This is a genomic window from Enterobacter cloacae complex sp. SYL001 (assembly GCF_049237025.1).
GTDB classification, from domain to species: domain Bacteria; phylum Pseudomonadota; class Gammaproteobacteria; order Enterobacterales; family Enterobacteriaceae; genus Enterobacter; species Enterobacter intestinihominis.
The window spans coordinates 1-55,388 of sequence record NZ_JBMKJI010000023.1; the positions used below are offsets into that span (position 1 = coordinate 1).

At 57.8% G+C, this 55,388-nt stretch carries 55 protein-coding genes (1 of these 55 running past the window's edge); 16 read left to right on the top strand and 39 right to left on the bottom strand.

All coding sequences use genetic code 11. From position 1 onward, the window contains the following. Window positions 1-201: 201 nt before the first annotated feature. On the bottom strand, window positions 202-1,131 hold the full coding sequence (locus tag ACOTZP_RS18145) for a sugar kinase (protein ID WP_022649722.1): 930 nt from the start codon (window positions 1,129-1,131) through the stop codon (window positions 202-204). A 231-nt stretch (window positions 1,132-1,362) separates the two neighbouring features. Between ACOTZP_RS18145 and pdeH the strand changes: the two genes are divergently transcribed. Both pdeH and ACOTZP_RS18155 read left to right on the top strand, forming a co-directional pair. Next, window positions 1,363-2,136 (top strand): cyclic-guanylate-specific phosphodiesterase, encoded by a 774-nt coding sequence (pdeH, locus tag ACOTZP_RS18150; protein ID WP_015571521.1) that lies wholly within the window; start codon window positions 1,363-1,365, stop codon window positions 2,134-2,136. Between the two features lie 65 nt (window positions 2,137-2,201). Then, window positions 2,202-4,244, top strand: a complete 2,043-nt coding sequence (locus ACOTZP_RS18155) for an AsmA family protein (protein WP_404348129.1) — start codon at window positions 2,202-2,204, stop codon at window positions 4,242-4,244. 523 nt (window positions 4,245-4,767) lie between these two features. Here the strand turns inward: ACOTZP_RS18155 and ACOTZP_RS18160 are convergent. The 3 genes from ACOTZP_RS18160 to ACOTZP_RS18170 all read right to left on the bottom strand — a co-directional run bounded on the left by ACOTZP_RS18160 (window position 4,768) and on the right by ACOTZP_RS18170 (window position 8,326). Beyond that, the gene (locus ACOTZP_RS18160; RefSeq protein WP_022649720.1) at window positions 4,768-6,090 is read right to left on the bottom strand and encodes an MFS transporter; all 1,323 of its coding nucleotides are present in this window, start codon (window positions 6,088-6,090) and stop codon (window positions 4,768-4,770) included. 260 nt (window positions 6,091-6,350) lie between these two features. After that, on the bottom strand, window positions 6,351-7,376 hold the full coding sequence (yhjD, locus tag ACOTZP_RS18165) for an inner membrane protein YhjD (protein WP_022649719.1): 1,026 nt from the start codon (window positions 7,374-7,376) through the stop codon (window positions 6,351-6,353). Between the two features lie 50 nt (window positions 7,377-7,426). Beyond that, window positions 7,427-8,326, bottom strand: coding sequence for a LysR family transcriptional regulator (locus ACOTZP_RS18170; protein ID WP_063139276.1), 900 nt, complete (start codon window positions 8,324-8,326; stop codon window positions 7,427-7,429). Window positions 8,327-8,445: 119 nt separating this feature from the next. Between ACOTZP_RS18170 and ACOTZP_RS18175 the strand changes: the two genes are divergently transcribed. Together ACOTZP_RS18175 and ACOTZP_RS18180 are read left to right on the top strand one after the other, a co-directional pair. Beyond that, window positions 8,446-9,204, top strand: coding sequence for an SDR family NAD(P)-dependent oxidoreductase (locus ACOTZP_RS18175; protein ID WP_271074491.1), 759 nt, complete (start codon window positions 8,446-8,448; stop codon window positions 9,202-9,204). Between the two features lie 173 nt (window positions 9,205-9,377). After that, complete coding sequence (locus ACOTZP_RS18180) at window positions 9,378-9,980, top strand: response regulator transcription factor (RefSeq protein ID WP_022649715.1); 603 nt, start codon at window positions 9,378-9,380, stop codon at window positions 9,978-9,980. Here the strand turns inward: ACOTZP_RS18180 and ACOTZP_RS18185 are convergent. After that, window positions 9,959-10,297: a lysozyme gene (locus ACOTZP_RS18185; protein ID WP_022649714.1), complete on the bottom strand. Its 339-nt coding sequence runs from the start codon at window positions 10,295-10,297 to the stop codon at window positions 9,959-9,961. The two genes, ACOTZP_RS18180 and ACOTZP_RS18185, sit on opposite strands and share 22 nt — an antisense overlap. A 71-nt stretch (window positions 10,298-10,368) precedes the next feature. After that, a complete protein-coding gene (locus ACOTZP_RS18190) occupies window positions 10,369-10,908 on the bottom strand; it encodes a GNAT family N-acetyltransferase (RefSeq protein ID WP_232934743.1) in 540 nt (179 codons plus the stop codon). A gap of 146 nt (window positions 10,909-11,054) precedes the next feature. On the opposite strand from ACOTZP_RS18190, the gene ACOTZP_RS18195 reads away from it, so the two are divergent. Then, window positions 11,055-12,641, top strand: coding sequence for an STY4199 family HEPN domain-containing protein (locus ACOTZP_RS18195; protein ID WP_032626868.1), 1,587 nt, complete (start codon window positions 11,055-11,057; stop codon window positions 12,639-12,641). Between the two features lie 110 nt (window positions 12,642-12,751). Here ACOTZP_RS18195 and ACOTZP_RS18200 read toward each other — a convergent pair whose 3' ends face one another. From ACOTZP_RS18200 to ACOTZP_RS18210, 3 genes are all read right to left on the bottom strand, one after another. After that, window positions 12,752-14,401, bottom strand: coding sequence for an alpha,alpha-trehalase (locus ACOTZP_RS18200; RefSeq protein WP_271074492.1), 1,650 nt, complete (start codon window positions 14,399-14,401; stop codon window positions 12,752-12,754). Between the two features lie 182 nt (window positions 14,402-14,583). Then, complete coding sequence (gene gorA / locus ACOTZP_RS18205; RefSeq protein ID WP_271074493.1) at window positions 14,584-15,936, bottom strand: glutathione-disulfide reductase; 1,353 nt, start codon at window positions 15,934-15,936, stop codon at window positions 14,584-14,586. Between the two features lie 71 nt (window positions 15,937-16,007). Then, complete coding sequence (locus ACOTZP_RS18210; RefSeq protein ID WP_045622206.1) at window positions 16,008-16,850, bottom strand: 23S rRNA (adenine(2030)-N(6))-methyltransferase RlmJ; 843 nt, start codon at window positions 16,848-16,850, stop codon at window positions 16,008-16,010. 208 nt (window positions 16,851-17,058) lie between these two features. Here ACOTZP_RS18210 and prlC point away from each other — a divergent pair, with 208 nt between their 5' ends. Next, entirely contained in the window at window positions 17,059-19,101 is a 2,043-nt protein-coding gene (gene prlC, locus ACOTZP_RS18215) for an oligopeptidase A (RefSeq protein WP_048966515.1), read from the top strand. 7 nt (window positions 19,102-19,108) lie between these two features. Next, window positions 19,109-19,861, top strand: a complete 753-nt coding sequence (rsmJ, locus tag ACOTZP_RS18220) for a 16S rRNA (guanine(1516)-N(2))-methyltransferase RsmJ (RefSeq protein ID WP_032621975.1) — start codon at window positions 19,109-19,111, stop codon at window positions 19,859-19,861. Window positions 19,862-19,954: 93 nt separating this feature from the next. Here rsmJ and uspA read toward each other — a convergent pair whose 3' ends face one another. Beyond that, window positions 19,955-20,392 (bottom strand): universal stress protein UspA, encoded by a 438-nt coding sequence (gene uspA, locus ACOTZP_RS18225; RefSeq protein WP_003861223.1) that lies wholly within the window; start codon window positions 20,390-20,392, stop codon window positions 19,955-19,957. A gap of 283 nt (window positions 20,393-20,675) precedes the next feature. Between uspA and uspB the strand changes: the two genes are divergently transcribed. After that, the gene (gene uspB / locus ACOTZP_RS18230; RefSeq protein WP_003861224.1) at window positions 20,676-21,011 is read left to right on the top strand and encodes a universal stress protein UspB; all 336 of its coding nucleotides are present in this window, start codon (window positions 20,676-20,678) and stop codon (window positions 21,009-21,011) included. A 54-nt stretch (window positions 21,012-21,065) separates the two neighbouring features. Here the strand turns inward: uspB and pitA are convergent, their stop codons facing one another. After that, a complete protein-coding gene (gene pitA / locus ACOTZP_RS18235) occupies window positions 21,066-22,565 on the bottom strand; it encodes an inorganic phosphate transporter PitA (RefSeq protein ID WP_022649706.1) in 1,500 nt (499 codons plus the stop codon). 228 nt (window positions 22,566-22,793) lie between these two features. Here pitA and ACOTZP_RS18240 point away from each other — a divergent pair, with 228 nt between their 5' ends. Then, window positions 22,794-23,990, top strand: coding sequence for an NAD(P)/FAD-dependent oxidoreductase (locus ACOTZP_RS18240; RefSeq protein ID WP_192970340.1), 1,197 nt, complete (start codon window positions 22,794-22,796; stop codon window positions 23,988-23,990). Window positions 23,991-24,020: 30 nt separating this feature from the next. Here ACOTZP_RS18240 and ACOTZP_RS18245 read toward each other — a convergent pair whose 3' ends face one another. Together ACOTZP_RS18245 and ACOTZP_RS18250 are read right to left on the bottom strand one after the other, a co-directional pair. Beyond that, window positions 24,021-24,965 carry a hydroxyacid dehydrogenase gene (locus ACOTZP_RS18245; protein ID WP_271074494.1) on the bottom strand — a complete coding sequence of 315 codons (945 nt, stop codon included), beginning with the start codon at window positions 24,963-24,965 and terminating at the stop codon, window positions 24,021-24,023. Then, a complete protein-coding gene (locus tag ACOTZP_RS18250) occupies window positions 24,965-25,657 on the bottom strand; it encodes an RraA family protein (protein ID WP_022649701.1) in 693 nt (230 codons plus the stop codon). Before ACOTZP_RS18250 ends, ACOTZP_RS18245 begins: the two co-directional genes overlap by 1 nt. Window positions 25,658-25,826: 169 nt before the next feature. Here ACOTZP_RS18250 and ACOTZP_RS18255 point away from each other — a divergent pair, with 169 nt between their 5' ends. Next, complete coding sequence (locus tag ACOTZP_RS18255) at window positions 25,827-26,564, top strand: IclR family transcriptional regulator (RefSeq protein WP_032674096.1); 738 nt, start codon at window positions 25,827-25,829, stop codon at window positions 26,562-26,564. 36 nt (window positions 26,565-26,600) lie between these two features. Here the strand turns inward: ACOTZP_RS18255 and ACOTZP_RS18260 are convergent, their stop codons facing one another. Beyond that, on the bottom strand, window positions 26,601-27,935 hold the full coding sequence (locus ACOTZP_RS18260) for an MFS transporter (protein ID WP_045308786.1): 1,335 nt from the start codon (window positions 27,933-27,935) through the stop codon (window positions 26,601-26,603). Window positions 27,936-28,263: 328 nt separating this feature from the next. On the opposite strand from ACOTZP_RS18260, the gene ACOTZP_RS18265 reads away from it, so the two are divergent. Beyond that, window positions 28,264-29,289 carry a TerC/Alx family metal homeostasis membrane protein gene (locus ACOTZP_RS18265; protein ID WP_023298822.1) on the top strand — a complete coding sequence of 342 codons (1,026 nt, stop codon included), beginning with the start codon at window positions 28,264-28,266 and terminating at the stop codon, window positions 29,287-29,289. An 83-nt stretch (window positions 29,290-29,372) separates the two neighbouring features. Here the strand turns inward: ACOTZP_RS18265 and ACOTZP_RS18270 are convergent, their stop codons facing one another. From ACOTZP_RS18270 to ACOTZP_RS18280, 3 genes are all read right to left on the bottom strand, one after another. Continuing rightward, entirely contained in the window at window positions 29,373-30,035 is a 663-nt protein-coding gene (locus ACOTZP_RS18270; protein ID WP_063201337.1) for an HAD family hydrolase, read from the bottom strand. A gap of 106 nt (window positions 30,036-30,141) precedes the next feature. Further along, complete coding sequence (locus tag ACOTZP_RS18275) at window positions 30,142-30,936, bottom strand: SDR family NAD(P)-dependent oxidoreductase (RefSeq protein ID WP_022649696.1); 795 nt, start codon at window positions 30,934-30,936, stop codon at window positions 30,142-30,144. A 32-nt stretch (window positions 30,937-30,968) separates the two neighbouring features. After that, a complete protein-coding gene (locus ACOTZP_RS18280; protein WP_023298821.1) occupies window positions 30,969-31,850 on the bottom strand; it encodes a LysR family transcriptional regulator in 882 nt (293 codons plus the stop codon). 99 nt (window positions 31,851-31,949) lie between these two features. Here ACOTZP_RS18280 and ACOTZP_RS18285 point away from each other — a divergent pair, with 99 nt between their 5' ends. After that, window positions 31,950-32,456: a phenolic acid decarboxylase gene (locus ACOTZP_RS18285; protein ID WP_022649694.1), complete on the top strand. Its 507-nt coding sequence runs from the start codon at window positions 31,950-31,952 to the stop codon at window positions 32,454-32,456. Between the two features lie 59 nt (window positions 32,457-32,515). Here the strand turns inward: ACOTZP_RS18285 and acpT are convergent, their stop codons facing one another. The 20 genes from acpT to ACOTZP_RS18385 form a co-directional block, all read right to left on the bottom strand. Continuing rightward, window positions 32,516-33,109 carry a 4'-phosphopantetheinyl transferase AcpT gene (gene acpT, locus ACOTZP_RS18290; protein WP_022649693.1) on the bottom strand — a complete coding sequence of 198 codons (594 nt, stop codon included), beginning with the start codon at window positions 33,107-33,109 and terminating at the stop codon, window positions 32,516-32,518. 2 nt (window positions 33,110-33,111) lie between these two features. Continuing rightward, entirely contained in the window at window positions 33,112-34,341 is a 1,230-nt protein-coding gene (locus ACOTZP_RS18295) for a beta-ketoacyl-ACP synthase (protein WP_063146806.1), read from the bottom strand. Further along, on the bottom strand, window positions 34,338-35,069 hold the full coding sequence (locus tag ACOTZP_RS18300; protein ID WP_032626847.1) for a 3-ketoacyl-ACP reductase FabG2: 732 nt from the start codon (window positions 35,067-35,069) through the stop codon (window positions 34,338-34,340). The genes ACOTZP_RS18295 and ACOTZP_RS18300 overlap by 4 nt, the downstream gene beginning before the upstream one ends. Continuing rightward, on the bottom strand, window positions 35,063-35,536 hold the full coding sequence (locus ACOTZP_RS18305; RefSeq protein WP_271074511.1) for a 3-hydroxy-fatty acyl-ACP dehydratase: 474 nt from the start codon (window positions 35,534-35,536) through the stop codon (window positions 35,063-35,065). The genes ACOTZP_RS18300 and ACOTZP_RS18305 overlap by 7 nt, the downstream gene beginning before the upstream one ends. Next, window positions 35,536-36,702: a beta-ketoacyl-[acyl-carrier-protein] synthase family protein gene (locus tag ACOTZP_RS18310; RefSeq protein ID WP_046620697.1), complete on the bottom strand. Its 1,167-nt coding sequence runs from the start codon at window positions 36,700-36,702 to the stop codon at window positions 35,536-35,538. Before ACOTZP_RS18310 ends, ACOTZP_RS18305 begins: the two co-directional genes overlap by 1 nt. 1 nt (window position 36,703) lies before the next feature. Beyond that, window positions 36,704-37,282 carry a DUF3261 domain-containing protein gene (locus tag ACOTZP_RS18315; RefSeq protein WP_022649688.1) on the bottom strand — a complete coding sequence of 193 codons (579 nt, stop codon included), beginning with the start codon at window positions 37,280-37,282 and terminating at the stop codon, window positions 36,704-36,706. Next, the gene (locus tag ACOTZP_RS18320; protein ID WP_271074495.1) at window positions 37,279-39,600 is read right to left on the bottom strand and encodes an MMPL family transporter; all 2,322 of its coding nucleotides are present in this window, start codon (window positions 39,598-39,600) and stop codon (window positions 37,279-37,281) included. The genes ACOTZP_RS18315 and ACOTZP_RS18320 overlap by 4 nt, the downstream gene beginning before the upstream one ends. Beyond that, the gene (locus tag ACOTZP_RS18325; RefSeq protein WP_063150766.1) at window positions 39,569-40,174 is read right to left on the bottom strand and encodes an outer membrane lipoprotein carrier protein LolA; all 606 of its coding nucleotides are present in this window, start codon (window positions 40,172-40,174) and stop codon (window positions 39,569-39,571) included. Before ACOTZP_RS18325 ends, ACOTZP_RS18320 begins: the two co-directional genes overlap by 32 nt. Continuing rightward, window positions 40,171-40,593 (bottom strand): acyl-CoA thioesterase, encoded by a 423-nt coding sequence (locus ACOTZP_RS18330; RefSeq protein ID WP_023298814.1) that lies wholly within the window; start codon window positions 40,591-40,593, stop codon window positions 40,171-40,173. Before ACOTZP_RS18330 ends, ACOTZP_RS18325 begins: the two co-directional genes overlap by 4 nt. A gap of 3 nt (window positions 40,594-40,596) precedes the next feature. Continuing rightward, window positions 40,597-42,288 (bottom strand): glycosyltransferase family 2 protein, encoded by a 1,692-nt coding sequence (locus tag ACOTZP_RS18335; protein ID WP_023307140.1) that lies wholly within the window; start codon window positions 42,286-42,288, stop codon window positions 40,597-40,599. Beyond that, window positions 42,279-42,629 (bottom strand): (3R)-hydroxymyristoyl-ACP dehydratase, encoded by a 351-nt coding sequence (locus ACOTZP_RS18340; protein ID WP_022649683.1) that lies wholly within the window; start codon window positions 42,627-42,629, stop codon window positions 42,279-42,281. The genes ACOTZP_RS18335 and ACOTZP_RS18340 overlap by 10 nt, the downstream gene beginning before the upstream one ends. Then, window positions 42,616-43,962 (bottom strand): AMP-binding protein, encoded by a 1,347-nt coding sequence (locus ACOTZP_RS18345; RefSeq protein ID WP_271074497.1) that lies wholly within the window; start codon window positions 43,960-43,962, stop codon window positions 42,616-42,618. Before ACOTZP_RS18345 ends, ACOTZP_RS18340 begins: the two co-directional genes overlap by 14 nt. Further along, on the bottom strand, window positions 43,955-44,554 hold the full coding sequence (locus ACOTZP_RS18350) for a hypothetical protein (protein ID WP_271074498.1): 600 nt from the start codon (window positions 44,552-44,554) through the stop codon (window positions 43,955-43,957). The genes ACOTZP_RS18345 and ACOTZP_RS18350 overlap by 8 nt, the downstream gene beginning before the upstream one ends. Further along, window positions 44,526-44,777, bottom strand: coding sequence for an acyl carrier protein (locus tag ACOTZP_RS18355; protein ID WP_022649680.1), 252 nt, complete (start codon window positions 44,775-44,777; stop codon window positions 44,526-44,528). The genes ACOTZP_RS18350 and ACOTZP_RS18355 overlap by 29 nt, the downstream gene beginning before the upstream one ends. An 11-nt stretch (window positions 44,778-44,788) precedes the next feature. After that, window positions 44,789-45,046: a phosphopantetheine-binding protein gene (locus tag ACOTZP_RS18360; RefSeq protein ID WP_003861263.1), complete on the bottom strand. Its 258-nt coding sequence runs from the start codon at window positions 45,044-45,046 to the stop codon at window positions 44,789-44,791. Continuing rightward, window positions 45,027-45,842: a lysophospholipid acyltransferase family protein gene (locus ACOTZP_RS18365; protein ID WP_271074499.1), complete on the bottom strand. Its 816-nt coding sequence runs from the start codon at window positions 45,840-45,842 to the stop codon at window positions 45,027-45,029. The genes ACOTZP_RS18360 and ACOTZP_RS18365 overlap by 20 nt, the downstream gene beginning before the upstream one ends. Beyond that, the gene (locus ACOTZP_RS18370) at window positions 45,839-46,561 is read right to left on the bottom strand and encodes a beta-ketoacyl synthase chain length factor (protein ID WP_058677290.1); all 723 of its coding nucleotides are present in this window, start codon (window positions 46,559-46,561) and stop codon (window positions 45,839-45,841) included. Before ACOTZP_RS18370 ends, ACOTZP_RS18365 begins: the two co-directional genes overlap by 4 nt. Window positions 46,562-46,686: 125 nt before the next feature. After that, entirely contained in the window at window positions 46,687-47,736 is a 1,050-nt protein-coding gene (locus tag ACOTZP_RS18375; RefSeq protein WP_271074500.1) for an AI-2E family transporter, read from the bottom strand. Between the two features lie 135 nt (window positions 47,737-47,871). Beyond that, window positions 47,872-48,429: a DcrB family lipoprotein gene (locus tag ACOTZP_RS18380; RefSeq protein WP_271074501.1), complete on the bottom strand. Its 558-nt coding sequence runs from the start codon at window positions 48,427-48,429 to the stop codon at window positions 47,872-47,874. A 72-nt stretch (window positions 48,430-48,501) separates the two neighbouring features. Next, entirely contained in the window at window positions 48,502-49,167 is a 666-nt protein-coding gene (locus tag ACOTZP_RS18385; protein ID WP_045622192.1) for a 7-cyano-7-deazaguanine/7-aminomethyl-7-deazaguanine transporter, read from the bottom strand. A gap of 169 nt (window positions 49,168-49,336) precedes the next feature. Between ACOTZP_RS18385 and tusA the strand changes: the two genes are divergently transcribed. The 4 genes from tusA to ACOTZP_RS18405 all read left to right on the top strand — a co-directional run bounded on the left by tusA (window position 49,337) and on the right by ACOTZP_RS18405 (window position 52,604). Next, a complete protein-coding gene (gene tusA, locus ACOTZP_RS18390; RefSeq protein WP_023307136.1) occupies window positions 49,337-49,579 on the top strand; it encodes a sulfurtransferase TusA in 243 nt (80 codons plus the stop codon). A 234-nt stretch (window positions 49,580-49,813) separates the two neighbouring features. Next, window positions 49,814-50,785 carry a TRAP transporter substrate-binding protein gene (locus ACOTZP_RS18395; protein WP_063146801.1) on the top strand — a complete coding sequence of 324 codons (972 nt, stop codon included), beginning with the start codon at window positions 49,814-49,816 and terminating at the stop codon, window positions 50,783-50,785. A 12-nt stretch (window positions 50,786-50,797) separates the two neighbouring features. After that, window positions 50,798-51,307: a TRAP transporter small permease gene (locus ACOTZP_RS18400; RefSeq protein ID WP_023298808.1), complete on the top strand. Its 510-nt coding sequence runs from the start codon at window positions 50,798-50,800 to the stop codon at window positions 51,305-51,307. 10 nt (window positions 51,308-51,317) lie between these two features. Continuing rightward, window positions 51,318-52,604 carry a TRAP transporter large permease gene (locus ACOTZP_RS18405; protein ID WP_022649674.1) on the top strand — a complete coding sequence of 429 codons (1,287 nt, stop codon included), beginning with the start codon at window positions 51,318-51,320 and terminating at the stop codon, window positions 52,602-52,604. Between the two features lie 89 nt (window positions 52,605-52,693). Here the strand turns inward: ACOTZP_RS18405 and zntA are convergent, their stop codons facing one another. Both zntA and ACOTZP_RS18415 read right to left on the bottom strand, forming a co-directional pair. After that, window positions 52,694-54,865: a Zn(II)/Cd(II)/Pb(II) translocating P-type ATPase ZntA gene (gene zntA / locus ACOTZP_RS18410; RefSeq protein WP_271074502.1), complete on the bottom strand. Its 2,172-nt coding sequence runs from the start codon at window positions 54,863-54,865 to the stop codon at window positions 52,694-52,696. Window positions 54,866-54,941: 76 nt separating this feature from the next. Then, on the bottom strand, window positions 54,942-55,388 hold the 3' portion of the coding sequence (locus tag ACOTZP_RS18415) for a lysoplasmalogenase (protein WP_421633763.1). Its footprint extends 180 nt past the window's final position; only the last 447 of its 627 coding nucleotides appear in the window; its start codon lies beyond the right edge, outside the window; its stop codon occupies window positions 54,942-54,944.

The window sequence follows — 55,388 nt, forward strand, 5'->3', positions numbered from 1 at the left end:
CCTGGCACGTTCACCGGTCATGTCGTTACAGAGTAGCAAGGAACATAAAGTGAACGGAATGACCACCACCGCCGTATGTTCCCCTCACCCTAACCCTCTCCCCGGAGAGGCGAGGGGATTGCTCAGTGCTCGCATTAATTTGTGGGGAACCCTCAGCCCTGTGGGAGAGGGTTAGGGTGAGGGCATCAGCCCGCCCATTCCTTAAGCAGGCATCGCCTCGCGCGGAATAATCGCTCCGCGATACTGAATCACCGTGCTGGCCGTCAAGTGTCCGCGCTGCGCTGCCGCTTCTGGCGTACCTCCCGTCAAACGTACCGCCAGATACCCCGCGCTGAAAGAATCGCCCGCCGCAGTGGTATCGATCACTTTCTCTTTCGCCAGCTTCACCGCCGGCACCTCTGTCACGGCTTCACCCGCCACCGCCACCAGGCAAGACTCCGCCCCGCGCTTAATCACCACTTCGCTGACCCCAGCGGCCTGCGTCCGAGCGATGACCTCATCAACCGGCTTTTCACCCCACAGGGCATCTTCATCGTCCAGCGTCAGGAAGGCGATATCGGTGCATTCCAGCATCTGCTGATACACCTGCTGCGTCTCTTCGCGGCTGGCCCAGAGGCGCGGACGGTAGTTGTTATCGAAAATCACCTTACCGCCGTTGGCACGGCATTCGCGCAGCAGTGACAGCAGCTTTTCACGGCTCTGCTGGCTCAGGATCGCCAGGCTGATCCCGCTCAGGTAGAGGTAATCGAAGGTGGCCAGCTCTTCGCAAATCGCAGCGGCGGCATCGCTTTCCAGCCAGAATTTGGCAGCCGCTTCATTACGCCAGTAATAGAAGGTGCGCTCGCCGGTACTGTCGGTTTCGATGTAGTACAAACCCGGCAGACGGTTTTCCATTCGCTGGATCAGCGAAGTTTCAACGTTTTCACCCTGCCAGGCCTCCAGCATCTGCTGGCTGAAGCTGTCCGTTCCCAGCGCGGTAACGTAGCTCACGCTCAGCGCGTCGGGGGCGACCTGACGGGCAATGTAAACGGAGGTGTTCAATGTATCGCCGCCAAAACCGCGGCTGACTTCCGCGCCTTTCTGGGACAGCTCAATCATGCATTCGCCAATCACGGCAATTTTCTTAGACATAGTCGTGAACCTGAACAGAGTAATTAAGGGTAGTGTGCGCTGTGTGTTTTTTACGGTCAACCATATTAAAACGACGTTCCATTATTTTTTTTTGAGCCAGCGCGTGTTCCGGCATATTTCTGTCATCTTAATTTCATTTTCCCGCTGAATTGAACATAAAGTTCTCACCTGGCGGGCCGATAACTCAGTGACGAGTCCAGAAAGGCTATCCCATACAACAGGACATCCGAAATGAAGTCAGAGCAGGTTATCCAGCGGCTGAGCACTACGCCTGAGGCAAGTATTGAGAACTTGCAGGAGCATCGCTACTGGCTGCAATGTGAGCGAGCGTACACCTATCAGCCTATCTACCGTACTGACGGTCGGTTAATGGCAATTGAGGTGTTAACGGTCGTCACTCATCCATCGAACCCTTCGCAGCGTATCGCGCCGGACCGCTATTTTGCGGAGGTTGCCGTGCGTCAGCGCATTGACGTGCTGGAAGAGCAGTTGAGAATGCTGGCGACGAAGCAGGCGTTCTTCGAGCAGCACGGTATTCTGGCTTCGGTGAACGTGGATGGCCCAACCCTGATGGCGTTACGTCAGAATGCGACGCTGCAGGCGCTGATTGCCACCTTGCCGTGGATGCGCTTCGAGCTGGTGGAACATGTTCAGCTGCCGCAGGACTCCTCATTTGCCTCGATGTGTGAGTTTGGCCCGCTGTGGCTGGATGATTTCGGTACCGGTATGGCCAACTTCTCCGCCCTGAGCGAAGTGCGTTATGACTACATCAAAGTGGCCCGCGATCTGTTTATCATGCTGCGCCAGACACCGGAAGGACGGAACCTGTTTACGATGCTCCTGCAACTGATGAACCGCTATTGCCAGGGCGTCATTGTGGAAGGCGTAGAGACGCTGGAAGAGTGGCGCGACGTGCAAAATTCTCCGGCAGCGGCGGCACAGGGTTATTTCCTCTCTCGTCCTGTCCCCATGGATACCCTGGAAAAGGTGATAACCACCCTCTGATCTGCCCGCTTCCCTTTGTCTGAACTATAGTTTTAAAGGCAAGTTCATCAGGAAAGGGGACAACAATGACAAAAACAACCAGGGTGATTTCCTGGACAGCAGGGATTTTCTTGTTGCTGATCGTGGTCTTAATCATCATTATCGCCACGTTTGACTGGAACCGCCTCAAACCGACCATCAACCAGAAAGTCTCGACCGAGCTAAACCGCCCCTTCGCAATACGTGGCGATTTGGGGGTCGTGTGGGAGCGTCAGAAAGAGGAAACCGGCTGGCGAAGCTGGGTGCCCTGGCCGCACGTTCACGCTGACGACATCATTCTTGGCAACCCGCCGGACATCCCCGAAGTGACCATGATCCACCTGCCGCGCGTGGAAGCCACGCTGGCGCCGTTAGCCCTGTTAACCAAAACGGTGTATCTGCCGTGGATCAAACTTCAGCAGCCCGACGCGCGGCTGATTCGCCTGTCGGAGAAAACCAATAACTGGACGTTCGATCTCGCCAGCAGCGGCGATAAAGATCCGAATGCGCAGCCCTCTTCGTGGTCCTTCCGCCTCGACAATATTCTGTTCGATCGGGGGCGGATCGCCATTGACGATAAAGTAAGTAAGGCTGACGTGGAGATCCTCGTCGATCCGCTGGGCAAGCCGCTGCCGTTTAGCGAAGTGACGGGCAGCAAAGCCAAAGGCGATGACAGCAAAGCTGGCGATTACGTCTTCGGCCTGACGGCGAAAGGGCGCTACAACGGCCAGCCACTGACCGGTAAAGGCAAAATCGGCGGTATGCTGGCGCTCAGGAGCGAGGGTACGCCGTTCCCGGTGCAGGCGGACTTCCGCTCGGGCAATACCCGCGTGGCGTTCGTGGGCACGGTTAACGACCCGATGAACATGGGCGGCGTCGACCTCCAGCTTAAGTTTGCCGGGGATTCGCTGGGTGAACTGTACGATCTCACCGGCGTGCTGCTGCCGGATACCCCGCCGTTTGAAACGGACGGGCGGCTGGTCGCAAAAATCGATGCTGAAAAATCGTCCGTCTTTGACTACCGGGGGTTCAACGGCCGCATCGGCGATAGCGATATACACGGCACGCTGACCTACACCACCGGAAAACCGCGCCCGAAACTGGAGGGGGACGTTGAATCCCGCCAGCTGCGTCTGGCCGATCTTGGTCCGCTGATTGGCGTAGATTCGGGTAAAGGCACGAAGTCAAAAGAGGTCAAAAAGGACGCTCAGCCTGCGGGTAAAGTGCTGCCCTATGACCGCTTCGAAACCGACAAGTGGGACGTAATGGATGCGGACGTGCGCTTCAAAGGACGTAAAATTGAGCATGGCAGCACGCTGCCGTTGAGCAACCTCTCGACCCATATCATCCTGAAAAACGCCGATCTGCGCCTGCAACCGCTGAAGTTTGGCATGGCCGGGGGAACCATTTCCTCGAATATCCACCTGGAGGGGGATAAAAAGCCGATGCAGGGAAGGGCGGAGATCCAGGCGCGTCGTCTGAAGCTGAAAGAGCTGATGCCGGACGTGGAGTTGATGCAGAAAACCCTCGGTGAGATGAACGGCGATGCGGATATTCGCGGCACGGGTAACTCTGTGGCCGCGCTGTTAGGCAGCGGAAACGGCAACCTGAAGCTGCTAATGAACGACGGGCTGGTGAGCCGTAACCTGATGGAGATCCTGGGGCTGAACGTTGGTAACTTCATCGTCGGACAAATCTTCGGAGACGATGAAGTGCGCGTGAACTGCGCGGCGGCAAACGTGGACCTGGTCAACGGTGTGGCGCGTCCGCAGATTTTCGCATTCGACACGGAAAACGCGGTTATCAACATCACCGGTACCGCCAGCATGGCGTCCGAGCAGCTGGATTTAACCATCGATCCGGAAAGTAAAGGCATTCGCATCATCACCCTGCGCTCGCCGCTCTACGTTCGCGGGACCTTCAAAGATCCGCAGGCGGGCGTGAAGGCCGGGCCGCTGATTGCGCGCGGTGCGGTTGCCGCCGCCCTCGCCACGCTGGTCACCCCTGCGGCGGCGCTGCTGGCGTTGATTTCGCCGTCAGAAGGCGAAGCGAATCAGTGTCGGACGATTTTGTCGCAGATGAGGAAGTAGTCCCGTTTCTCCCTCTCCCTGTGGGGTGAGGGATCCCCATAAAATAATGCCTGCACAGACGGCCCCCTCTCCCTTGAGGGAGAGGGCTGGGGTGAGGGGGAACATACGGCTCTGGTGGTCATTCCGTTCACTTTATGTTCCTTGCTACTCTGTCACGACATGACTGGTGAACGTGCCAGGGTGGCTCAGTCGCCACCACCCTGGCGACCCGGGCTTCCGGCGGAAAATCGCCGCTTCGCGGTGCCTTCGGCTTATTCCTTCCGGCTTATCGGGGACGGGCGGAGGTAACATCCCTGTAAAGCCCGCCCTCTCGGCGCATCCCTGCGCCTCGCCCCGGCCTACAGGAAACGCCTCAGCGATTTACAGCCGGACCGAGGCATCGCTGAAAGCCCTAAGTTATTCTGAGGCAACGTTATCGCTTTTGCTTTCAAATTAACTGGGGAACCCTCTCCCCCGTGGGAGAGTGCCGGGGTGAGGGCTGAATCGTAGGCCGGGTAAGGCGTAGCCGCCACCCGGCATTCGCTTACAGAGTCTGATGCTTAGTTTCGTGCGTCAGCAGCAGCGCAATCAGCGTCAACGCTGCCATGGCCGCCAGATAGACACCCACATAGAACAGACCATAGTTCGCCTGAAGCCACGTGGCGATATACGGGGCCACCGAGGCGCCCAGAATAGACGAAACGTTATAGGAGAACGACGCGCCGGTATAACGCACTTCAGTCGGGAACAGCTCCGGCAGCAGCGCGCCCATTGGGCCAAAGGTCAGCCCCATCAGGCTCAGACCAATCAGCAGATACGCCATCACCAGCGCAGGGCTACCTGAACCCAGCAGCGGCGGGAAGACAAACAGTGCGAACAGGATGATCAGCGAGGTGATGACGATCATGCTTGAACGACGGCCAAATTTATCCGCCAGCAGGCCCGCGATGGGCACCATCACGCCAAATCCAATAACCGCCATCATCAGCATCCACAGCACTTCGTTACGCGGCAGGCCCAGTCCGACCGGTACGGCGGCGGTACTGTAGGTCATGGAGTACACGGTCATGATATAGAACAGCGTGTAGGTCGCCAGCATGATGAACGTACCCAGCACGGTCACGCGGAGGTGTTTGGTCAGTAGCGTCCCCAGCGGAACTTTAACCTGCTTTTTCGCCGCGGCGACTTTAGCGAAGACCGGGGTCTCGTGCAGCGACACACGCACGTACAGGCCAATCAGCACCAGCACGGCAGAGAAGACGAACGGAATACGCCAACCCCAGCTCATGAACTGTTCATCGGTCAGCAGCCAGGAGAGGAGCAGGAAGGTGCCGTTCGCGAAGAAGAAGCCAATCGGCGCGCCCAGCTGTGGGAAAGAGCCATACAGGGCACGCTTACGCGCCGGGGCGTTCTCGGTCGCCAGCAGCGCCGCGCCGCCCCATTCCCCGCCCAGCCCCAGGCCCTGACCAAAGCGCGCCAGCGCCAGCAGCACAGGCGCCAGAATGCCGATAGTCTCATAGGTCGGCAGCAGGCCGATGGCGACGGTGGAGATCCCCATCGTCAGCAGCGAGGCAACCAGCGTCACTTTACGACCGACGCGATCGCCAAAGTGGCCAAAGACCGCTGAACCTATAGGACGCGCAACGAAGGCGATAGCAAAGGTAGCTAAAGACTGTAGCGTGGCTGCCGTCGGGTCGCCCTGCGGGAAGAAAATATGCGGAAAGACAATGACCGCAGCGGTGGCGTAAATATAAAAGTCGAAGAACTCAATGGCGGTGCCAATCAGCGATGCGACGACGACTTTATTGCGGGAGTTGACCGGAACGTGTTCCGCCCCTTCGTTAAGTGTGGTGGCTGTTGCTTGCATAATATTTTCTTATTTTTGGACGAACGAAGGGCCATATTAGGCACAGCAAAAGCGACATTTCAATCTGTAACAAAGGCGTGACATGGTCATAAAAGCAACAAAAAGCGGATAATTTTCAGGCCAGCGAAAACACTTCCATGAAATGCTTCACACATTTTAAATATCAGTCATTAAAACTGGTTTTGAGTTAAATAAAAGTTACGGTCTGGATTTATATGCTGAAATGATGAATCGGGCTGAAATATCAGCCCGACAGGACATCAGTGGTGGGTTTTTCCCGGCATGCGCGGGTCGTCTTTATACTCTGCGGTGGCGATCCACGCGGCACAGAACAGCGTCAGGCGTGCGAAGAAATAGAAGAAGGCCATCAGCCCCAGCACCGAACCAAAGGCCGCGCCGGAGGGGGACTTCACCAGCGATGGCAGCGTATAGGTCATCACAATTTTGATCACCTCAAAGCCAATGGCGGCAATCAACGTCCCACGGATCAGCGCCTTCTTGCGCGGCCGATGGCGGGGCAAACGCCAGAAGATCCAGAAGAACAGCAGGTAGTTAGCAAAGATGGAGATAGCAAGCCCTATACCGCGCCAGGCCGGTTTCAGCCATTCAATGTAGTCCAGATACAGCGCGGAGATAATCATCTGCTGCGCAGAACCGGCGACCGAGGTGATAGAGAGCGTGATGACCAGCGCCACCAGCAGACCAATCAGCGAGATAAAGTCGCGCAAATACTTCACCCATATCTTCTCCTGATCCTGCGGCGTACGCTCCCAGACGTCACGCGACTGGGCGCGAATGGCCTCACGCAGGTTGCCCATCCAGTTAACCCCGGAATAGAGCGCAATCAGCAACCCGACGATACCCACGGTGGTACGCTGCTGCACGGCGGTATTGATGGTGCTTTTGAGCGTCGTGGCGAGCGTCTGGTCGCTGACGTTGGTCAGGATCTTATTGAAGATGTCCTGCAACAGCGTCGGGTGAGACGCCAGCACAAAACCGGCGGCAGCAAACGACACCATCAGGATGGGGATCATCGACAGGAAAGAGAAGTAGGTGATCGCCGCGCCAAACTGATTTCCCATGCGGTCGTTAAAGCGCTCAGCGGCGCGGATCAGGTGAGCAATCGCGGGTATCTGCTGAATTTTTTCGGCTATGCCGGTCACGGTGCCCAGCGCTTTGCTGGTCGTTCCAGGCTCCTTCGGCGCTTCAGGCTCGTTATCCATCTTTTTGATGGGTTCATAATCTAAATGTTGAGTCGGTCGTTGCGGGTTATTTTCCGGCGTCACGCGCATTTTCCTTTTCGTTGAGCTGGATGTTACTGAATTATAGCTTGCGACTAGTCCACGTAACTTTTTGTGAGTTCGGTAAGCCACTCCATAAACACATGCACCCGACGGGAGAGGTTACGGCGGTGGGGATAAATGAGGGAGACGGGCATTGGTTCAGCCCGATTTTGCGGCAGGATCTCAACGAGTTTTTTCGTGCGCAGGGCATCACGCACCCCGACGCGCGGGACCTGAATAATGCCAAGCCCGGCGATACAGGCGGCCTGGTAGGTTTCCGTGCTGTTAACCGTCAAAACGCCTCCCGTTTTTATCCACTGGGTCGCGCTGCCGTTGAAATACTCAAAACCCAGAGGACGGGTGCCCAGCGTGGCGGAGTAATGAATGAGGGCGTGTGAGCCCAAATCATCCAGCGTCTCAGGGTAGCCGAATCGCGTGAGATAATCCGGGCTGGCGCAGTTAATCACTGAAAGCTTCCCAAGCGGGCGGGCGATAAGCCCGGAGTCCTTCAAGTTTCCCACGCGAACCACGCAGTCAAATCCTTCGCGGATGACATCGACCAGACGATCGCTGCTGCTCAGCTCAAGCTCAATGCCGGGAAACTGTTGTAAAAATGCAGGCAGTTTCGGAATGACGACATTTCGTGCAATGGCAACGGGCATATCCACACGTAGCCGACCGCTGATGGTGGAAGGGTCGTGCAGAAACATGCCGTCCAGTTCGTCCAGATTCATCAGCAGATCTTTTGCGCGTTCGTAATAAACCATGCCGTCCTGCGTCAGGCTGACGCGGCGGGTAGTGCGGTGCAGCAGTTGAGTGCCAAGCGCGTTCTCCAGCGCCTGGATCTGCCGCGAGACACTCCCCTTCGGCAGGCTTAACGTCTCCGCCGCGCGGGTAAAACTCTCCAGTTCCGCGACGCGAAGGAAAAGCTGCATTGCGTATATTTTATCCATAGATATGGGTCATTGTTGTTTGAAATGAAACAGTGAAGCGTTGGCGGCACTATTTATTGATTTTCTACCATCTAATAAGCTCATTCTCAATCTTCATCGCAGTCGAAACGAGGTGAATTATGCGTGAACGTATTGCATTAGTGACGGGCGGTAGCCGCGGCCTGGGTAAAAATGCGGTTTTGAAGCTTGCTGCGGAAGGGACAGATATCATCCTGACCTGGAACAGCAGTCAGCAGGAGGCGCAGGAAGTTGTACGCGAAATTGAGGGAAAAGGTAGAAAAGCGGCAGCATTGCAGCTTAACGTCGGCGATACGGCAAGTATTGCGCGCTTCGCTCAACAGGTGAAGGAAACCCTTACACACGTCTGGCAACGTGACACCTTTGACTATTTAGTGAACAACGCAGGTACAGGGTTATACGCACCCTATACCGAGACGACAGAAGCGCAGTTTGATGATGCGGTGAATATTCACTTCAAAGGTCCGTTTTTCCTCACACAACAGCTGCTGCCGCTCATAAAAGACGGAGGACGGATCCTGAACGTCTCAAGCGGACTGGCCCGTTTTACTCAGCCAGGTTCAGGGACTTACGCGGCAATGAAAGGAGCGATGGAAGTGCTGACCCGCTATCAGGCAAAAGAGCTTGGCGCGCGCGGGATTTCCGTCAATATCATCGCGCCTGGCGCGATTGAAACCGACTTTGGGGGCGGACGCGTAAGGGATAATGCGGAGCTTAACCAGCTGCTGGCTTCGCAGACGGCGCTGGGACGCGTGGGCCTGCCCGATGATATTGGTGATGCCATTGCGGCGTTGCTCAGTGACAAACTGGGCTGGATGAATGCGCAACGTATTGAAGTTTCAGGCGGTATGTTCCTGTAATGTTCAGACTTAAGGGGAGGGAACCCTCTTAAGGAAATCCTTAAAGCAGGTGTGTCTAAATGATGAAAGATATAAAGAGAGCTGGGTGAATTGTAACCTCTCCATTCATTGAGTTTTTTCTTAAAAAATGCCTCTGTAGAATCCCCCTTCGCTATTCTCAGAGGAGTAATACGATGCGAGTAATCATGTTTGACAGGCAGTCATTATTTATTCATGGAGCGAAGTGCAGTTTGCAGAAATTAATTCCGGAAATAGATTTGACAGGAACTCGTCAGACTGATGAATTATGGGCACACTTATCCGCGTCGCCTTCCGCTATCGTCATGATAGATGGGTATTTAATTCATGATAACGGTGTGGCTTTACCGGAAGAGATTATGAATCGTTTTCCAACAGCGCGCGTGGTGCTGGTGTTAACGAAAAAAGAGCCTCGCTGGGTTGAGCAAATGCTACAGCGCAACGTGGTGGCAATAATCCCTCGTAATGCGAATCCCGAACGCTTTTCCGCCGTGCTGGATTCTGTATCGCGAGGGATGGTCTGTTTTCCCGGCGAGTGGATGAACCAGCACTCCTCTCATGATGAGCTGTCATTGTTAAGTGAGCGCCAGCGTGAGGTATTGAAATTACTGGCGGCCGGAGAGTCAAATAAAGAGATAGGTCGTAATCTCAATATCAGTGCGGCAACGGTAAAAGCCCATCTTGAGACGCTTTTCCGTCGTCTTGATGTCAAAAACCGGACGCAGGCCGCGATGTACTATACCCGGGCGACGGCCTGAAGGATCTTCTCTGGCAGAGGGGAATCTTCCCCAAAACTGAAGAGCGTTAATACCAGTGCATCATGCTGCTGTTGGGTTAATGGGCGTTTGTTCATTTCCCGCAGCAGCGACTCACATAAATGAATATCATTGAAAAGCAAATTCTCCGCCTCAGTCGGCGTGATGAGGCCGTTAAATTTTTCCCACTGGCGAATCACGTGACCGTAACCTATAACCCATATTCCCTTTTCGTCACGGTATTTCTCCAGGGAAAGACCCTGCTGTTTTTTAATTAATGCGATTGCAGCAGAAGATATCTGCATTGCATAACCCGTCATAAGCGTTTCCTCTTTATGGCGGAACTATAAAGGGAAAACAGCCCGGGGAATATCCGCCAAATGGCCGTTGATCAGGTTTTACTGAACGGATATTCCTTTTTCAGTAAACCGAATAGCCAGTCGTTATGCCATTGCCCTGAAAGGAAATAACTCTCGCGCAACTCACCTTCCAGCTGAAAACCTGTTTTTTCCAGCAGTCGCCTTGAGGCGATATTTCCCGCCGTCACGGTCGCGGTGAGCCGACGGATATTGCCCTGGGTCAGCGCGAAATCACACACCGCCCGCAGAGATTCAAAGCCGTAACCTTTCCCCTGCGCAGAGGGCGCAAAGAGAAAACCGACTTCGGCACAATCTGCTTCCCGGTGCACATAGCCGGTTACGCCCATCGGCGTCTGGCTGGCCGTCTCACGCACCACAAGGCAGAGCCAGTGCGAGCTGCCCGGTGCCCACGGCAACAGACGAGACACAAAGGCCTCCCGAATGTCAGCCTCGCTACGCTCATGGGCGACAAAACGCATCACGTCAGGATTTTGCTGTAGCGACAGAAAAAAGGGCCAGTCTTGCTCTTGCAGCGGCAAGCAGGTGAGACGCGCGGTGGTTAAGGCGGGCATGACGATCCTCCGGAGACATTGCAAATGATTATAGGGTTGTCACTTTATTTCAACAGAAAGTCAGGTATGTTTAACCTCCTATAAATAAAAAGAAAAACGACTTTTAATGCCGCTTTGGCGGTACTCATTGTCTCTCAAGGAAAACAATGATGATTAGCTCATCGCATCATACCCGCGAACAGTTTGAACACTGTCTGGCGGCGATCCGCCAGGCGTCTGTTGAAATCTTACTTCTGTTGAATGTACATGTTTCTGAAGGAAAAGATCCACGCTGGTTTCTGGAACAACTGGATAGCGCCCGCCTGGGGCTGGGCGGGTGGGGTGCCGTAGCCAGAAAGCTGAACCTGAATGATGCGGAAATGACGGCCTTTACGCTGCAATTACGCTTGCTTCAGCAGCGCGTTCCCCAGTATGAAAGCGGGCAGGATGTCAGCGAAAACCAGCTGATTGCGGCGATGCGCTTCGTCACATCCCTTGAATATCTGCGTCTGCAACAGCCCCTTCTGACCTACGATACCGGGAGGGTGCCAGACAAGGCGAGCCAGCTCCAGGCGCAGAAACAGGTGCGTGCCATTGAGCTGATGATAAAAGGATTGATACAGCAGGCATGGCCCGATCCGGTGCGGCTGAATAATCATCTTAAGACCTTGTTTAATGCTGAACGTGTGCGTCGCTGGCTGAAAAACGGTGAAATTAATGATGTTCTGAGCGGCATGTTATTTAGTGAGCTGGCCCAGCTGCTGGTGGATAAGAAAGAATTTAGCCGCTACTACGCGTCGCTGTTTAACGCCCCGGACATGCTGACGCTGCTGGTAGAACCCCGCAAAACCCTGCAAACCTTCCTCGAAGATATCCGTCAAATCCGCAACAGCATCACCGTGCAGCAGCCGTTGAGCGGGGCGCAAATCCAGCTGCTCGACAGCTATTACACGCAGATCACCCGCTCCGTTCAGCGCGCGTTTGAGGAAGGGCGGACACGCGTTAACCCGGCGGCGCTGATGGCGGTGGATGAAAGCGAGCTGCATGCATTCTGGGAAAAGGCGCAAAAAATAGACCGCACCACAGGCGGCGATCTGTTTGAAGTGCGTGACAGCATAGAGAAACCGACTCAGCGCGCCGCGCGTACGCCAGAGCAGCGCGAACAGCTGATTTCCGGCGTGCTGTGGGGAGCGGTTGGCGTGATGGTTATCGCGATTGTCGTGGGAGGAGCCTGGCTGGTAACCAGCAGTAAACCGCAGCCGACTGTGGCCAGCACGGCATCTCCCGCGCCGGTGCAGGAGATGCGCGAAACGCCTTCCTCGCGAGAAACGCTGACGCGCATGGGTGTCACCTGGGATGAAAACAACTTCCGTTCAGCGATTAGCCGCAATGATACCCGCGTGGCGCTCCTGTTCTTGCAGGGTGGCATGGACTGGAAAATGTCATGGACGGAGGAGGCATTGTCGGCAGGCTACGATGACGTGCTGGAAGTGATGTTGCGCTACCGCCTGCAAATGACAGAGCAAAAGCCCTGCCGACGTTTTATTAATACGCTTAGCCATGCGATGGCGAACGGCGAATCGCTGACGTCTATGCGTAAGCAGTACCTGAAAGCATTCTGTACCGTCCCGGCGGTAGTGAAACGTCAGCAGCACGACGCCGATATGGCAACGCGCCGCGCGAAGACGCAGCCCGATGCCAGTACAAAAAAATGGCAGTCCATCCAGACTGCCATTTATGAGGTGATCCGCTGATTATTTTTCCCCCTCACCCCGGCCCTCTCCCCAAAGGGGCGAGGGAGAAAAGGCCGCACCGTTAAGTCCCCTCTCCCCTCAGGGGAGAGGGTCAGGGTGAGGGGTGAGACTCAGGGCTCCCCATACAGCCCAATCAACCGCCGCACCACCCCATTCGTCCAGCCGAAGCCATCCTGCAACGGATACTCACCCCCGCCACCTTCGCGTGGCGTGCTGCTGGCGATGTGGTACTTCTCAATCAGCTTATGATGGGTTTTGTAGTAATGGTTTACCGTGTGCAGCCAGCTCCAGGCGATCTCATCCCCCAGCGAGTCGTTGCCGTACTGCTTGAACCCCTGGATCGCCATCCATTGTAGCGGTGCCCAGCCGTTCGGCTTATCCCACTGCTCACCTGTTTCATATTCGGTGGCGAGAATACCGCCCGGCGTGAGCAGACGGGCTTTAACGGCATCGGACAGCCGTTCAGCCTGCTCATGCGTCGCCATGCCCACATACAGCGGCACAATGCTGGCCGCAGAGAACAGCGCCAGGGCTTCACGGCGCCAGTCGTAATCACGATAACAGCCGTTCTCTTCGTCCCACAGATAGCGGTTCACCGCCGCGCGCCGGTCGCTGGCTTTCTGGCGGAACAGATCAGCCGTCTCTTTATCCCCTTTCGACGCTGAGATATTGGCGATAGCGCTCTCCAGTTTGAACAGGAATGCGTTCAAATCGATGGGGATAAATTGCGTCGTGCGGATGCTGGCCAGCCGCGCAGGATCGCGCAGCCAGCGGGACGAGTAATCCCATCCTGAGGCTGCCCCGGCGCGCAGGTCGCGATACACCTCGTTCGGCGGGCGACCGGAATGACGGGCGGTTTCAACGTCCTCAATCCAGGATTCATCCCGTGGCGTATCACGATCGTCCCAGTAGCGGTTGAGCAATGAGCCATCCGGCATGCGCACCGCACTGCGATAGGCCTGGTTGAGCAGCAGCGATTCCGCCCCGTCCATCCAGAAGGCGTACTCCATCTTGAGATGCTCAAGATAGCGCTTCGCCCCGCGCACGCCGTCCTCTTCAAACAGCTCCACCATCAGGGCAAAAACCGGCGGCTGGGAGCGGCTGAGGTAGTAGGTGCGGTTGCCGTTCGGGATATGTCCGTAGCGCTCAATCAGCCAGGCAAAGTTATCGGCCATGCATTTCAGCAGATCGTTACGACCGCTTTCTGCCAGCCCCAGCATGGAGAAATAAGAATCCCAGTAGTAGGTCTCGCTGAATCGCCCGCCGGGCACAATATAGGCCTGCGGCAGCGCCAGCAGCGACGACCACGGGATGTGATCCTGCGGCTCGCGCGTCAGCACCGGCCACAGGTTATCAATGTGTTCTTTCAGGGAGAAGCCGGGATCAGAGATATACTCTTTGCTGTAGTCCTCCGGCAGCCAGAAGTGATTCTCCACAAAGCGCGCCAGGTCAAAATCCCGATGACGACGCACTTTACGGTAGCGGATCAGGATATCCAGCGGGTCCATTTTCGGCGCGCAGTCTGGGAAAGTTTTGCTGTCCGCAAACAGCCGTGTCGACTGCACATGTTCGAACAGTTCAAGATAACGATCGGCAGGCGTCAGGGCATCGGAGGCAGGTAGCCCCTCGATCATTTCGGGTTCCGGCTCCGCCTCAATCATTTCATCCAGTTTCAACTCGCAGGGATCGGTCTCGTAGCGCAGCTCTTCTGCAATCTCGAACTCGATGTTCTCGGTAGCCTGTAGTTTCTGGTTGAACATGGTGATAAGGACCTCCGGTTGTGTGTTCTAAAAGACAGGTTTTTCCGGGCGTCTTATAAGCGTAGACATTCGCTTCGGTGGATGTGGAGGGATATGTGCGGTAGATCACGATTTTCGGAGCATTCGTTTTGCAACGATTTATGAATGTTAAAAAAATGCCCCTTTGAAGAGGGGCATCATTATCAACGCATTGTTACAAACTCTTCTGCCGCAGTGGGGTGGATCGCCACGGTGTTATCGAAGTCTTTTTTCGTTGCGCCCATCTTCAGCGCCACTGCGAAGCCCTGCAGGATCTCGTCCATGCCAAAGCCTATGCCGTGGATGCCGACGATCTTCTCGTCCGGGCCCACACAGACCAGCTTCATGCGGCACGGCTGACGGTGCGAGGTGACCGCGGTATACATCGCGGTAAACGCCGATTTATACACTTTCACCTGATTGTCGCCGTACTGCTCGCGCGCCTGCGGCTCGGTTAAGCCGACGGTGCCGATTGGCGGGTGGCTGAAGACCACGGTCGGGATGTTGCTGTAATCCAGATGTTCGTCCGGCTTGTTGTTAAACAGACGCTCGGAAAGACGACGCCCCGCGGCCACGGCAACCGGCGTCAGTTCTACGGCACCTGTGTTATCACCAACGGCATAAATGCCCGGTACACTGGTGTTCTGGAACTTATCAACGACGATGTAGCCTTTTTCATTGGTTTTCACCCCGGTTGCGGCCAGGTTGAAGTTGTCGGTGGCCGGTTCACGACCAATCGCCCAGATCAGGCAATCAACGGTCTGGCTGCGGCCATCTTCCAGCTCCAGGGTCAGGCTACCGTCCGCATTTTTAACCACCGCTTTTGGCACGGCGTTGGTGTGCAGGGTTGGGCCTTCGGCGTTCATCACCTCGACCAGCGTGTCGACGATTAGCGGATCAAAGCTACGCAGCGGCGCGTGTTTACGCACAAACAGGTGCGCTTCCGCCCCAAGGCCGTTAATCACGCCAGCAAGCTCAACCGCGATGTAACCCGCGCCTACAATGGCAACGCGCTCTGGCAGAGCAGGCAGCTCGAAGAACCCGTCGGAGTCGATGCCGTATTCCGCGCCCGGAATGTTCGGATGGCTCGGACGGCCACCGGTGGCGATCAGGATGTGATCGGCGGTGATCGTCTCGCCGTTCACTTCGATCGTCTTCGCATCCACGAAACGGGCGAAGCCGCGGATCACGTCGACGTTATTCTTGCCCAGCACGTTATCGTACGAGGTGTGAATACGGTCGATATAGGCGGTACGGCTGGCGATCAGCTTATCCCAGTCGAAGTGGTTGATGGTGGTGTCAAAGCCGTAGTCCGGGCCATACATATGGATAGCTTCACGGATTTGCGCGGCATGCCACATCACTTTCTTCGGTACACAACCCACGTTTACGCAGGTACCGCCGAGTTCTTTGGCTTCAATCAGCGCACACTTCTGGCCGTACATGGCCGCACGGTTGATGGAGGCGATGCCGCCGCTGCCGCCGCCGATTGCGATGTAGTCATAATGCTTAGTCATAGCTTTTGTCCTTAATCGTGAATTGCCGCGATTGTATACCTGAAATCAATAGGTTCCACCGATGGCTGCGATTACTCCGGCACGATCCAGCTTACGGTGGCGTGACCCGTACCGGCTGGCACCAGCGTTTTGTGCAGCCACGGCAGCACGTTGTTCATCTGCGCTTCGAGCTTCCACGGCGGGTTAATCACAATCATGCCGGACGCGGTCATGCCGCGCTGGTCGCTGTCGGGCCGCACCGCCAGCTCAATCTGCAGGATTTTGCGGATGCCGGTCGCCTCCAGATCCTTGATCATGCGCTTAATTTGCGCGCGTAGCACTACCGGATACCACAGGGCATAGGTTCCGGTCGCAAAGCGTTTGTAACCTTCGTTGATACCGGTCACCACCGCCTGATAGTCGGTTTTGATTTCGTACGGCGGGTCGATCAGCACCAGGCCGCGACGCGAAACCGGCGGTAGTTTGGCTTTTAGCTGCTGGTAGCCATCGGCTTTGTCCACGCGGGCGCGGTTATCTTTCTGAAACTCAGCGCGCAGCAGCGGGAAGTCGCTTGGGTGCAGCTCGGTCAACTGGAGGCTGTCCTGCTCGCGCAGCAGCTGGCGGGCAATCAGCGGAGAGCCAGGGTAATAGCGCAGCTGGCCGTTGCGGTTGAAATGATTCACCACGCCGATGTACGGCTCCAGTTCGGCAGGCAGATCGTCCTGCTGCCAGATACGGGCGATGCCTTCCAGATATTCACCGGTACGCTCGGCATGTTCGCCGCTCAGCTGATAACGGCCCGCCCCCGCGTGGGTGTCCAGGTAGAGAAACGGCTTGTCTTTCTCTTTAAGCGCTTCAATGATCAGGCTCTGAACGGTGTGTTTAAGGACGTCGGCGTGGTTGCCAGCGTGGAAGCTGTGGCGATAACTGAGCATGGGTAATGATTTTCCGCTGAATTGACGATTTGCCACAGTTTACAGCAGAACGGCACAGATTACCCGTAGGCCCGGTAAGCGCAGCGCCACAGGGCGTTTTTCGACAACCTCCGGCATTGAAATCCTCTACACTTAACCCCATTACAGAAAACAATATGCACAGCGCCGGATGCGCGCTTCATTCATCTATTTCAACAGGACAGCGTTTATGACCAATCCATTACTGACGCCTTTTTCGTTGCCACCGTTTTCTAAAATCCTCCCTGAGCATGTGGTTCCAGCCGTTACCCAGTCGCTGGAAAACTGCCGCGCGGCGGTAGAGAACGTGGTCGCGCAGGGCGCGCCGTACACCTGGGAAAATCTGTGTCAGCCGCTGGCCGAAGTGGACGACGTGCTGGGGCGCATTTTCTCCCCGGTGAGCCACCTGAACTCGGTGAAAAACAGCCCGGAGCTGCGTGAAGCCTACGAACAGACCCTGCCGCTGCTCTCCGAGTACAGCACCTGGGTCGGCCAGCACGAGGGGCTCTACAAAGCCTACCGCGACCTGCGCGACGGCGACCATTATGCCGAACTGAACACGGCGCAGAAAAAATCGGTCGATAACGCGCTGCGTGATTTCGAACTGTCCGGGATTGGCCTGCCAAAAGAAAAACAGGTTCGCTACGGCGAAATCGCTGCGCGCCTGTCCGAGCTGGGCAACCAGTACAGCAACAACGTCCTCGACGCCACCATGGGCTGGACGAAGCTGATTACCGATGAATCCGAACTGGCCGGTATGCCGGAAAGTGCGCTGGCGGCGGCAAAAGCCCAGGCCGAAGCGAAAGAGCAGGAAGGCTTCCTGTTAACGCTGGATATCCCAAGCTATCTGCCAGTGATGACCTACTGCGACAACCAGGCCCTGCGCGAAGAGATGTACCGCGCCTACAGCACCCGCGCCTCCGATCAGGGGCCGAATGCCGGTAAGTGGGATAACAGCCCGGTGATGGCGGAGATCCTCTCCCTGCGCCACGAGCTGGCACAGCTGCTGGGCTTCGACAGCTACGCGGATAAATCCCTCGCCACCAAAATGGCCGAGAACCCACAGCAGGTGCTCGACTTCCTGACCGATCTGGCGAAACGCGCCCGTCCTCAGGGTGAAAAAGAGTTAGCTCAGCTGCGCGCCTTTGCGAAAGCGGAGTTCGGCGTGGACGAGCTTCAGCCGTGGGATATCGCATACTACAGCGAAAAACAGAAACAGCACCTCTACAGCATCAGCGACGAACAACTGCGTCCGTACTTCCCGGAAAACAAAGCCGTCAACGGTCTGTTCGAGGTAGTAAAGCGCATCTACGGCATTACCGCGAAAGAGCGTACCGATATCGACGTCTGGCATCCGGACGTGCGCTTCTTCGAGCTGTATGACGAGAACAACGAGCTGCGCGGCAGCTTCTATCTCGATCTCTACGCGCGTGAGAACAAGCGCGGTGGGGCGTGGATGGACGACTGCGTGGGCCAGATGCGTAAAGCGGATGGTTCCCTGCAAAAACCTGTTGCCTACCTGACCTGTAACTTCAACCGTCCGGTGAGCGGCAAACCTGCTCTGTTTACCCACGATGAAGTGATCACCCTGTTCCACGAGTTCGGTCACGGCCTGCACCACATGCTGACCCGCATCGAAACCGCTGGTGTCGCTGGTATCAGCGGTGTGCCATGGGATGCGGTCGAGCTGCCAAGCCAGTTTATGGAGAACTGGTGCTGGGAGCCGGACGCGCTGGCGTTTATCTCTGGTCATTACGAAACGGGCGAACCGCTGCCGAAAGAACTGCTGGATAAAATGCTGGCGGCGAAAAACTACCAGGCGGCGATGTTTATCCTGCGTCAGCTGGAGTTCGGCCTGTTCGACTTCCGCCTGCACGCCGAGTTCAGCCCGGAGCAGGGGGCGAAAATCCTCGAAACCCTGGCTGAGATTAAAAAGCAGGTTGCCGTCATTCCAGGCCCGACCTGGGGACGCTTCCCGCACGCGTTCAGCCATATCTTCGCAGGCGGGTACGCCGCAGGCTACTACAGCTACCTGTGGGCCGACGTGCTGGCGGCGGATGCCTTCTCGCGCTTCGAAGAAGAGGGGATTTTCAACCGCGAAACCGGTCAGTCGTTCCTCGACAACATCCTGACGCGCGGCGGTTCAGAAGAGCCTATGGAGCTGTTCAAACGCTTCCGTGGCCGCGAGCCGCAGCTGGATGCGATGCTGGAGCATTACGGAATCAAAGGCTGATTGCTACGTGAAGATCTGCTTAGTAGATGAAACAGGCGCCGGTGACGGCGCCTTATCTGTTCTGGCGGCCCGCTGGGGGCTGGAACATGATGAAGAGAACCTGATGGCGCTGGTGATGACGCCGGAACATCTGGAGCTGCGTAAGCGCGATGAGCCAAAGCTTGGCGGGATTTTTGTCGATTTTGTCGGCGGCGCGATGGCGCACCGGCGTAAGTTCGGCGGCGGTCGCGGCGAAGCGGTGGCCAAGGCGGTTGGCATTAAAGGGAGCTATCTTCCGGACGTGGTGGACGCCACGGCGGGGCTGGGGCGCGATGCGTTTGTGCTGGCCTCGGTGGGCTGCCGTGTGCGGATGCTGGAGCGTAATCCGGTTGTCGCCGCGCTGCTCGACGACGGGCTGACGCGAGGCTATGCGGACCCGGAAATCGGCTCGTGGTTACAGGAACGTTTGCAACTTATTCATGCCTCCAGCCTGACGGCGCTGACCGATATCACCCCGCGCCCGCAGGTTGTCTATCTCGACCCGATGTTCCCGCATAAGCAGAAAAGCGCGCTGGTGAAGAAAGAGATGCGGGTGTTTCAGTCGCTGGTGGGGCCAGATTTAGATGCCGATGGCCTGCTGGAGCCGGCTCGTCAACTGGCGACGAAGCGGGTGGTGGTGAAACGTCCTGACTATGCGCCGCCGCTGGCGGACGTTGCGACCACTAACGCGGTGACCACCAAAGGGCATCGCTTTGATATCTACTCAGGTACGCCGGAATAAAAAAAAGCCGGGTGGCGGCTTCGCCTTGCCCGGCCTACATTCAGTGCCGCTTGTAGGCCCGGTATGCGTTAGCGCAACCGGGCTTTTTTGCACTTACTCGTCTTCTTCGTCACGCAGTGGAACAATCAGCATATCCACGTGTACGGTGTTAATCAGCTGACGTGCGGAAGACATCAGTTTGCTCCAGAAGTCCTGATGGTGACCGCATACCACCAGGTCCATATCGTATTTCTTAATCGCATCAACCAGCACCTGGCCCAGATCGCCGCTACCGCTTAAGGTTTCAGTGATTGGATAGCCCGCGTTGGTAGAAAGCTCGCTCAGCGCGTGGTGAGTCTCTTCGGAGATGCGTTTCTGCATATCGCCGAGATTCACGTCGATCAGACCGGTGTAGAGGTCGGAGTAATTCACATCAACATGAATCAGCGAAACTTTCGCGTTGTAGGGACGTGCCATGGATACTGCTTTATCAACCAGCACTTTACTCTCCGGGGAGAGGTCTACCGCGATAAGAATGTGTTTGTAAGCCATAGTGTTACTCCTTCCTTAAGTTATCGATGACTAAATGGGAAAGCCGTCGTCTGATGCTTTCATTACGGCCCAGTTAAACATATTTTTCAAGCTTTGGTGTTGATAACGATTAACCTTGTGGCAAAAAAATTAACGGATCTCCTACACTATTTAATGAGCCGTTCGGATATTAAAACGCGAACCGGATCGACTTTTAGTCATTCTTTCACTGAACTGTCTGTCAGGGCATTGGGGTGCGGTAGCTCAGAAGCCTTGCTTCGTGGGTGGACGCCGGGGAGGATGTATGATTAGCACCGTCGCATTGTTTTGGGCGTTATGCGTGGTTTGCATAGTGAATATGGCGCGCTACTTCTCATCGTTACGTGCGCTGTTAGTGGTACTTCGTGGTTGCGATCCGTTGCTTTATCAATATGTGGACGGTGGAGGGTTCTTCACCTCGCACGGACAGCCCAGCAAGCAGATGCGTCTGGTGGGGTATATCTACTACCAGCGCTACCGCGATCACCACGATGAAGAGTTTATCCGTCGCTGCGAGCGCCTGCGTCGTCAGTTCATTTTGACCAGCGCCCTGTGTGGTCTGGTTGTGGTGAGTATGATTGCGCTGATGATATGGCACTGAGCATAAAAAAAGCGGGCCAGTTTCCTGACCCGCTTTTTTGTCGCCTTCAGCCGATTAAATTAGCTTCAGCGAAATCCAGTACAGACCGCCAGACAGCAGGATGGACGCCGGGAGGGTGAACACCCAGGCCATCAGAATGTTGGTCACGGTTTTACGCTGCAAACCGCCGCCGTCAACAATCATGGTACCTGCCACGGACGAAGAGAGTACGTGGGTGGTGGAGACTGGCATACCGGTGTAGCTCGCCAGACCGATAGACACTGCCGCCGTCATCTGCGCGGACATGCCCTGAGCATAGGTCATGCCTTTCTTACCGATCTTCTCACCGATGGTGGTCGCCACACGACGCCAGCCAATCATCGTACCGATACCCAGCGCCAACGCGACCGCCATGATGATCCAGATTGGCGCGTACTCAATGGTGTTGAGCATATCGCCTTTCAGTTTCTTCAGCAGACGCTTATCGTCAGCATTGACCTCTGGCAGCTTCGCGACTTTATCGGTCACGTCGGAGATACAGAGCATGATACGACGCAGCTGACCACGCTGTTCTACAGCCAGTTTGTCGTAGCTTTCGATATCGGCCAGCATGCCTTTCGCACGTTCCAGCGCGTTAATCGCGTTTGCCGGGTGGCAATGGAACTCGCCCGGTGCAGTCAGTGCGCCAGAGTCAGGAGAAGGGATCAACTGGTCTACGCCGGTCGCTTTCTTCAGCAAATCAGGATGCTGCTGGAAGTAAGTCTCAACGTTGTTTACCGCATCACGGGTACGGGTGATCTCATAGCCAGAGGCGTTCATGTTAACCACGAAGCCTGCCGGTGCGACGCCAATCAGAACCAGCATCACCAGACCGATACCTTTCTGACCATCGTTCGCGCCATGAGAGAAGGCGACGCCGATAGCGGAAATGATCAGCGCGATACGCGTCCAGAACGGCGGCTTTTTCTTGCCGTCTTTCTTCTCACGCTCTGCTGGCGTCAGGTGGATACGTGCACGTTTCTTCGTGTTGCTCCAGTAGCGACGCAGGATGAAAATCAATCCACCTGCTACCACCAGACCGACGATAGGGGAGATGATCAGAGAGCCGAAAATACCCAGTACTTTAGGAAGGTTCAGCGCATCAACAACCGATGTACCGGTCATCAGGGCGTTAGTTAAACCGATACCGATAATCGCGCCGATAAGGGTGTGAGAGCTGGATGCCGGCAGGCCGAAATACCAGGTACCGAGGTTCCAGATAATCGCAGCAAGCAGCATTGAGAACACCATGGCCAGGCCATGACCGGAACTCACGTTAAGCAGCAGATCCGTTGGTAGCATATGCACAATGGCATAGGCAACGCTCAGTCCGCCCAGGAGGACACCAAAAAAGTTAAATACCGCCGCCATAACGACCGCAAGCTGCGATCGCATTGCGCGAGTGTAGATAACCGTTGCAACTGCGTTTGCAGTGTCGTGGAAGCCATTGATCGCTTCGTAAAACAGCACAAAAACCAGAGCAAGCAATAATAAAAGCCCGGTATGTAAATCCAGGCCGGCAAACAAATGTAGCATAGGACGTTACGCCATTTTGAGGACATGAACGCGGCGCATTATCCAGGACAAATGCGCAACGGGCAAAGTGAAATATAGACTTTTTTTGACATACCACCTGATTTGAGAAATGTGCCTGAATAGATAATCTTTAAATATCAATGAAATGGCTTTGTAATATCTTTTTACGCTGGTGCGACCACTGAGGAAACTTTACAATCCGCGGCAGTTAACGAAGAGGATTTTGACGTGGAAAGGTTTGATGCCGTAGTAATTGGCGCCGGTGCGGCGGGTATGTTTTGTGCGGCAATGGCCGGACAAGCGGGTCGTCGTGTGCTGCTGCTGGATAACGGAAAAAAGCCTGGCCGCAAGATCCTGATGTCCGGTGGCGGGCGCTGCAATTTCACTAATCTTTATGTCGAGCCTGCGGCCTATTTGAGCCAGAACCGTCATTTTTGTAAATCTGCGCTGGCGCGCTACACGCAGTGGGATTTCATCGAAATGGTGGGTAAACACGGCATCGCGTGGCATGAGAAGACGCTGGGACAGCTGTTCTGCGACGACTCTGCCCAGCAAATCGTGGATATGCTGGTGGCCGAGTGCGAGAAAGGCGGCGTAGTCATGCGCCTGCGCACCGAAGTGCTGGACGTCGCCCGTAACGAGCAAGGGTACACGCTGCAACTCAACGGCGAAACCGTCAGCGCCGATAACCTGGTGATCGCCAGCGGCGGCCTCTCGATGCCGGGGCTGGGTGCCTCACCGTTCGGCTACAAAATCGCCGAGCAGTTTGGCCTGAAGGTACTGCCCACGCGCGCCGGGCTGGTGCCGTTCACGCTGCATAAGCCGCTGCTGGAACAGCTTCAGACGCTCTCCGGCGTGTCTGTGCCGTCGGTCATTACGGCCGAAGACGGCACGGTGTTCCGCGAAAACCTGCTCTTTACCCATCGCGGTCTCTCGGGGCCAGCGGTATTGCAGATCTCCAGCTACTGGCAGCCGGGGGAGTTTGTCTCCGTAAACCTGGTGCCGGATTGCGATCTGGACGCCTTCCTCAATGAGCAACGCGCCGCGCACCCGAATCAAAGCCTGAAAAATACCCTGGCGATGCAGCTGCCGAAGCGTCTCGTGGAGTGCTTGCAGGTGTTAGGGCAAATTCCGGATGTTGCGCTTAAGCAGCTCAACAGCCGCGAGCAGGACACGCTGGTGGAGACGCTGACGAACTGGCGCGTGCAGCCAAACGGCACCGAAGGCTACCGCACGGCGGAAGTGACGCTGGGCGGCGTGGATACAAACGAACTCTCATCCCGCACGATGGAAGCCCGCAACGTGCCGGGTCTTTATTTCATTGGTGAAGTGATGGACGTGACCGGCTGGCTCGGCGGGTATAACTTCCAGTGGGCGTGGGCCAGTGCCTGGGCATGCGCGCAGGCACTCGCTGAGGGTAAATGACAAGCGGGCGCGGTCATTCATCATTGCATTTCAGGGGCTGACGGCGACGTCAGCCAGGTGTACAACGTCCAGAATATTGCTGGCGGCCACGGTTCCCATCTTGATGTATGACGCTGCGCTGACGCCGCCAATGTGCGGCGAAATGATGACGTTATCGACGGTCTGCCACAGGTTCGGGGCGGTCAGTGGCTCGCTGGTAAAGCTGTCGAGTGCTGCGCTGTGCAAGGTTCCATCCTTCAGCGCGTGTAACAGGGCTTCATCGTTAATTAACCCGCCGCGCGCTGTGTTCACCAGAATCGCGTTACGTTTACAGTGCGCGAGCGTGTCTGCGTTGATCATTCCTCTGTTGTCGTCAGTGAGCGGACAATGCAATGAGATAACATCGGCACGGGATAAAAGGTCGGGTAAGGTGTTTGCCCGTTCACAACCAGATGGCATCGTTTTAGCGTAAGGATCATACGCCACAATCTGCATGCCGAATGCCTGCCCCACCAGCGCAACCCGCGAGCCAATCGCCCCCAGACCGATAAGCCCCAGCGTCATGCCTTCCAGCTCGATAGATTTGTGCGTGGCTTTATCCCAGTGCCCGTCGCGCAGGCGTTTATCAAGGGTGACCACGGATTTGGCACAGGCAAGAATCAATGCCCAGGTATGTTCTGCAACCGCTGCCGCATTGGCGCCGGGGGCGGAACGAACGGCGATATTACGCGCCGCTGCCGCTGGCTGGTCTATCACGTCAATGCCGCTTCCGTGTTTCGATATAACCTGTAATGCAGGGGCTGCATCCATGATCCTTGCGGTTATTTTGCCGTAACGCACCAGGATGGCCACAGGATTGTGCCGTTCGCACAGCGTAACCAGCTGATCTTCTGTAGGCTGGTGACCGGCATACACCACGTCAAAGTCTCGCAGCATGTTGACAGCCTGGTCCGCCAGGTCGCATCCCGTGACCAGTACAACGCGTTTGTCTTCCATTACAGCGTCTCCCCGTCAGATAACATGCCTGCCTTACGCAGCGCGTCGTTAAGCCAGTGTGGACGTAAATCGCCCTCACGAATAGCAGCAAGACGTCGGGTCTCTGTTTCGAGTTTCCCTTTGGCCATGGCGATAACGGCCTGCACTTCATCACGCGGGATCACCACCACGCCGTCGATATCCGCGACCACCAGATCTCCGGCTCGTACCGTTGCACCAGCGATAGAGATGGGGTGATTAACCCGGCCAGGAATGGATTTTGTCGGGCCACAGGGGTTAAGACCGGCGGCGAAGACGGGGTAGTGCCCTTTACTCAGGGTATCGGCATCACGTACCGCCCCGTCAATGATGATGCCCGCAATACCGCTTGCCTGGGCCTGCGTCGCCATAATCTCACCGAGCAGCGCACAGGTCAGGTCGCCTTTCCCGTCAACAACCAACACATCGCCAGGCTGTGCTACGGCCATTGCGGCATGGATGGCCAGATTATCTCCCGGGCGCACCTCCACGGTGACTGCCGGGCCCGCAACGGCCATGTGAGGCGCGAGCGGTTTGATACGACCATGGAGTGTACCGCGGCGACCGGCAACATCCGCCAGAATGGCGGCCTGATACTCGGCAGCCTGGTGAACCTGTTCAGCCGATACGCGTTCGACCTGACGATTAATCAATGATTTTTCAGAAACGGACATATATGCCTCCATATTGTTTTACTGTGTACAATGCAGGTGTACAATACAAAACAACTATAGCGGTGTTACTTTCCCATTAGCCAGATCTGCGATGGCGTTTGTGATGTAAACACGAAGTGACTCACAAAAATTGAGGTACACTCACTGCCGAGCAGAAAAGGAGATGATGATGGGTAACGAAGGCGTTGTAGCGGTCGAAAAGGCGCTGGCTTTACTGGATTGCTTCCGTCCCGGCGATGAGAGCCTGACGCTGACCGCGCTGGCGCAGCTATCGGGTTATCACAAAACCACGGTTTACCGGTTAATGAATTCGCTTGAGCGAATGAACTATGTCGTCAGGCATGATGACGGCAATTATGCGCTTGGCCCACGTCTGCTTTACCTTGGCAAACTTTATGAACAATCTTTCCATCTTTCCCGGGTGGTGCAGCCTGAGCTTCAGGCGTTATCACAGGCCTCTCAGGAGAGCGCCAGCTGGTATGTGTTAGAAGGCGGGCAACGTCTGTGCCTGTTCCGGGCAGAAGCATCGCACGGGTTGCGTCACAGCAATCTGCCGGGTACTCAGTTTCCGCTGGACGATTCTGCCATCAGTAAAGTGCTTCGCCACTGGGGCCTTAATGACGCGCTGCCAGAGGGGGAGCCCGCTGTTCCGCTCTATACCGCAGGCGCCCGTGACCCGCATACTGCGGCGTTCGCAATGCCCGTCTTCGGCGTCAATGACAAGCTGATTGCGGCGCTGGCGTTGACCGGGCCCATCTCCAGACTGACTGAAGATCGCCGTGAACAGGGGATCAGCCAGCTAATGCATGCCACCGCCAGCCGCCTGTCACAGAAAATGGGGGCCAGTAAGCCTTTTTGCCAGCAGTTTTATGGGGAAACGCAGGATACTGCGGAAGAGAGTCTCTAAGCATAAAGCGGGACGTGCGTCCCGCTTTTGTTATGTCTAATGGGTGACCTGCTTTTCATGCAACTGAGCATTGCGGGCCTGGCGTCCCATCACCAATACCGCGATACCCCCCGTGACGCATAACGCCGCCAGAGGAAGCATGGCCAGCGTGTGGCTACCCGTCCGTTCGTTGATAATACCGTAAGCGTTGACCATCACCGCACCGCCGATAAGGTTAGCGATGGCGCCAATTGCAGCCAGCCCCGCAGCCGCCGACGTGCTGCTCATCCAGCCTGACGCCAGCGCCCAGAAAGGCCCCTTCATTGAATACGCCCCTATCAGCATGATGCTCAGGATAACAATGGTGGCGGAAAGAGAGACGCTGACAAAGGCGGCAAATACGCCTGCGGCAATAATGAAAAGGGTCAGAGCGGTATGCCAGCGGCGTTCGTTGGTTCGGTCCGAACTGCGTCCCCACACAATCATCAGTACGGATGCCAGACCGTAAGGAATGGCGTTGAACAGACCCGTCTCCAGATTATCAAGGTGGAACGATTTCAGCAGCTGCGGTGACCAGACGCTGATGGTGGTGCCCGCTGATGACGCGCCTGCGTAAATCAGCGCCAGCAGCCAGATTTGACGATGCCTGAGCAGCTGCCATGTCGTCTGGTGTCCGATATTTTTTTGCTGTTGACGCTCGGTTTCAAGCGTCGTTTCCAGCCATTTTTTCTGTTCCGCGTTAAGCCAGTTAGCCTGGTGCGGACGATCGCGAAGAACAAACCAGGCGGCAATACCCAGCAGGACGGCGGGTAAACCTTCAATGATAAACAGCAGATGCCAGCCGCGCAGACCCAGCCATCCATCCAGCGACAGAATCAACCCGGACAGCGGCGAGCCAATAAAATTGGCCAGCGGGATCGCGACCATAAAGGACGCGATAATTCGCGCACGGTAGCGGGAAGGGATCCACCAGGTCAGAAAGAGTACGACGCCGGGGAAGAAGCCCGCCTCCGCGGCACCCAGCAGAAAACGCACGATATAAAGCGACGTCGTGTTTTGTACCAGTGCCATACACATGGATACCACCCCCCAGCTGATCATAATGCGGGGGATCCACAGACGTGCGCCAACTTTCTGCATTGCCAGATTGCTTGGAACTTCAAACAGAAAATACGCCACGAAATAGAGGCTACTGGCGAAGCCAAACGCCGCTTTGCTGAGACCGAGATCCTCATTCATCTGTAGCGAAGCCATGCCGATATTGCCGCGATCGATAATGGAGACCAGATAACTGACTATCAGAAACGGGAGGATACGCCAGATCACCTTGCGCATAGTCTCTCTTTCTATGTCCTCAGTGGCGGCAGTGCCATTACGAATATGTTCTGTCATGTGTTCCTCGCAGGGTCTGTTCTTGGTTTTATCAGGTACAACTCTGTTTTATTAAACAAAACTACTATAGCGTCGGCGCCTTCTTTTTATCCAGTTAATGGAAGGTTTAAATGATGTAAATAAGACGTGACTCACAGTTAACGGGCTTTACCTCGTGAGCCTAAACGACAGATGCGCCACCCCCCGTTGTGAGGTAAAGTACACACCTTGCGCAGCCAAAGAGCTGCGGTTTTGTGGGGTATAGGCGAATAACACGTTCCCCCATTCTCACTTCTGGTTTACGCCAGCCTGCATGGTGTTGTGTTTTGTCTTCTTAAAAGGGTTGTCTATGTCTGCTGCTCATCTCGGTTTCCCGACGGAAACCGTTGTTGTCTTTGTGGTGATGGCCGTTGGGGCGATGTTTATCGACCTCTTCATGCACCGTCACGATAAACCGATCTCGCTGAAAAGCGCGGCCATGTGGTCCATCTTCTGGGTCATGATGGCGATGGCGTTTGCTGGCTTCTTATACGTGCACCACGGCGCGGAGATGGCCAGTCTGTTCCTCACCGGCTATGCACTGGAAGAGGTGCTCTCCGTCGACAACCTGTTTGTGATGATGGCGATCTTCGCCTGGTTCGGCGTGCCGGATAAGTATCGTCACCGCGTGCTCTACTGGGGCGTGCTGGGGGCGATTGTGTTCCGCGGTATTTTTGTTGCCATCGGCACCAGCCTGCTGAGCCTGGGGCCATACGTTGAGGTGATTTTTGCGCTGGTCGTCGGCTGGACGGCGGTGATGATGCTGAAACGCAATGAAGAGAGTGATGAAGTCGAGGATTACTCCAACCATCTGGCGTACCGCCTGGTAAAACGCTTCTATCCGGTCTGGCCAAAAATCAGCAGCCACGCGTTTATCCTGACCCAAAAAGAGGTGGACGCCGAGCTGGAGAAGCCTGAAAACAAGGATGTGATGGTAGGTCGCGTGAAGAAGGCGAAGCGCTACGCGACGCCGCTGCTGCTCTGCGTGGCGGTGGTAGAGCTGTCCGACGTGATGTTCGCCTTCGACTCCGTTCCCGCGATCATTGCCGTCAGCCGCGAGCCGCTGATTATCTACAGCGCCATGATGTTCGCAATCCTCGGCCTGCGTACCCTCTACTTCGTGCTGGAAGCGCTGAAGCAGTATCTGGTGCATCTTGAGAAAGCGGTAGTGTTACTGCTGTTCTTCGTGGCGTTCAAGCTGGGGCTGAATGCGACCGATCACTTCTGGCATCACGGTTATAACATCGGTGCCACGGCAAGCCTGTTTGTGGTGCTGGGGGTACTGGCGCTGGGGATTATTGCGAGCGTGATGTTCCCGGGGAAACGTGAGGCCTGATGTATCGCCCGGTGGCGCTTCGCTTACCGGGCCTACGACTGGGATGTAGGCCGGGTAAGGCGCAGCCGCCACCCGGCAAAAGGCTACTTTATTATCGGTGAGTTTCGGCGCTTGCGCGGATGATGGAAATGGCGCCAGTGCGGATCCTGCGCCGCCGCCAGCAGCTCGTGGTCGCCACGTGTGTCGCCCCAGGCGCGCAGGTGATATGCGTTCAGATCGCCATACACCTTTTCCAGCCTCGCCACTTTCTGCGCGCAGCGGCAGTTGTTGCCGGTGATCCGCCCGGTCAGCTTGCCGTCTTTCACTTCCAGCTGCGTGCCAATCAGCTTAATGCCGAGCTTATCGGCCCACGGCTGCAATACCAGCGCCGGGGAGGCGGAGCAAATCGTCACTTCCGCACCGGAATTAACTTCGTTGGCGACAGCCATGACCCCTTCCGGGCGCATCAGCTTGTTCCAGTATTTTTCACAGAAGGCCTCTGCCTGCTGACGTAACCAGTGCTCATCCACCCCCGTCAGGAAGGTTTTGATCAACACCTCTTTCAGCTCATCACGCGTCAGCTTGCGACGCACGCAGTGCAGCGTGGGCAGGGCCATGCGCACCAGGCGACCCGCAAAGTAGCGCTTGCCAAAGGCAAAGCGCAGGAACGGAATAAAACTGTCGTGGTGCGTCAACGTACCATCAAAGTCAAAGACAGAGAGCACGCTGGACTTCGCCACGGCTTCGTCGGCAATCATATTGGTCATAAATACGTCTTAGCTGAAATACACATTCTGTTCACTAGTTTACCTGCTTTACCTTCACAGTCCTTCTATCCGATCTCATTTTTTCTCGAACCTGTGGCCTGACGGGTCAAACTATGTCATCCACCACGCCACCGTCAACGCGCAGCGCCGCGCCGGAAGTCGCGGAGGCCTGCATGGAACAGACATACACCACCATATTCGCCACTTCTTCTACCGTTGCGGCGCGCTGAATAACCGAGCTGGGGCGATTCTCCATCACGAACGCTTTCGCCAGCTGCTCCAGCGATTTGCCGGTTCTCTCCATCTCGTCTTTCATCATTGCGGCAAAACCGTCCGACATTGTCGGGCCCGGCAGCACGCTGTTCACCGTGACGCCGCTGCCTGCCACGAACTTCGCCAGACCGCGCGCCAGCGAGAGCTGGGCGGTTTTTGTCACGCCATAGTGGATCATATCCGCAGGAATATTGCAGGCCGATTCTGACGAGATAAACACTACCCGACCCCAGCCTTTTTGTACCATACCGGGCAGCAGGGCACGGGAGAGGCGCACGCCGGACATCACGTTGGTTTGCCAGTAGCGTTCCCAGGTCTCGTCGTCGGTGGAATAAAAATCCTGCTGGCCATAGATCCCGGCGTTATTCACCAGAATATCGACGTGCGTGGCGACCCTGAGTAGTTCGTCAACGCCCTCCTGCGAGCTCAGGTCGGCGATGGCGGCACGGACCTGTACGCCTGGCACCACCTGCTGGAGCGCCTGAATGCCTTTGTTCACCGAGTCGACGCTGCGCCCGTTGACGATCACTTCCGCACCGCTCTCCGCCAGTCCGCGGGCGATGGCAAACCCAATACCGCCGGTGGACGCGGTCACCAGCGCCACTTTCCCCGTTAAATCGATTTTCATCGTTCACTCCTTGTCGTTTTATGGTTCAAAACTTAAAGCGTAGCAGTTGACGATGACGGCTCCTGTTTAAAAAGGCGCAACAGCGTCTCAACCTGCTCGTCCAGCGGGCTGAGGGAGCGTTTAACGATGAGGTGCAGCGGCGTGGCGCGTCGAACGCCGTGGCTGAGGGGCAGGATTTTGAGGATGCCCTGCTGGAGCGGGGTCTGAATGCGTTCTTCCGGTAACCAGCCATATCCAACCTGATACATCACTGCTTCGATCGCGGCATCGATGGTGGAGAATGTCCACGACTCCCCGGTGGGGCGAACGGTGGGCTGGCTGTCTGCGATCTGAATGCGCGGCCACGGTCGAAGCATCTCGTCGTTAAGCGGTGTATCCAGCGCAAACAGCGGGTGCGCGTGATGCGCGACGGCAACAAAATCGATATTCATCAGCCATTCGCCCAGGCCGGTAATGTCCTGGCGGCGGGTTAAGACCATCACGTCGGCCTCATCATTGAGCGCATCTGCGCGGCTGTTTTCCAGCACCTCGGTAAGCCGCACCTGCGTTTGCGGGTACAGCTGCTGAAACTGGCGCAAAATCGCGAACAGCCGGCTGCGCGGAAAAATACTGTCTACCATCAGGTCGATACGGGTTCGCATCCCGCTGCGCAGGGTTGCAGCGCGCGTTTCAACATAGGCGAAGGCTTTCAGCAGCGGTTTAACCTGGTTCAGCAACAGCTCACCCGCCGGGGTCAGCACGGCACGGCGTCCCTCTGTCATCAGGAGCGCTACGCCCAGCCGCTCCTGCAAAAGCGACAGGTTATAGCTGACCGAGGACTGGCTGCGATGGGTCTCTTCCGCCGCCTTAGCGAAGCTGCCAGCCTCGATGACTCTTTCCAGCAAGGCCCACTGTTCGAGCGTCGTCTTGTGCATGATTAATCTAAATTTTGGATGAATTTGATTCAAATATAGCGTTATTCATTCATTTTTTGAAGGGGTACGATCGTCTCATCAAAACAAAGGAGACATCTTATGAGCACCTTCGATAAACATGATTTAAGCGGCTTCGTCGGCAAACATCTGGTATATACCTACGACAATGGCTGGAACTACGAAATTTACGTTAAAAACGAGAACACGCTCGACTACCGTATTCACAGCGGTCTGGTGGGCAATCGTTGGGTGAAAGATCAGCAGGCCTACATTGTCCGTGTTGGGGAAAGCATCTATAAAATTTCCTGGACGGAGCCAACCGGTACCGACGTGAGCCTGATTGTGAACCTGGGCGACCGCCTGTTCCACGGCACCATCTTCTTCCCACGCTGGGTCATGAATAATCCGGAAAAAACCGTCTGCTTCCAGAACGATCACATTCCGCTGATGAACAGCTACCGTGATGCCGGGCCAGCGTATCCAACCGAAGTGATTGATGAATTTGCGACGATTACTTTTGTACGCGACTGCGGTGCGAATGACGATAGCGTTATTGCGTGTGCTGCCAGCGAGTTGCCAAAAAACTTTCCTGATAATTTAAAATAAGCTTAGCAACGCGTTAAATGCGCATCGGCCATTTCGGTTTTAACCCGAATGGCCGTTTTTTATGCTGCAGAAATACCGGAGTAAGTCACCGATTCCGCCGTTAAGGTGAAAGGCGTAGGAGTACAGACCGCCAGGCTCAGCGAGCCGAAGCGCAGCTGGCTGACCGGGAGCGACTGGGCGGTGCTGTCAATGCTGACAATCTGCCACGCGCTGCCGCCACGCTGTTTGACGATCGCCTCTTTGCGCGTCCAGATGCGCCAGAATGCGGAAAGCTGCTCTTCCGGCGCTTCACGCTCCAGCTCGTCATGCTCGGTGAGGCTGAAAACGGCATTCGCCAGCGCCTGCCAGTTCTCCCGCGGGCGGATCACTTCGATATCGCAGCCAACCTCGCCTTCATCGCTTATCAGCATGGCAATGTCGTCCCCGCTGTGGCTCAGGTTAAACCACAGCGGATGGCCGTTAGCGAAGGCCGGTTTTCCCTGCTCGCCGTAGATTATCTCGGGAAGTGGTGAGGGGGATAAAGTTCTGGCGAGCAGCGTCCGGCCTGCAAGCCAGGAAGCGTATCGCGCACCCTGAGGTGCCATGTCTGCGAGCGTTGACGCCAGCGGGTCCGCGCTAAGGGTGGAGATCTTTCCCAGTACAAACTGGTACATAGTTACGCCCAGCGTTTAATGATTATCGAGGTATTAATGCCGCCAAAGGCAAAGTTATTGCTCTGAATAAATTCGCAATCAATCGGGCGGGTTTCCCCCATAATATAATCTAAAGCGCCGCATTGCTCATCCGGTTGTCTTAAATTGAGCGTCGGCGTGAACCAGCCCTCCCGCATCATATGCAGACTCAGCAAGGCTTCCAGCGCGCCGCAGGCACCCAGGGTATGGCCGAAATAGCTCTTTAAGGATGAGATGGGCACGCTGTCGCCGAAAATAGCGGCGGTCGCCTGACTCTCGGCGATATCCCCGCGATCGGTTGCCGTGCCGTGGGCAGAAATGTAGCCAATGTCCTGAGGGCTAAGGCCCGCCATCGCCAGCGACTGCTCCATACACACCTGCATGGTTTCACGCTGGGGCTGGGTGATGTGCGCCGCATCGCAGTTGGTGGCAAAGCCCACGATCTCACCATAGATTGTCGCCCCGCGTGCTCTGGCGTGATCCAGCGCTTCCAGCACCAGCGTGCCCGCCCCTTCGCCAATCACCAGGCCATCGCGCTGAACGTCAAACGGCGACGGCGTGGTTTTGGGCGCGTCGTTACGCTGGCTGGTGGCAAACAGGGTATCGAAAACCGCCGCTTCCGACGGGCACAGCTCTTCCGCGCCGCCTGCCACCATCACGGTCTGGTAGCCGTGACGAATCGCTTCCCAGGCGTAGCCAATCGCCTGGCTGCCAGAAGTACAGGCGCTTGAGGTGGGGATCACCCGTCCGCGCAGGCCAAAGAACAGTCCGGTATTCACCGCCGTGGTGTGCGGCATCATCTGCACGTAGGTGGTGCCGGTGATGTTGTGGGTGTGCTTTTCGGTGAGCATGGAGGCAAACTCGCTGACCGGTCCGGTGCTGCCCGTCGACGAGCCGTAGGCGATGCCGGTCTGACCGTTGGTCAGTACCGCGTCGTCGATCAGGCCCGCCTGCTCCAGCGCCAGCTCGGTGGCGCGGGTTGAGAGCAGCGACACGCGGCCCATGGCGCGAATGCGCTTACGGGTATAGTGAGCGGGCAGAGTGAAATCTTCAATCGGCGCGGCGAGCAGGGTTTGCAGGCCGTGATACGCCTGCCACTCCGTCATGGTACGTACCGCATTTTCATACTCGCGCAGACGGCGCGAGATGGTCGGCCAGTCCTCGCCGAATGCGGTGATGCCGCCCATGCCCGTAATCACTACCCGGCGGGTCATAGCATGCCTCCGTTGATCGATATCACCTGTCGCGTCACATAGCCTGCTTTATCCGACATCAGGTAGCTCGCCAGCCCGGCCACTTCCTCGGCCTGGCCCATACGCTGCATCGGGATCATCGACATCGCCGCGTTCAGCGCGGCTTCATCCATCTCGATCATACCGGTATCAATCAGCCCCGGCGCGATGCAGTTGACGGTGATTTTGCGTTTTGCCAGCTCGGTGGCGAGCGCTTTGGTGGCGCCGATGATCCCGGCTTTCGCCGCGCTGTAGTTCACCTGCCCACGGTTGCCCATAATGCCTGACACCGACGACAGGGTGATGATCCGCCCGCCCTTGCGGGTGCCGATCATCGGCATAATGCAGGGATGAATGACGTTATAAAAACTGTCGAGATTGGTGTGGATCACGCTGTCCCAGTCATCGTCGCTGAGCGCCGGAAATGCGCCGTCGCGGGTAATACCGGCGTTACTGACCACGCCATACCACGCGCCGTGGTCAGCGATCGCCTGTTCCAGCACCGTACGGCACTGCTCGCGGTTGCCCACGTCAAAGGTGAGTAAACGGCCCGCGCCGCCTGCCTGGACAATCGCTTCCAGCGTCTCCTGCGCGCCCGCTTCATCACGATGGTAATGCACGCCGACGGTGAAACCGTCCGCCGCAAGCTGAAGGGCGATAGCGCGGCCAATGCCTTTGCTGGCGCCGGTGACCAGTACGGATCTCATGATGGTGTTCCCTGGTTGAAAAGTGTGGTTAATTCTTCCTCGCTCGGCTGGAAGGTATTCACGCGGCCCGTGGCGAGGGAGACATTGTCCGCATGAATGGTGCACTCGAAGCTGCCAAAGCGCTCATCCTGCATCAGACGTTCGATGGTGATGGTCAGCGTGCAGCCTGCGGCAAAATGCCCTGCGTCGCACACCAGCTCGCGCGCGCCCAGCACCATACCCAGCGCACAGTGCGGCAGCCCTTTTTGCATCCGGTGCCATTCAGACCAGACGCCCACGGTCTGAGCCATCAGCTCCAGCGCAAACCAGCCGGGCAGGTTGCCGCCTGCGTCCAGAAACGGCGCCAGAACGCCCCGTTCGTTCACCGTCACGCTGCAAACGGCGCGGTCATCGGTGACGCTTTCCACGCTCTCAAGCAGCAGCATCGGCGTGTCGTGAGGAAGATAATCCCCGGGAGGTAAGTAGTGCATCATACTCTCCCCAGCAGAAGGCTGGCGTTGTTGCCGCCAAACGCGAAGGAGTTTGACAGGATCACTGGTTTATTCAGCGGTGCGCTCTGGTGCAGTAGGCCGAAGGCGGGCAGGGTGTCGTCCGGCGCGTAGCGGGAAAAATCCTGCGGCGGCAGCGGCAGGTCTCGGGTCAGGATCAACCAGCTCAGGGCGGCCTCGGTGATCCCCGCGGCGCCCAGCGTGTGGCCGGTAAGATGTTTCGTGGAGCTGCACGGCACGCGGTCGCCAAAGAGATCGTGGATCACCTGCGCCTCAATGCGATCGTTCAGCGGCGTGGCGGTGCCGTGCAGGTTGATATAACCGACGTCCGCCGCCGTCATGCCCGCCTCGTTCAGCGCCTGGGTGATGGCGCGGATCGCCCCTTCGCCCTGCGGATGTGGGGCGGAAATATGGTACGCATCGCTGGATTCCCCCGCGCCCAGCAGTGCAATCTCGCCCGGCTCGCGGGTCAGTACCATCAGTGCTGCCGCTTCGCCAATGGTGATCCCCCGACGGTTGCGGCCAAACGGTTCGCACAGGGTCGGGGAGAAGGATTCCAGGCTGTTGAAGCCGTTGACCGGCATTCGGCTCAGGCTGTCGGCTCCGCCGACGATGGCGACGTCCACCAGACCGGCGTCGATCAGGCGTCGACCGCTGATGATCGCCCGTGCGCTGGAGGAGCAGGCGGTCGAGATGGTATACGCCGGGCCGTCCAGCGCAAGCCAGCTGGCGAGAAAGCGCGACGGATCGCCCAGCTCCTGCTGCGGATATTGCCACTGCGGGCTGCGCTCGCCGTTCTGCGCGCGGCGCACGTACTCATCACCCTCGTCCAGTCCGGAGGTGCTGGTGCCCAGCACCACCGCCACGCGGTCGCGCCCCACGCGCGCAATGGCCGCATCGACGGCGGGCCGGATTTGCGCCAGCGCCGCCAGCAGCAGCTGGTTGTTGCGACTTCGATGCGCAGAAAAAGACCCGGGAACAGGGGGAAGATCACCCTCCACCCCGCCCAGCACGGCCTCGGGTAAGCCCTGTAGCCAGCCCGCACGCTGGCGCATCCCGGGGGCCACGCCAGCGTTCAGGTTTGCCGCTATTTCATCAGCCGAGTTGCCGAGCGCGTTGACCATGCCAACGGCAGAAAGGTAAATCATCTCAGTCACCCAGATATTGAATGGTGATGTGGTAGTGAAAAGCGTGCTGCACAATGCTAATCGGTTCGCGCCTGCCGTTACGGTTCAGGTAGGCAATTTCCGTGACCAGCTTGCCATCGGGGTTGCGCAGTTCGCGTCTGGTGTCAGTATCGTTCAGCGTCCAGCCTTTCGGCAACTGCGGCTGCCAGGCGCTGAGCGGCCAGTGGCTGAGCATCACGTCGGCCAGCACCTGGCTGGCGGGCGGCAACTGCGGCATCACAACCGACTGCTCGGTGTGGATCCCGGTGTCGTCGTAGGTGGCGAGGAACAGGCGGATCCCGACGGAGGAGAGGCCGGCAAGCGTCACTTTATTTCCATCGGCGTTCAGCATCACCAGCAGCGACTGGGTCTGGCCTTTAAAACTGCCGGTAAGCAACTGCTGCGCGCGGATGGCAGGCGTGATGCCCGGCGGTGGCAGCGTGACGCGGGTACCGGGCTGGAGCCAGGCCTGAGGACGCGCGTCATCGTGGTTCGTCGTATGGCTACACCCCGCCAGCAACAGGGTCATCATCACTGCCGCCAGGCGAATGAAACGGGTCATGGTAAGTTCTCTTTGTTAGTCGGCATCGCCAGCGGGGCGAGCAGGAACGCGGTGAAGATACCGCTCACCAGCACAATGCCAAAGCTGCTGATGGCCTGAGTGGTGCTGAACACCAGCATCCCCAGCGTCAGTAGGGTGGTCATCATGGCGAGGGTAATCGCCAGCATGGAGGTCAGCGGCGTGCCGCGCGGGTTGCTGAAAAACAGCGTGTAGTTGATGCCAATGCCGAGGACCAGCACCAGCGCCAGCAGGGAAAACAGGTTCACCGGATGGCCCGTCACGGCCAGCGCCGCCAGCCCGCCGCCCAGCGACAGCACGGACGGCACCAGCGCCACCAGCCCTTTTCGCCAGCCGAGGCGCACCACCGCGCCGCAGGCTATCACCGCCAGCGCCACGCCCAGCAGCCCCGTCAGCAGCGCGCGGTAGAGTGCAAACAGTCTGTCGAAGCTGGCCTTACGGTCAACCCAGACGACTCCGGGATGGCGGGCGGCCAGCTCACCGAGCGCAGCGCTGTTTCTGACGCCATCGACCGGGACCAGCACACCGCTTTTGCCATCCGGCAGCGTCAGCCACAGCAAACGCCAGCCCTCGCTGGCCGGACTGGCGAGCCACGCCTCCACGCTGACAGGCATGGCGTTCAGATTCGGGGCGACGGCATTCAGCCCCGTGCTTTGCAGCATTTTCGTCACCGTCGGCGCGGCGTTACGCAGAAGTTGCAGATCGCTGTTCTGCCGCGCCAGCGAGTTCAGCGGCAGGGTGCGCCAGCGGGTTAATTCTCCGGCTTTTTGCGCCTGCGCCAGCGCTGGGGTAAACGCCTCCAGCCGCTCCAGCGTTTCCTGAGCCGACGCGCCATACACCACGAACCACTTCTGATCGACATTTTGCCCGGTCAGGGCGGTGATGGTTTTTTCCTGCGCCAGAATGTCCTGCGGCAGCGCCTGAAGCCGGGCGATATCGTCATCCACCCGCAGGCTGGCGATCCCGATGGCGGAGAGCAGCGCCAGTGCTACCGGCAGCCCGACGGAGAGGGCTTTGCTGTCGCGCCAGGCGTTCAGCCAGCGCTGCATCATCCCTCTCAGGGGGATCGGGCGAACCGGCATGCCACGGCACAACCACGGGTGCCAGAAAATTACCGTCAGGCACGAGGCGCTCAGCCCTGCGGCGGCGAACACCGCCATCTGACGAATGCCGGGGAAGGGGGCCAGCATCATGAAGAGATACGCCACGACGGTAGTCAGCAGCGCCAGCAGCAGCGCGTTACGCACTTTTGCCAGGCTTTGCCAGGGCGAGTGTTCCGCGCCGTGCACCATCCGCTCCGTGAGGTAGTAAATCGTATAGTCCGCCGAGATGCCGATGATGCTCATGCTCATCACCAGCGTCATCAGGTGCAGCTCACCGAACAGCAGGAGCGTCACGACCGTCCCCGCCAGCGCGCCGATGGCAATGGAGAGCAGGCTCAGCAGCAGCGGACGCACGGAGCGAAACACCGACACAATCAGCAGGATCACCCCGAGCACCGTGGCGACGCCGAGCGTGGAAATATCTTTTTTAGCCTGCTGGCTGGCGTAATCGCTGTAGAACACCGTCCCGCGCGAGAGCAGCTGCGCCTGTGGATACTGGCTTTTCAGCGTCTGCTGCAACGCGTTGAGGGTGGTCACCAGCTGGTGGGTTTGCTGCATGTCAAACGACGAGCCTGCCAGCTCGCCGTGCAGCAGATACCAGTAGTTCCCGGCCGCATCTTTTGTCACCAGCCAGCCGTCCATCAGCTGCATCTTCTGGCTGTTCTTCGCCAGCGCGAGCTGCGCGCCGCGCATCAGCATCAGCGGATCGTTTTGCAGCTCCTTGCCGCTCACGCCGGAAAAGGCGGAGTAGAGCTGGGACAGGATCCACTGAGCCTGCGTTTCACCGCCGTTTTGCAGGCGGGCGCGGGTGGCCGGATCGACCAGGCCATTGCGGTGCTGCCAGAAGAAATCTCCCCAGGCCTGTTGCCCGGCGGCATCCAGCGGACCTTTTACGACACTCAGCGCCTGGCTGCGTTGCAGCAGGGTTAACCACTGCTGCGCCACGCGCGGGTCCGGCTGTTTACCAGGGCTGACCAGCCAGATGAGCTGGCGGTCGAGGCGCTGCATAAATCCGTCGTTGAGGGCGGGAGGGATCGCGCCGAGCGTCTGTTTCGGCAGCATGGCGAGCACGCTGCTGTTCAGCCGCGCGCCGGGCAGCAGCGACAGCAGCACGCCCAGCAGGATCAGGCATACCGCGGCCCACAGCAGCGCCGGGCGCAGAGCGTTACGGTGCGGCAAAGCGCTGGCGTTCTGCATCGGTCAGGCGGGCGGGCGTCAGTTGGTGGCGGGAGAGGGCGATATCCGTCGTGTCGCCTTGCTTATCGTTCAGGCGAATGGATTCCAGATAGATCGCGCCCTGCAAATCAAGGGTGGCGAAAATCTTGTCCAGCGGTGTGGTGACAGGCGTCAGCACCAGCGACCAGCGGCCTTCGCCCAGGTCTTTGAAATCGATGCGGAAGTTCTCTTCCAGCACCTTGCGGTCGGCCTGGAACAGCGCCCGCAGCAGATGGTTGAACTGGAACATCTGCGGGTTAGTGTCGGCGGTAATGGTCTGCGGCGGCTGACCGTTGACGATTTGCACCATCCGTTTGTCATCCAGCAGCAGCGTCATCGGGAACGGCGCTTTTTGATCCCACAGCAGGCCATTGTCACGGGCGATCAGCATCTCCCCCTGCGAGCGCAGGGGCTGAGGCATGTCCTTGATCGTGCGGGTCTGTTCGAAGTGCGCGCGCACCACCGGTTGCTCCGCAAACCGCTGTTGCAGTTCATCCAGCGTGACCGCGTTCACCAGCGGGCTTACCAGCAGCGCGAGTAGCGTTATCCACTTCATGGCGCGATCCCCATGCGTTCGAACAGAATGGCCGGGCTGACAAAGCACATCTCCCGGCTTGCTTCTTCCACCGCCACCTGAATGGTGTAGCCGGTGGTGGTGCGTTTCCCGGTTTGCGCGTCGAAGATTTGATAGGCGATGCGCAGACGGTTTTCAACCTCTTCAATGCGGGCGCGGACGCGAATGCGCTGCTCGAAGGTCACCGCGTCGCGGTATTTCACACGGGTATCCACCACCGGCCAGACGTAGCCGGACGCTTTCATCTGGCGATAGCCGTAATCAAACTGGTTGAGCAGCGCTTCGCGGGCAATCTCAAAATAGCGGAAATAGTTGCCGTGCCACACCACGCCCATCATATCGACGTCGTGGAACGGCACGGTGATTTCAACTTCAGCCGTAAAGCGGGGATCGGTCAGCACCCTTTACTCCTTCTCGTTGACCTCTGGCAGCTGCCAGAAATCGAAAAAATTAAACCAGTCGAGCGGCGACAAGAGCGCGTAATGCTCCAGCCGCTGCGCATAGCGATCGACGGTCTGCTGTAGCGCCTGCTGGCGTTCGCCGCGCGGCAGCAGCAGAGGGTCGGCAAACGGCTCGCAGTGCAGGGTCAGCTTTCCCTGTTGGCAGAGGGCAAAAATCAGCACCACCGGGCAGCGCAATAGGGACGCCAGGATAAACGGTCCCTGCGGGAACGGCGCGGGCTGGCCCATAAATTCGCTCCATATCACCCGCCAGCTGCCGCCGCGCTGCGGGGTGACGGCGATGCGATCGCCCACGATCGCCACCCATTCGCCGCGATCCAGCTTCTCTTTAATGAGGATGGCGGTCTCCGGGCCAATGTCGGTGACCGGCATCAGGTGAATGCCCGCCTGCGGCGCCATCTCCTCCATCACCTGTTTAAAACGCTGAGCATTGTCGCTAAAGACCAGCGCGTTGATGGTTTTCGCCCCTTCGCGCTGGGCCAGCGCCCGGCAGGCTTCCACATCGCCAAGATGCGACGCGAGCAGCAGTTTGCCCTGAGGATCGTCAAGACCCAGCGCCTCCTGCGCGCCTGGCGCAAAGACCAGATCGCGATGAAGCTTCATTTCGCCGCGCCAGCTGGCCACTTTGTTCAGCATGGCATGACCGAAGCGCAGGAAGTGGGAAAAACTGTTAAGCCGTGCGGGTTGCGGCATTTGCCGCTGTGCCATCACCGTTTTAACCCGCGTCAGCCATTGCTGCGACGCCTGACGCGCAGCGCGGGCGGCCAGCCAGTAGACGGCCGTAACCGGCCACAGCAGGATGGTAAACGCCTTTCGCCCCAGCAACTGCCAGACGCGCAGCATCAGGCGCATGCCCCATAATCCTTTCACCTCCTGCTGCTGCGCCCAGTGCTGCGAGCGGCGACGCATCAGCAGGGAAGGAATGCGCGGCAGCATGCCGAGAAACAGACGGGTATGCATCAACGAGATGCGCACGTTGTCTTTCAGGGCATCGAAATGGGATACCCCGTCCGGCGGATAGGTCACGCGGGTGGGCAGAAAATAGCTGGTGTTGCCCTGCCAGTAGAGGCGCACCATCACTTCAGTATCAAAATCCATCCGCCTGCCGAGCGGCGTGCCCGCCGCCAGGCGCATTACCGGCGCTATCGGGTAAACGCGAAACCCGCACATGCTGTCTTTCAGTTGCAGGGAGAGGGTTTCAATCCAGACCCAGACGTGTGTTATCCAGCGCCCGTACAGGCGCGAACGGGGGATCGAGTCATCATAAACGGGCTGACCGGAAATGAGCGCATCGGGATGGCGTTCGGCCAGCGCCAGCAGTTTGGGGATGTCTTCAATAGCGTGCTGGCCGTCAGCGTCCACCTGAACGGCGTGGGTGAAGCCGCGATCGGCACAGGCTTTCAGCCCCTGCATCACCGCCGCGCCTTTGCCGCTGTTTTCGGCGAGGCGCAGCAGCGTGACCTGCGGACGATCCGCCGCCAACGCTTCAAGCGTGCGGCGCGTGGTTTCATCACTGCCGTCGTCCACCACCAGACAGGGCAGATCGAAAGGCGCCAGGCGCGCCAGCACCGAAGCCATCATCGCCCCGTGGTTGTAGCACGGGATCAGGACGCAGGGACGGAAGGTTACTGACATAAGCGAATCTTCCCGCTGCTGGCGGTGTGGCGCTCGTTACCCGCATGGCGCTGGTAGCTAAAGGTCAGCATCTGGCGTTCGGGCTGCCAGGCAAGGAGCAGCGTGACCGTGTTCTCCGGTAACAGCGGGGCGGCGAACTTTACGTTCTGAATACTGTGAAAACGGTAGCCCGGCGCCAGCGCGGCGGCGTAATGCATCACCCGGTCGAGCTGGGCTACGCCCGGCAGCAGCGGCTGTACGGCGAAATGTCCCTTAAACCAGAGCAGGTCAGGATCAAGATAAAGGGTTATCTCCAGATACCCGGGGCCAGGCTCGCGGCGTTCGATTTCAGGGATTTTCATGAAACAACTCCTGTAGCTGCGCAGTTACGCGCTTGTTCATGCTGTTGACCGGAATTTCATCAACGATCCGCCAGTAGCGCGGCACGGCAACCGGTTCAAGCCAGGGGCGAAGGGCGCGACGCCAGGCGAGCTCCTGCGCTTTTTTGCTCTGTTCGTGTTGCTGACGCACCGCTTCATTCAGCACCAGCAATACGCCAATACCCTGACGCCCGCCGCGCGTCACCGTCAGCGCGGCGGCTTCGCGGATGCCGTCCAGCGCCAGCAGGCGGCGCTCAATGTCATCGAGCGAAATGCGCTTATCTTCAATTTTGACCACCCGACCGCGGCGCCCGACGAGGCTGAACTGCCCGTCAGCCGTGAAGTGCAGGATATCATCCAGCAGGACCCCCTCCGCCTCGGGGATCAGCGGCGACATCACGCGATTGCCGTGAAACGTCACGCCGGGGAAAGGCTGCCAGCGGATGCTTTCCTCCTGACGGTAGCGCCAGGCCATTACGCCTGTTTCCGTGCTGCCGTATATTTCATCCGGCCAGACGTTGAGCCAGGCCTGAACCGCGGCGACCTCCTGCCAGGGCAGCGAGCCGCCTGCGGAGAAGAGCAGGTTGACGGGGGGCGGCGTCAGTGACGCGTCCAGCCGCTTGAGAAACGCCGGACTGCTGATGAAAAGATAGCGTTTATTGTCGGGAAGGGCAGAGAGCTGCTCGGCATAGTTGAGCAGGCTGGCGTGCAGCGGCAGGCCGAGCGCCATGGGTAAGACGACACGAAACGTCAGGCCATACAGGTGGTGCAGCACCACGGAAGCGACGACGTGACAGCCTGCCAGACGATCGCCAAAATGTTCCGCCAGCAGACGAGCCTCACGATCCAGGCTGACCACCGGCTTACTCACCCGCTGCGGCGTGCCGGTCGAGCCGGAGGTGTAAAGCTCGATCGTGCGCATCTCATCGATGGCAGGCAGCGGTGAAAAGGGATGGCCTGCCCGCTGAACGGAAGCCACCCGCAGCTGTCGCCCCTGAAAATCGAGCGTGGTGTCACTCAGGACGCCGCTGAACAGCGCCCGCTGTTCGTTAAGCTGTGCTGCCCGGCTGTGCCCGGGGAGGACCGGCGTTTTACCCGCATGCAGCGTCGCCAGCAGCGCGACAATAAACAGATAGCCGTTTTCGATGCACAGCGCCCAGCGCTCGCCTTCTTCATCACGCAGCGTGTCGACCAGCTGAGTGACATCGTGGCGCAGATCGCCAAGCGTCCAGAGATGGTTGTCCTGCCAGGCGACAGGGGTGTCGTCAGGGCGGGGGGCACTGAGCCACTGGCTAAGCGGGAGAGTGTTAAGCATCGTTTTTCATCACCCGTTGTCGCACCAGCCACTCGCCGGCCATCAGCGTGCCCATCAGGAGATAGGCAATCATCCCGTTCCACAGAGTCCACAGACGGATATCGGCGTGTAATACGGTAAACAGCGCGATCGCCCCGTTAATAATAAAAAAGCCGCACCAGACCCGGGTAACCCGGCGCGTGTAACGTACCCCGACAGGGGAGAGGTCCGGTTCACGCAGGCGCGCCAGCCGTTCAACGACAGGCATTGCCGTCCACAGCGAACCGCCAAACACCGCCAGCATCACCAGATTCACCACCACCGGATAAAACAGCACCCACTGGTGCGCGTGCAGGACGTAGCTCGCCGCGCAAAGCGCTATGCCAGCCAGCGCCAAGCTCACGAAAAGATAACGCAGGGGACCGCCCTGCCGACGGGCCTGGCAGATGCGTAACAGCAGCACCAGCGCCATCACGGGCAGTATCCCGTGCAGGCTATTATTCGCCAGCCCGAAGCCGATCAAAAACGGCCATGCCAGCAGCATCAGCCCCGTCAGGGCGGGAAGAACTGGAATCGAACGCACGTTACGCGTCGCGCTGAAGCTGTTCCACAACGTCCACGACGTCCTGCACCGTGCGCACCGCTTTGAAGGTTTCGGGCTTGATTTTATGGCCCGTTTTCTTTTGCAGGTGCACTACCATATCGACGGCATCAATGCTGTCGAGATCCAGATCCTCGTAAAGCCGTGCCTCAGGGGTAATATCCTCCGGGGCGACTTCAAACAGCGTAATAAGAAGCGCAGAGACTTCCTGATAAATCGTTTGTTGTTCTGTCATAGCGGTCATTCTCAGGCGCGTTGTTGATGAATAAAAGCCGCGAGCGTGGCAACGGAATAGAAGTGCTGACGCATCTCGTCACTTTCGGCAGAAAGCACTACGCCGTACTGATTTTTTACCGCCAGCCCCAGCTCAAGGGCGTCGATTGAGTCCAGACCGAGGCCGTCGCCAAAGAGCGCGGCGTCTGTATCAATATCCTCTGGGGTAAGTTCTTCCAGATTCAGCGTAGAGATAATGAGATTCTTAATTTCAAGATAGAGCGCTTGCATCTTTCGTTCCTGACAAAGATTGAAGACCGGTTGTTAACTGATGCTGCATATGCCGGTTTAACTGCCTTGCCGCCAGCGCGGGTTCGTGCTGACTCGCATCATAAAAATCATGAATGTTGATGCGTTCGCGAACATCCACGGTGAAAACAGGTTTGTTGGGGGGCGCGTTATACCAGCTGCTCTGTTTATCCAGCATCCGTTCGCTACAGTGGATCACCACCACGCGCACGGCGCTGTTGCAGCGAACGGCGATATTCGCCGCCCCACGTTGCAGGGTCATGGCTTCTCCCACCCGGGTGCGGGTGCCTTCAGGGAAGATAAGCAGGGTGTCGCCCTGGGCCAGACGCTGCTGGCTTGCGGCAAGCAGCGTGTCGGCTTCGCTGTTAATCAGATAGTCCGCCGCGCGGATCACGCCGCTGACGAACGGGTTACGCAGCAACGCGCTTTTCACCAGACAGTCAGTTTCGTTCATCACCGACGCCAGCAAAACGTAGTCCAGCAGCGAGGGATGGTTCGCAATCACCAGACAGCCTCGCTCGGCGCGCAAAACGTCCAGGTTGTTGAAATGGTAATCCAGTACCCCTACACCGCGTACCACCGCGAGGAACAGGCGGAAACTGGCAGAAATAGTGCGGCGTGCCAGGCGGCGACGTTGAGTGCGGTCACGCTGGAAAATCAGCAGCAGGTTAAACCACACCAGCGACAGCGTCAGCCCGCCGAGGCCGAACAGGGCGAAGCACAATCCGGTCATCAGCATGCGCCATACCCGATCGAGGCGGGAACGTAACCCTCTCATTGGCGCGTCCATTGCCACAGCAGGCGCTCGCCCGGCAGGGTAAACTGGCGCTCGTCCCGCAGGTAATGGCGCAGGAACTGCAGGCTTTGCGGCAGCGCGGGCTCTTCAGGCCTGCGGTTGGCGTGCGTTTCACAGCTGAGCGTATTTCCGGCCTCAATTACCAGCGCCAGCGCGTAGGGCCAGACGGGCATCTGCGGCGGCAGCCCGGCGTGATAAAACTCCGGCAGCAGACCGTCGAAATCTACAAATAACACGCGTGAGTAGCCCGCATGCAGCAGGCTCAGCACCTCGCATAAGCTCTGCTGGAAGGTATCCATACCGGCGGAAACCGACGAAGAGACAACAGGCTGACGCGCGGCGATAGTGAGATTGCCGACCGCCGAGTTGTGTACCGACATGGCAAAATCGGTGGGGGAAACGGGCTGATCTGCCGCCAGGGCCTGGAGAATACGAAAATTGCGTTCCAGCTCCCCGTGACGGCTGCTGTAGACGACGGCGTCGATGCGGTGTTTGCGCAGCATCATCAGGCCAAGATCAACGGCCAGCTTGCTGCCTGAATTCAGGCGGCGGGCGGTCATCATCGGCAGATCGGTCAGTTTCGCCAGCGGTGCATCAGGATCGATGGCGTCAGACCGGCGTGACCATGCCTGCCATTCGTCGGCATCGCTGAGTCCTGGCGCTCTTGCCTGCCAGTCGATAAGGGTAAGTGTAAATTTCATCTACGCGCGTCCGCGATAAACCTGTTTCTGTGACTTTTTCTTCGCCAGCGCGATTTGCTGCGCACATCGTACAATGTTGTCGTCGCGCTGGCGAATAAACGTCACTTTTAACCCTTTCCACCCGGTTATCCCGGCAAACGGCTTTTTGGCCGACCCGGACCCAGCAGGATGGCGAGTTTACTGCCTCCTTTCGTGGTTTCCATCCAGATTTTACAGACGCTGGTGAGCGGCACGGAGAGCAGCATGCCCACCGGTCCCAGCAGCCATCCCCAGATCAGTAACGATAAAAACACCACCATCGTCGACATGCCCAGACGGTGACCCATCATGCGCGGTTCGAGAATATTGCCCAGCACCATATGCACGACGAGGAACAGCGCCCCTACCAGCATGCACTCATAAAAACCGTTAAACAGGAACGCCTGGATCATCGGCGGAACGGCAGAAAGCACCGCGCCGATATTGGGCACGTAGTTCAGTAAAAACGCCAGCACGCCCCACATCATCGCGAACTGCACGTCCAGCAGCACCAGCCCCAGCCAGACGATCACGCCGGTCCACAGGCTTAACAGCGTTTTCAGCGCCAGATATTTGGACACACCCTTCAGCGCGCGATGCAAGCCGGCAATGTGGATCTGCGGATTGTTCAGGGCAAAACGCAGCTTATACGGCACGTGGCGCACTTCGAACAGCATAAACACCACCGTCATCACCAGCAGCAGAATGCTGGCCATTGCCCCGGAAAGCCCGGTCATCAACGTGGTGGCGTAGGTCATCACCTTCTCGGAATCCATCCGGCGCAGCATCCGTTCCGGTGAGATATGCAGATTAACGAACGGCAACATGCGCTGGAGATCGACCAGCTTGCGCGTCAGCTCTTTATTGTACTGCGGCAGCATGGTGGAAAATTCGCTCAGCGAGGCGGCGAGCACGCCGAACAGCGCCGTCAGGACAACCAGCATCACCATCACCACAATGGTAATCGCGACCGGGCGGCTGATGCCCCGGCGTAAAAACCACGTCACCAGCGGGTTGAGGACGATGGCGAAAAACAGCGCCAGCAGAAGCTGAACAATGATATCCGCCGCCGCATGGATACCCGCAAGGATAACCACCAGGCAGGCGAGTTTTAATAAAATATGAAGTCCGGCTTTGTCGGGCGGGCTGGCAGTCATAAGAATTCCTTTTTCCGGGGGGCTTGCTAATTGTAGTGCGCCGGATTCGCTTCGTCTGGAGCGTTAGTCTTAAAGTCATGGAAAAAAAATGGCCCCCGGCGCAAGCGACGGAGGCCACGTCATCCCGGTGAACGATTACTGGATTAGAAGGGTGTTAATGATGTTTTCAGCGGTTGCCTGCGCTTTTTGCTGATTATCTGCAGGCAGAGTGATCTGCATGGTCAGCAGTTTATTATCTACCTTGCCGAGAACCACGGAGGAGTAAGCGGTCTGGCCTTTGGCGGAGATGATGCTGTCCAGCTGTTGCAGCGTGTGGCCTTTCAGCTCGATAGACTTATTGGTCACCACCTGAAGCTGCGGGTCGCGGCTGCGCTGCTGATCTTCCAGACGTTTGGACAGCACACCCAGATCTTCGCTGGTATCGTCACCGACAATCACAATGACTGCTTTTTGCCCGGTGGCATCGGAATAGACGTGCATGTTGTTCGCCTGGGTGCCCAGCTTACCGCTCTGATCGGTCATGTCCGCGGGCAGAGAGAAACTGAGTTTGCCATCCATCAGGCTCACCGGCTGACCGGTGGCGTTGCTTTCTGCTGACGCGCCCTGAGCAGGCGTTTTGGTGTCGCTGTTATCACAGGCTGCAAGGCCAACAACCAGCAGGCCAATCCCGACATATTTAACCAGATTGCGCATTGACTTCTTCCTTTCGATAAACGGCCATAGCGGCTCATTCGTTCATCTTATCACAACTGATAAAGCGAACCCTTAACCTGCCTGCAATGCGGACATTTCAGATTTATCTGCCAGTCTTTTCAGCAGCATATTCAACAGCACGCCGTACATCGGCAGGAAGAAGACCAGGCTGATAAGCACCTTAAAGGCGTAGTCCACCAGAGCGATTTCCATCCAGTGTTCTGCCATGAAGGCGTCCGGGCTGCGCCAGAAGGCAATGAAGAAGAAGGCCAGCGTATCGCTCACGTTACCGAACAGCGTGGAAGCCGTTGGTGCCATCCACCAGCGATGGTTCTGACGCAGGCGGTTAAACACGTGGACATCGAGGATCTGCCCCAGGGCATAGGCCATAAAGCTGGCGGCGGCAATACGCGCGACGAACAGGTTGAAGTGCGTCAGCGCTTCGAAGCCCTGCCAGCTTCCCATGTAAAACAGCGAGGAGATGGCGTAGGAGACAAACAGTGCCGGGATCATCACCGCAAAAATAATCCGCCGCGCCAGCGGTGCGCCAAAAATACGCACGGTTAAATCCGTCGCAAGGAAAATAAACGGGAAACTGAACGCGCCCCAGGTGGTATGGAAACCAAAAATGGAGATGGGGAGCTGTACCAGATAGTTACTGGAGATGATCACCAGCAGATGAAATAGCGAAAGCCAGAACAACGCCTTGACGCGTTGCGATTGTGTAAAGGAGTTCATATTGTACCTTTTTGATTAATATTTGGGGTGAGGGAACCCAATAGAGCCGCCGCATGATACTGCTTTAACGACACTTTGCAATGGCTAATTTTCACGCAATCGTTAACCTGGTTTGCATTGGCGATAGCGGGGCGTAAACTACAGCCGTTTTTACCTGAACGAGAAGAACATGACCGACCTGTTTTCCAGCCCAGACCACACGCTTGATGCTCAGGGCCTCCGTTGCCCGGAGCCGGTAATGATGGTGCGTAAGACCGTCCGTAACATGCAGAGCGGCGAAACGCTGCTGATCGTCGCCGATGACCCGGCCACTACCCGCGATATTCCCGGTTTTTGTACCTTTATGGAACATGAACTGGTAGCGCAGCAAACCGAGACCTTGCCGTACCGGTATGTGATTCGTAAGGGGTAAGTGCGACCTGATGCCCGGCGGCGCTTCGCTTGCGCGGGCCTACGGGTGTAGTAGGTCGGGTAAGGCGCAGCCGCCACCCGACAAGCACCCATCACAATTTCGAACCATCGTTTCAAAATTTCGCGCTTTTTGTGAGGCGCTTCACCCTCCTTTTTCCAGCCGTAGTCTAATTTTTAAACCTCAAAAACTAAAACATCGTTTTAACGCTTATTTCACTACCCTGGAGTTGACTCAATGAAAACGACCCTCAAGCCGTTACTGGCTGCTCTGTGCCTGTCTGCTTTTGCCTGCACCGTTTCTGCCCAGACCATCAAAGCCGCCGATGTGCATCCTGAAGGCTACCCGAACGTGGTGGCGGTTCAGCAGATGGGTGAAAAACTCAAACAACAAACCGATGGCAAGCTGGAGATTAAGGTCTTCCCCGGCGGCGTGCTGGGGGATGAAAAGCAGATGATTGAGCAGGCGCAGATGGGGGCGATAGACATGATCCGCGTCTCTATGGCGCCGGTTGCCGCCATCCTGCCGGATATCGAAGTGTTTACGCTGCCCTACGTATTCCGCGATGAAGACCACATGCACAAGGTGATCGACGGGGATATCGGCAAGCAGATTGGCGACAAGCTGACCGCCAACCCGAAATCGCGCCTGGTCTTCCTCGGCTGGATGGATTCCGGCACCCGCAATCTGATCACCAAAGCGCCGATCGTTAAACCGGAAGACCTGAAAGGGAAGAAGATCCGCGTCCAGGGTAGCCCGGTGGCGCTGGCCACGCTGAAAGCGATGGGGGCGAACTCGGTGGCGATGGGCGTCAGCGAGGTTTACAGCGGCATGCAGACCGGGGTGATCGATGGCGCGGAGAACAACCCGCCAACTTTTATCGCCCACAACTACATGCCGATCGCCAAAAACTACACGCTGAGCGGCCACTTTATCACTCCGGAAATGCTGCTCTACTCCAAAGTGAAATGGGACAAACTCAGCGCTGACGAACAGCAAAAGATCCTGACGCTGGCCCGCGAAGCGCAGTTCGAGCAGCGCAAGCTGTGGAATGCGTATAACGACCAGGCGCTGGCAAAAATGAAGGCTGGCGGCGTGAAGTTCCACGATATCGACAAAACGGTGTTCATCAAAGCCACTGAGCCGGTGCGCGCGCAGTATGGCGACAAGCATCAGGATCTGATGAAAGCCATCGCTGACGTTCAGTAAACCGGAGTACGTATGTCCGAACTCTACCTGAAGTGGATGGATCGTCTGTACCTGCTCGCCATGGCGGTGGCGGGTCTCTCGCTGCTGGTGATGACGATTGTCATCCCCATCGGCATCTTCTCACGCTACGTGCTCAATCGCGGCGAATCCTGGCCGGAACCGATCGCCATTATCTGCATGGTGACGTTTACCTTCATCGGCGCGGCGGTAAGCTACCGCGCCGGGTCGCATATTGCGGTCAACATGCTTACCGACCGCCTGCCCGCGTCGCTGCAAAGGCTGTGCGCGCGGGTAGTGGATCTGCTGATGCTGCTGATTTCTGGCCTGATGTGCTGGTACAGCTACTGGCTGTGCGTTGAGCTGTGGGAGCAGCCGGTGGCGGAGTTTCCGCTCCTGACCTCCGGCGAAAGCTATCTGCCTCTGCCTGTCGGGTCGGCCATTTTGATCCTGTTTGTGCTTGAACGCCTGCTGTTTGGCTCGCAGGAAAACCGTCCGGTCGTGCTGATCGGCAATCACAGTTAAGGGGTGAACAATGGATGCTTTTGTTTTGTTATTCACCCTCGCCATTTTGCTGGCGCTGGGGATGCCGGTGGCCTTCGCCGTCGGCTTAAGCGCCGTGGCGGGCGCGCTGTGGATTGACCTGCCGCTGGAGGCGCTGATGATCCAGATCACCAGCGGGGTGAATAAATTTACCCTGCTGGCAATCCCGTTCTTCATTCTTGCCGGGGCGATCATGGCGGAAGGGGGCATTGCCCGACGGCTGGTGAATTTCGCCTACGTGTTCGTCGGCTTTATCCGCGGTGGGCTGTCGCTGGTGAACATTGTCGCCTCGACGTTCTTCGGCGCGATTTCCGGCTCGTCGGTGGCGGATACGGCGTCTATCGGCAGCGTGATGATCCCGGAGATGGAGAAGAAGGGTTATCCGCGCGAATACGCGGCGGCGGTGACGGCCAGCGGGTCGGTGCAGGCGATTCTGATCCCGCCCAGCCACAACTCGGTGATTTACTCCCTGGCGGCGGGGGGAACGGTCTCCATCGCCACGCTGTTTATCGCGGGCGTGCTGCCGGGCCTGCTGCTGGGGGTGAGCCTGATGGTGCTCTGCCTGTGCTTCGCCCGCAAGCGCGGCTACCCGAAGGGGGACAAAATCCCGTTCAGGCAGGCGCTGAAAATTATGCTCGATGCCCTGTGGGGGCTGATGACGGTGGTGATTATCCTCGGCGGGATCTTGTCCGGGATTTTTACCGCCACCGAATCTGCCGCCGTGGCCTGCCTGTGGGCGTTCTTCGTCACCATGTTTATCTACCGCGACTACAAGTGGAGCGAACTGCCGAAGCTGATGTGCCGCACGGTGAAAACCGTCACCATCGTGATGATTTTAATCGGCTTTGCCGCGGCGTTTGGGGCGGTGATGACCTACATGCAACTGCCGATGCGCATCACCGAATTCTTCACATCGCTCTCCGATAACAAGTACGTGATCCTCATGTACCTCAACATCATGCTGCTGCTGATTGGCACGCTGATGGACATGGCGCCGATCATCCTGATCCTGACGCCGGTGCTGCTGCCGGTGACCAATGCACTGGGTATCGACCCGGTGCATTTTGGGATGATCATGATGGTTAACCTGGGGATTGGGCTGATCACGCCGCCGGTCGGATCGGTGCTGTTTGTGGCGAGTGCGGTGAGTAAGCAGAAGATCGAACACGTGGTGCGGGCGATGCTGCCGTTTTACGGTATGTTGCTGGTCGTGCTGGGGATGGTGACGTACATTCCGGCGATTTCATTGTGGTTGCCGGGGCTGTTAGGGATGCAGTGACGCGTGCGGCCTGATGCCCTCACCCCGGCCCTCTCCCGCGGGGAGAGGGGGCAAACACGAGAAACGGCAACCCGGTTGCCGTTTCACTTTTACCTTTGACGCAACAACCGCAACGCGTTCGCCGTAACCAGCACCGTCGCCCCCGTATCCGCCAGTACCGCCAGCCACAGTCCGGTCATGCCGAGCAGCGTGGTGACCAGGAAAATCCCCTTCAGACCCAGCGCAATGGCGATGTTCTGCCGAATATTGGCGCGTGTTGCCCGCGCAAGTTCTATCATCTGCGCCAGCCCGGTCAGGCGGTTGTGCGTCAGCGCCGCGTCGGCGGTCTCCAGTGCCACGTCGGTGCCGCTGCCCATCGCAATGCCGATGGTGGAAGCTTTCATTGCCGGGGCGTCGTTTATTCCGTCCCCGACCATCGCCAGCGGGGCGTTGCTGTTCAGCCCGGTTACCGCGCTGACTTTATCCGCAGGCAACAATCCGGCCTTAAATTCCAGCCCCAGCTCGCCTGCAATCGCCGCCGCCGCGCGCGGATTATCGCCGGTCAGGATCACGCCCTGTACTCCCAGCTTGTGCAGTGCGTCGACGGCCTCTTTCGCATCGTCACGCAGGGTGTCGCGCAGCGCCAGCATGCCCATCGGCACACCGTCCTGCATCACGGTAACGACCGTCTGACCGGCCTGCTCCAGCGCCTCAACCTGTGGAGTAGAGCGCGCGTCCGCCGCGGCGATCAGCACTTTTTTGCCTTCGACCACAGCTTCAATCCCTGACCCGACCAGCGCTCGCTGGGCCGTTGCCGGAGGGATGTTCAGCCCGCGGCCCTTCGCTTCACGTACAATCGCCTGCGCCAGAGGGTGGGTGGAACCCTGCTCCACGGCAGCGGCCAGCGTCAGCAGGGCGTCTTCACTGATGTCCTGCGGATACACGCCGGTCACCTGCGGCCTGCCGACGGTCAGCGTGCCGGTTTTATCGAAGGCGATGTGCTGGACCTGGCTCAGCTGTTCCAGCGCCGCGCCGCCCTTAATCAGCGCCCCGCGACGTGCCGCCGCCGCCAGCCCGGAGGTAATCGCCGCCGGGGTGGAGATCACCAGCGCACACGGACAGCCGATCAGCAGCAGCGTCAGCCCTTTGTAAATCCAGCCCTCCCACGGTGCGCCGAAGAACAGCGGCGGGACGACGGTGACCAGCAGCGCCACCAGCATGATGGCGGGGGTATAAATCCGGCTGAAGCGATCGATAAAGCGTTCTACTGGCGCGCGGCGCTCCTCGGCCTCTTCAATCAGCCTGAGGATGCGGTCGATGGCGCTGTCGCCCGGTTCGGAAAGGACCGTCAACTGCACCAGTCGGTCGACGCTGGTGGCGCCCGCAGGCACCTTTTCACCCGCCGCGCGCGCTACCGGGATGGATTCCCCGGTCAGGGCACTTTCGTCAAAACTTGCGGTGGCGGTAACGAGGGCCCCATCGGCTGGCAGACGTCCGCCTGCGGGCACTTCAATCACGTCACCCGGGCGCAGGGTGTTGATGGCGACCGTTTCACGCTGACCATCAATAACCCGCGTGGCGGTTTCCGGCTTTAGCGCCATCAGCGCGCTCACCCCTTTACGCGCCCGGCTCGCCGCCCAGCCCTCAAGGCGTTCGCCAATTAAGAACAGCAGCAGCACCATCGCCGCTTCCGCCGTCGCGCCAATAAACAGCGCCCCGATAGCCGCCACGCTCATCAGCGTTTCGATGGCAAACCAGCTGCCGCTTCTCATCAGACGCAGCGCCTGACGGGCAATCGGGAACAGGCCAACCAGCGTGGTGGCGATAAACGCCAGGTTGCCGAACGGGTGGTTGATCTGCTCCAGCCCCCAGCTCAGGGCCATCATGATGATGAGGGTGATAAGGGGCAGGTTTTCTTTTAGCGGGGACGTTTTTTCTGCGGGCGCCGTTTCGCTGCGCAGGGTATAACCCGCTTTGCTGACGGCGGCCTCAACCTGTCTGCTGACGTCGTTTTCGGCGCTGACCAGCAGCTTTTCGGTAGCGAACAGCACCTGAACGTGGCTCACGCCCGGCACCTGCTTCACCGCGTTTTCCACTTTGCGGGCGCAGGCCGCGCAGTCCATGCCGTTGACGACCCAGCTGTAGTGATTGCCGCTTTCAGGCAGCGTTTGAGTTTGCGTTTCGCATGCGCCCTCGCAGCAGCAGTCCTCTTTTGGCGGAACCGGGCTGAGCTTAAGTGCCGAGAATTGGGGAACTTTTTTAGGTATTTCTGGAGTCGACATGGCAGTCTCCGGTAATGATAATTTTCTCATTAACCGCAGCATACACTCTGGAGTCGACTCCAGAGTCAAGCGTTATTTAGATATACAGTGAACGCACAATCAGGAAGTGTCCGGCAAAGTAACAGGCGGCAGAAATCGCATTATCCGCACGGAAGCGGCGGCGATAGTGGCTGCCCAGCCAGACGATGTTACCCAACAGCAACAGTGCGGCACCGAAGAACGCGGATATCGCAGGCGCTGTCGGACGGAAGAACCACAGCTCGCCCGCCAGCCACACCATCACCAGCGTCATGGCGATAAACGTACACACCGGCAGACGCATCTCTTCCAGACGCGACCAGATCACCGCGATCAGCAGGGCGCCAATCACCAGCAGCACCAGCGGCAGCGGCCAGAAGATGGAGAGCATCATCTGGCTGGCAAAGTAGATGGTATAGAGCAGATGCGACAGGAAGAATGCCCCCACGGCGTACAGCAGACGCTGGCGCGGCAGCAGGGTTAAGGCATCGCCAATCAGGGACGC

Bases quoted from the DNA above. Each gene is read 5' to 3' on its own strand.
- ACOTZP_RS18340 (WP_022649683.1), bottom strand. From the start codon at position 42,629: ATGAAAATCCCTGAAATCGAACGCCGCGAGCCTGGCCCCGGGTATCTG.
- ACOTZP_RS18400 (WP_023298808.1), top strand. From the start codon at position 50,798: ATGTCCGAACTCTACCTGAAGTGGATGGATCGTCTGTACCTGCTCGCC.
- ACOTZP_RS18195 (WP_032626868.1), top strand. From the start codon at position 11,055: ATGATGATTAGCTCATCGCATCATACCCGCGAACAGTTTGAACACTGT.
- ACOTZP_RS18145 (WP_022649722.1), bottom strand. From the start codon at position 1,131: ATGTCTAAGAAAATTGCCGTGATTGGCGAATGCATGATTGAGCTGTCC.
- ACOTZP_RS18250 (WP_022649701.1), bottom strand. From the start codon at position 25,657: ATGTCCGTTTCTGAAAAATCATTGATTAATCGTCAGGTCGAACGCGTA.
- zntA (WP_271074502.1), bottom strand. From the start codon at position 54,865: ATGTCGACTCCAGAAATACCTAAAAAAGTTCCCCAATTCTCGGCACTT.
- ACOTZP_RS18255 (WP_032674096.1), top strand. From the start codon at position 25,827: ATGGGTAACGAAGGCGTTGTAGCGGTCGAAAAGGCGCTGGCTTTACTG.
- pdeH (WP_015571521.1), top strand. From the start codon at position 1,363: ATGAAGTCAGAGCAGGTTATCCAGCGGCTGAGCACTACGCCTGAGGCA.
- ACOTZP_RS18270 (WP_063201337.1), bottom strand. From the start codon at position 30,035: ATGACCAATATGATTGCCGACGAAGCCGTGGCGAAGTCCAGCGTGCTC.
- acpT (WP_022649693.1), bottom strand. From the start codon at position 33,109: ATGTACCAGTTTGTACTGGGAAAGATCTCCACCCTTAGCGCGGACCCG.
- ACOTZP_RS18365 (WP_271074499.1), bottom strand. From the start codon at position 45,842: ATGAGAGGGTTACGTTCCCGCCTCGATCGGGTATGGCGCATGCTGATG.
- ACOTZP_RS18380 (WP_271074501.1), bottom strand. From the start codon at position 48,429: ATGCGCAATCTGGTTAAATATGTCGGGATTGGCCTGCTGGTTGTTGGC.
- tusA (WP_023307136.1), top strand. From the start codon at position 49,337: ATGACCGACCTGTTTTCCAGCCCAGACCACACGCTTGATGCTCAGGGC.
- ACOTZP_RS18355 (WP_022649680.1), bottom strand. From the start codon at position 44,777: ATGACAGAACAACAAACGATTTATCAGGAAGTCTCTGCGCTTCTTATT.
- ACOTZP_RS18285 (WP_022649694.1), top strand. From the start codon at position 31,950: ATGAGCACCTTCGATAAACATGATTTAAGCGGCTTCGTCGGCAAACAT.
- ACOTZP_RS18275 (WP_022649696.1), bottom strand. From the start codon at position 30,936: ATGAAAATCGATTTAACGGGGAAAGTGGCGCTGGTGACCGCGTCCACC.
- ACOTZP_RS18175 (WP_271074491.1), top strand. From the start codon at position 8,446: ATGCGTGAACGTATTGCATTAGTGACGGGCGGTAGCCGCGGCCTGGGT.
- gorA (WP_271074493.1), bottom strand. From the start codon at position 15,936: ATGACTAAGCATTATGACTACATCGCAATCGGCGGCGGCAGCGGCGGC.
- ACOTZP_RS18395 (WP_063146801.1), top strand. From the start codon at position 49,814: ATGAAAACGACCCTCAAGCCGTTACTGGCTGCTCTGTGCCTGTCTGCT.
- ACOTZP_RS18315 (WP_022649688.1), bottom strand. From the start codon at position 37,282: ATGACCCGTTTCATTCGCCTGGCGGCAGTGATGATGACCCTGTTGCTG.
- ACOTZP_RS18190 (WP_232934743.1), bottom strand. From the start codon at position 10,908: ATGCCCGCCTTAACCACCGCGCGTCTCACCTGCTTGCCGCTGCAAGAG.
- ACOTZP_RS18170 (WP_063139276.1), bottom strand. From the start codon at position 8,326: ATGGATAAAATATACGCAATGCAGCTTTTCCTTCGCGTCGCGGAACTG.
- ACOTZP_RS18305 (WP_271074511.1), bottom strand. From the start codon at position 35,536: ATGCACTACTTACCTCCCGGGGATTATCTTCCTCACGACACGCCGATG.
- ACOTZP_RS18280 (WP_023298821.1), bottom strand. From the start codon at position 31,850: ATGCACAAGACGACGCTCGAACAGTGGGCCTTGCTGGAAAGAGTCATC.
- ACOTZP_RS18325 (WP_063150766.1), bottom strand. From the start codon at position 40,174: ATGAAGTGGATAACGCTACTCGCGCTGCTGGTAAGCCCGCTGGTGAAC.
- ACOTZP_RS18245 (WP_271074494.1), bottom strand. From the start codon at position 24,965: ATGGAAGACAAACGCGTTGTACTGGTCACGGGATGCGACCTGGCGGAC.
- ACOTZP_RS18320 (WP_271074495.1), bottom strand. From the start codon at position 39,600: ATGCAGAACGCCAGCGCTTTGCCGCACCGTAACGCTCTGCGCCCGGCG.
- ACOTZP_RS18335 (WP_023307140.1), bottom strand. From the start codon at position 42,288: ATGTCAGTAACCTTCCGTCCCTGCGTCCTGATCCCGTGCTACAACCAC.
- ACOTZP_RS18210 (WP_045622206.1), bottom strand. From the start codon at position 16,850: ATGCTCAGTTATCGCCACAGCTTCCACGCTGGCAACCACGCCGACGTC.
- ACOTZP_RS18370 (WP_058677290.1), bottom strand. From the start codon at position 46,561: ATGAAATTTACACTTACCCTTATCGACTGGCAGGCAAGAGCGCCAGGA.
- ACOTZP_RS18360 (WP_003861263.1), bottom strand. From the start codon at position 45,046: ATGCAAGCGCTCTATCTTGAAATTAAGAATCTCATTATCTCTACGCTG.
- ACOTZP_RS18345 (WP_271074497.1), bottom strand. From the start codon at position 43,962: ATGCTTAACACTCTCCCGCTTAGCCAGTGGCTCAGTGCCCCCCGCCCT.
- ACOTZP_RS18155 (WP_404348129.1), top strand. From the start codon at position 2,202: ATGACAAAAACAACCAGGGTGATTTCCTGGACAGCAGGGATTTTCTTG.
- ACOTZP_RS18265 (WP_023298822.1), top strand. From the start codon at position 28,264: ATGTCTGCTGCTCATCTCGGTTTCCCGACGGAAACCGTTGTTGTCTTT.
- prlC (WP_048966515.1), top strand. From the start codon at position 17,059: ATGACCAATCCATTACTGACGCCTTTTTCGTTGCCACCGTTTTCTAAA.
- ACOTZP_RS18200 (WP_271074492.1), bottom strand. From the start codon at position 14,401: ATGTTCAACCAGAAACTACAGGCTACCGAGAACATCGAGTTCGAGATT.
- ACOTZP_RS18310 (WP_046620697.1), bottom strand. From the start codon at position 36,702: ATGATTTACCTTTCTGCCGTTGGCATGGTCAACGCGCTCGGCAACTCG.
- ACOTZP_RS18180 (WP_022649715.1), top strand. From the start codon at position 9,378: ATGCGAGTAATCATGTTTGACAGGCAGTCATTATTTATTCATGGAGCG.
- ACOTZP_RS18375 (WP_271074500.1), bottom strand. From the start codon at position 47,736: ATGACTGCCAGCCCGCCCGACAAAGCCGGACTTCATATTTTATTAAAA.
- pitA (WP_022649706.1), bottom strand. From the start codon at position 22,565: ATGCTACATTTGTTTGCCGGCCTGGATTTACATACCGGGCTTTTATTA.
- ACOTZP_RS18295 (WP_063146806.1), bottom strand. From the start codon at position 34,341: ATGACCCGCCGGGTAGTGATTACGGGCATGGGCGGCATCACCGCATTC.
- ACOTZP_RS18260 (WP_045308786.1), bottom strand. From the start codon at position 27,935: ATGACAGAACATATTCGTAATGGCACTGCCGCCACTGAGGACATAGAA.
- ACOTZP_RS18405 (WP_022649674.1), top strand. From the start codon at position 51,318: ATGGATGCTTTTGTTTTGTTATTCACCCTCGCCATTTTGCTGGCGCTG.
- ACOTZP_RS18385 (WP_045622192.1), bottom strand. From the start codon at position 49,167: ATGAACTCCTTTACACAATCGCAACGCGTCAAGGCGTTGTTCTGGCTT.
- uspB (WP_003861224.1), top strand. From the start codon at position 20,676: ATGATTAGCACCGTCGCATTGTTTTGGGCGTTATGCGTGGTTTGCATA.
- uspA (WP_003861223.1), bottom strand. From the start codon at position 20,392: ATGGCTTACAAACACATTCTTATCGCGGTAGACCTCTCCCCGGAGAGT.
- ACOTZP_RS18160 (WP_022649720.1), bottom strand. From the start codon at position 6,090: ATGCAAGCAACAGCCACCACACTTAACGAAGGGGCGGAACACGTTCCG.
- ACOTZP_RS18185 (WP_022649714.1), bottom strand. From the start codon at position 10,297: ATGACGGGTTATGCAATGCAGATATCTTCTGCTGCAATCGCATTAATT.